Here is a 57671-nt window from a genome sequence, read left to right on the forward strand (position 1 = left end):
GCAATTAGGATTGAAACCCAATACATAGGCATTTACGATAGGCCTCATCCAAACTTCGAGCGCATTATCCAGAGCAATTAGGATTGAAACTGCGTGAAAAATATTCTTACAACCCTGGCTCAGGGAACTTCGAGCGCATTATCCAGAGCAATTAGGATTGAAACTGGCTTTGCTCAAACCGACACAATACCGAACGATGAGCTTCGAGCGCATTATCCAGAGCAATTAGGATTGAAACCTAGTGCCCCTGATAGGATATTAGCTAACACAGACAACTTCGAGCGCATTATCCAGAGCAATTAGGATTGAAACGATGAACTATTTCGTGTTTCAAAAAACCAAATTATCTGCTTCGAGCGCATTATCCAGAGCAATTAGGATTGAAACATGGCCTATAGCGGCCGCATTGCGCCCAACGGACGCTTCGAGCGCATTATCCAGAGCAATTAGGATTGAAACTAGGCACTTAGCGTCCCTGCTACGATCTGCGCCCACGCTTCGAGCGCATTATCCAGAGCAATTAGGATTGAAACTACCTACGCATCGCTTGCAGTCCTTTCGCCTGCCTGCTTCGAGCGCATTATCCAGAGCAATTAGGATTGAAACAACATCATTAATTGATTTAGCCCGCAGCGGGGCGGTCTTCGAGCGCATTATCCAGAGCAATTAGGATTGAAACTTAGAACCTACTACCCCACCCCAGCAAAAAAACGCCCTTCGAGCGCATTATCCAGAGCAATTAGGATTGAAACAGGCTGCTAAGATGATAGTATTCATAGCCGGTTTTCTTCGAGCGCATTATCCAGAGCAATTAGGATTGAAACTTAAAAATGGGACGCGAATTGAAAACAACAACCTTCTTCGAGCGCATTATCCAGAGCAATTAGGATTGAAACCCTACGAAGCGCCCTTGATAGAACTTGTGATCGCCTCTTCGAGCGCATTATCCAGAGCAATTAGGATTGAAACGCTCTTCCGTGTCTTCGGTGTATTCTGTGGTCGGTTCTTCGAGCGCATTATCCAGAGCAATTAGGATTGAAACGCTCTTCCGTGTCTTCGGTGTATTCTGTGGTCGGTTCTTCAAGCGCATTATCCAGAGCAATTAGGATTGAAACGCTTGTACCCTTCTGCTTTTAGGGTAGTCTGAGAGGGTTCAGACTGCCCGGCTATTGGTCATCCGATGTTGTGGATGTTATGCTCATCAACTAGTAAACACCTCCCCAAGGTTTACGGTCAGGTCAGGTAGGACACCGACGGTCACTGCTTCTTGCTTGGTGAAAGGGTTGAGACGGCGGAGTTGGTAGCGGTTGTTGTCATCAAGCTGGAAAATAATTAAGGTGCCTTCTTCCGGGTGCACGACCCAATATTCTTGTACACCGGCTTGCTCATATAATTCGAACTTATCGGTAAGGTCTTTGTGGGCGGTACTTCTGGAAAGCACCTCAATGATCCAGCCCGGCGCACCATTACAGCCATGCATATCCAGTTTGTCGGGGTCGAAAACGACACAGATATCCGGTTGTACGACCGTCTCACCTTCACCAGCAGGCAGGTGGACATCGAAAGGGGCTCTGAAAGCCTGGTACTTTTGATTTTTCAGGTGACCTCCTATAATGAGGAAGAAGTTGCTTGATATGCGCTCATGCCTGGTATTGGGGGCTGGTGACATACGCACGATTTTGCCCCGGATCAGCTCTACCATTTCGTCGAGCTGCCAGCCAAGGTAATCCGTATAGGTATATTTTTTAGACGGATCTAATTGATGAATACTGGTGATCATGCAACGTGTTTTAGCTGAGAGCGTATTGGGATTTTTGTCTTTTAGTCGAAAACTAATAATTTTTTTGGTTAGACGAGGCGCGAAAACCGGAGTTTAACCTAAGTTAAATAGCCTGTCCCGCAGTTTGCGGGAAGGATTTTCGGGACGAAGTGCTGCATATTCCGGAGTCATTGCCCCCCTTTACCAGGCACCCAGCGTACCAAGCCCACCACTTTCCCTACCTTTACTGGCTATGGAATACAGAAAATATACGCCCCAATCACCACTCGTGTCTGCAATGGGCATGGGCACCTGGCAATTGGGGGTGGGGGCAGACTGGCAGGCGATGCCGGAGCAGGAGGCTATCCGAATGGTGGAGGTGGCGCTGGACGAGGGCGTCAATTTTTTTGATACGGCACCGAATTACGGGCAGGGCACGAGCGAATTACGGCTGGGCAGGGCGCTGAAAAGTACCGACCGCAGCCGGGTGGTCCTCAATACCAAATTTGGGCATACGGTGGAGGGGCAACTCGATTTTGAGCCCGATGCCATCCGTGTGTCTGTCGAGGGCAGCCTGCGGCGGCTGCAGGTCGATTACCTGGATTCCGCACTCTTTCACAATCCACCGAAGGAGCTGCTTGATGGCAACCGGGCTTCGGCTCATTATGAGCTGTTGGAACGATTGGTAGCGGAGGGCAAAATCAGGGCCTATGGCGCTTCTCTCGATACCTGGGAGGAGATGAAGGTATTCCTGGATACCACCAACGGGTCGGTGATTGAGGCGTTCTTCAATATCCTGCATCAGGGTACGGCACGGGCGTTTGGGCAGGCGCAGGCAGCGGGTGTGGCCCTCATCGCAAAAATACCTCTGGACTCCGGCTGGCTGTCTGGCAAGTATGGCCCGGACAGTACCTTCGATGGGGTGCGGTCGCGCTGGTCCCGGTCTGATATAGCGCAACGGGCGGCTTTGGTTGCGGAGGTGGAGGAACTGCTGGGCGCAGACTTTCAGCTTCCTGAGGCAGCCCTGGCGTTTTGCCTGGCGCCGGAGGTCGTATCTACGGTGATTCCCGGGAGCACTTCCCTGGAACAGCTCCGCAGCAATATCCGTAGCCTGGATAAGCCTTTGCCGGCAGCCTTGGTGGGGCAGCTCAGGGCTTTTTATGAAGCTCAGGTCCGCCCGCTAAATTTGCCTTGGTAGCCACCGGCTGCTGACCGGTACCGGTGGGTAAGGGAGGCAGTGCGGTTGCCGCCCTAAGCCGCTTCAATCAGGACACTCCGCATGCTGATGCTGCCGTAGGAAATGCCCTCAATAGGGAAGGAGACTTTGTCTTGTGGCCGTTGAAGCCCCAGCGCATAGAGCAGGGGGTGGTAGTGGTCGGGTGTTGGGATAGACAATTTTGCCGCTTTGCCCAGCTTTTGGTAATCGATCAGGCTTTGGTGGTCCCCGCTTTTCCAACGTTGACTTTCTGCTACAAAGGACGAGATACTGCCTGCCATGATCAGTGAAGTATTTTTGATAAATTGCCTGCTGCCGTTCAGTCAAGCTCTAAGACAAAGCTACGGCAACAGGCTCAGGGGTATACAGAATGGTTCCTTTGGGCAGAGGCCCATTGATTAAAGCGCTACCGGTGCCGATGCAAAGTAGGCAGAAACCTCTACGTTTTTGGCAAAATCCTGGTAGGGGGCGGATGCAAAAATCGGGTTGGCAGCCGACTGAAAGTCTTCAAGGCTGTCCCAGACGATAATCACGGCTTGTGTACCTTCCTGAAACTTCGGCATGCTGTTTTCATCGAGTTGGTGCACTTTGAATTCCCGGGCAAATCGGTACCCCTTGTGCGCTTCAAGCGATTGGAAAAACGCTGTTCTGGGCGCCCCAAAAGCATCAGGTGTAGTTGCTTTGCGCACGGCAAATTCTACGACCAGCCCTTCTTGCTTGATGGGCTCCATATCGAAGGGCTTGCCATCGGCGGTTTCCAGCAGCACATAAGTCAGCTGTTCAAAACTGGCAAAGTATTTTTGGGTAACGGGTTGTGGCATCAGCCGGCCCGCCGTTTCGCCAAAGCCCTGCATGGAGTTCCAGTGCGTCATACCGATAAGCACGTCGTCAAGGGCGAGCTCGCCGACGGTAAAAAAGGGCTTCCACTTGCCTTCGTTCAGGGTGGCGGCTTCCTGCCCGAGCACTGCTACAAATTCGGCGCGGGCCTTGAGGAAGTTATCGTATTGTCCGGGGTTCGCCTTATTGATGGCGAGTTCAAAAATGGGTGTCATTGGTTAAGTTTTAATAAACGCTAATGGTTGAAAAGAAAGGGGGGCTTTCTTCTTAGAGCGTGTTGGGATTTTACACTTCGGGCTGCTCTTGCCAAATTTTGTCCTGCTCTTCATTGTTCTTCGGTCACGTAGCTAAGGCTATGTTCCCTCGTCACGCCTTAATCAGAACAAAATTTGGCTGCGTTCGCTCCAAAAGCAAAGTCCCAACACGCTCTTACTGATTGGTAGTGCTGACGGCGTATTGCAGGGCAACCGGATCGAAGGTGGAAAAGTAGGCACCTGCTTCGGGCAAAGACTGTGCCTTCTGAGCGATGGCCTGGAAAGCTTCCTGGCTTTCGTACACAGACATGCCAACCGTAAGGTTATCGGTGTCCTGCCCTCCGACTACTTTGAATTCCCAACTGCCTTCCAGGCCGGCTTGCTGATCGAGCCAGGATACGAAAGCTTTACGTGAATCATCAAAAGCGGCTTCCTGCCCTGGTTTGACCCGGCGTACCGCCACCTCAAGCACCTGTCCGGGCTTACTGGCGAGGCTCCCCAGATCGAAAGCGCCCCCTTCTGTGGGCTGTACAAAAACGTAGGCTTTCAGGTCCATGGTTTTGGCAAATTTGAGGAACTTGCCCAGCACTTTACTTTGCACTTTGCCAACGGTCTTACCGGTCGCGTATTGGGTCATGCCAATGAAGACTTCCTGCTGATCGGGTTCCGGTAAGGCATAAAAAGATTGGAACTCCCGGTCGTTGCTCACCCCATCTTGCTGTTTGAGCTTGGTAATGAAATCGGCGCGCCGGTCGACGAATTCCGTTTTCATGCCTTCTTTGACTTTGCGGACGGCAATTTCAAAAACGGGGGCTTCTTTTTCTATCAGCTGCCCTTTTTTGACAGGAGAGCAAGCCAGGAACAACCCGGATAGAACGAATAAAATCAGGTATTTCATTTTGCTGTATTTGGATAGAGTTCATGTTCATAAACTCTAATGTGAAAATCAATACTGCAAAGATGCCCATGCCGGAAGGTGCAGGGGTTACCCATTTGAAAAAGGGCTTACCAATTTGATAAATGATCCTTGAATGCCTGTGGAGAATGCCCGGTCATTTGCTTGACAAAGCGGGAAAAATGCGAAGGGGCGGAGAAGTTGAAGTCGTAGGCAATTTCCGAAAGGCTGAGGGTGGAGTACTTCAACGCCTTTTTGATTTCCGCCATGGCCCGTTCCTGTATGATTTGGCGGGCGGTTTTGGCGAAGTACTGCTGGCACAGGTTGTTGAGCTGCACCCGGCTGATGTGCAGCCGTTCGGCGTAAGCTGCTACCGTGCGTTGGGCCTTGATGTGCTTTTCGAGCAGCCGCAGGAAGGCGAGCAGGGTAGGGTGGGAAAGGGGGTGCCCGGAGGTGCCATAGGCCCGGGCATAAGCCTGATTGAGCCTTACCAAAAGGTAGTAAATAATGGACCGTAGGATGTGGGGACTTTCCGGGGTCTGCTCACGGAGCTCTGCCCTCACCTCCTGCGCCAGGTTGTAATAGGCCTGGAATTGCGCGGGTGGCAGCTGCAGATAAGACGGCAGCTCGGGGTTGTGGAAAAAATCAAACTTGAAGATAAAGTCTTTGTCGTTGAAGAACTCGTCCAGGAAGTCGCCCTCAAAAAACATCAGGTGGCAGCGTTCAAAGTGAGCCGCATCTACTTTATTGACCTGGCCGGGTTTGATAAACAGCACGCTGTAGTCTTGTAGCGGTATAGAGGCCGTGTCGAGGTAGTACGTTCCATGGCCTTTTTGCACAAAGGCCAGAATATAAAAATTAGGTACCATCGTGTCTGCGAGGAGTTCCAGTTCAGATTCATCACAGGCATCGATCAGCAGCTCTTTGCCGTATTTGGTGCGTTGGAAGCGTAGTTTTTCCATATTCAGGACCCGCAAAATACGGAGAATTCCCGGGAAACTGAGCTACTGCCGGGAAGGTCAGGACCCGTAGGTCTTCATTTCCTGTTCCAGTTGTCTGACCAGGTCCTGTTTGGAAGAGCCGTAAGGCAGGTTGTGGTAGCGGGCGGAAGCGCCTTAGAGGTAAGGTTGAAACCGCTCCCAAAAGAGGGGAGCCATGCACTACTCCAAATTCTGAAATCGCCACAGCTTTCCGGAGCCATCCGTAAAGGAAACGATGCCATACTGCCGGTTGAAATAGATTTCGCTGGGCGAGTTGGGGACCTGATGCACCCAGACGTTTTCAAAAATGCGGTTGAAGATCGTGAGCTCATCCACCGGTGGCGTGAGCTCGTCTGCGGGCCAGCTCCGTTGATTGAATACCTGCTCGAAAGCCAGGCGGAAAGTGGGGTCACCTGACAGCTTATACCAGACTTCTACCCAGTCACCTACATCGCGGCTGCCCGGGTTGTCGAGGTTGGGCCTGGCGCGCAGGCGCACGATGAGCTCCAGGTTAAGGGCCGGGCTGCGCAGGGTGTCGTCCAGGTACTCAGAAGAAAAAGTGCTTCGCACACCGGTGCTGTCGTCATAGATGTTGTCCACAAAAACTTCCATAGAATCTGCAGCAGGCTCCGCCATTTTGACAATAGAAAAACTAACGGAAGCGCTGTTTTCGTCTACAAAGAAGACTTCATCTCTGTTGTAGTAAGGCAGCTGTGAGATCGTCTCATCCAGCAGGTTGAACGGCCCCAGGTCAAACCGGGTCGGGTAGCTCGTATCAATTTCCCGGGCGTAGCGGTTGCAGTTGAGCAGCGTAATCGTAAACAGGAGGAAGAACAGATAGCCCGTCTTTTTCATGAATCAACCTTTTCGTTCAGTTAGTAAGGCCCAACGCGGGCACCAAAGTACAAAAGTAGGAAAAGTCCGGCAGTACTTCGTCATGAGAAAGGAAGGGTGTCTACCGTTTTGACTCTAAGGCCTCGGATAGTCCAGGCGGTCAATCAGCTCGGGCTTATAGTAGCTGTCCAGCCCGGCAACGCTAAGGATACCTGCTTTTTCCAGGAGGATATGCCCGTCTTCTGCAATCAGCTCCTCATCAATGATGACCTCCACTACTTTACCGATCACAAAGATGGCTCCGTTGGCCTTGATGTGGTGCTCTTCGGCTAGTTCCAGCCCCAGCTTGATCGGGCTCTCCGTGACGTAGGGTGCCGGGTGTAGAGAGGTGTACTGTGGCTCCAGCCCCACGGCTTCAAATTCAGACTGATCGGGCGCATACTTGGCTGAAGCCTGATGTGCCTGATGCATCATATCTTCGGTGATCTGATTGAGGGTAAAGTACCCCTGTGCCTTGATGTTGTGGTACGTCTGCCGGGGCACCGTCAGCGGGCGCATGATAAACCCCAGGTGAGGAGGCGTTGCCCCAATGTGCGTGATGCTATTGAACAGCCCCAGGTTCGGCACTTTCTTATAACTCAGGGTGCCCATCAGGTGGCAGCTCCGGTAGCCCGAGATGGTATTCATGAAATCGCGGCGGAAAAACCGCTCCATGGCCAGTATGTCTTCCAGAGAAAAATGCTTTTGCATAGCTCGTAGCGTATAGTTGATGTATTACGGCTGAAACAGTCCTGCGTGGAATTAGGTTCGAAAAGGGAAGCCCGGACGGTGTTGCTGATTTTGCGAAAAACAACCGGATACTCAAAAAAAAACCAACCCATTTGAAACATCCGGAAGAACCATCCGTAACACTTATTACTCCCCCCGTTTCCCCCCGATAAACTTCTGAATCATAGTCCCCCCGCTCAGCACCATGAAAGCAAACTATAAACAGACCACATCGCTATTGTTGGGTATTGCGCTGACCGCCATTATCGGTTGTACCAGTGAGCAACTTCCCAACCCGTTGGATACCCGTTTGGAGCGCCGTTTAAGCGAGCTGTCGCCCAATGGGACATTAGATTATTTCCAACTGCCCAACAGTAATACAGAACTGGGAAGGGTGCCTGCCGGCGTCGGCAATCCCCTGTCCCGTGAAAAAATAGAATTAGGCCGGATGCTTTTTTTTGAGACCGGCCTGGCAGCTGATGCCATGCATGACACCGGAAAAGGGACTTATTCCTGCGGGAGCTGTCATGTGCCCTCTGCTGGCTTTATGCCCGGTGCCAAACAGGGCATCGCCGATGGAGGCGTAGGGTTTGGTCGCAACGGCGAGAGCCGCGGGCGCCTGATCAGTTATGCCGAAGAAGAGCTTGACGTGCAAGGCGCTCGTCCACTCAGCGTACTCAATACCGCTTTTGTTACCAACTCTACCTGGAGTGGTAAGTTTGGTGCTAATCACGCCAACGAAGGTACGGAGCATGCCTGGGTGGGCGACGCCGAAGTCAATGAGCTGGGGCTGGATGGGCTGGAGGCGCAGATCATCGAAGGCACTACCCTGCACCGTATGCGGGTGACGGAAGGCTGGCTGGACACCCTGGGGTACCTGCCGATGTACGATGCCGCCTTTGCAGACTTCCCTGAAGAGGACCGCTACACCCGGCTGACGACGAGTTTTGCCCTGTCGGCTTACCTGCGTTCGCTCACAACCACCGAAGCGCCCTTTCAGCGCTGGGTGCGGGGCGAAGAAGAAGCTATGAATGATCAGGAAAAAGCCGGCGCGCTGGTGTTCTTCACCAAAGCGGGCTGCTACCGCTGCCACAAAGGGGCTTCCCTGAGCAGCACTGAATTTCACGCTCTGGGCGTACGCGACCTCTGGGAGTCCGGAGCCTTCGCTACTGGCCCGCAGGATATCCGTAACCTCGGCCGCGGTGGCTTCACTGGCCGGGAAGAAGACCTCTACAAATTTAAGGTGCCGCAGCTCTACAATATGAAAAACTCGCCCTTCTATTTCCACGGCAGCAGCCGGCATTCCCTGCGTGCGGTGGTGGAATATTTTAATGAAGGTGAGCCCGAGAACGACCGGGTGCCCGAGGGGCAAATCTCGCCTTATTTGCACCCCCTGAACCTTACGGAGCAGGAAATTGCAGATTTGGTGGCGTTTTTGGAGCACGGGCTGTACGATCCCAACCTGGAACGTTTTGTGCCAGAGGAGGTCCTGTCGGGCAACTGCTTTCCAAATAACGACCCCTTGTCGCAGGAGCAGCTGGGATGTAATTAAGAGTTTTAAAAGAGGCTGCTACAGCCTGGATATAATTGCAACTATCTTGGGAGGTAGCCTTCGGGCTGCCTTTTTTTGGAGGCAGCTACTGGAATAAGGGGTGTTCCACTTCGCCGGGGATCGCCACTGCTGGTTTTGATGTAAGACAAGCAGCGTTTGGGGGTCAATGACTCCGGAATTGTGGGGCAGACTAAATCGGAATAGGGGGTCAATGAGTGTGTATAACAAATTGCACTTTTTAAGAGCTTGTTGGGATTTTACACTTCGGGCTGCTCTTGCCAAATTTTGTCCTGCTCTTCGTTGTTCTTCGGTCACTTAGCTAAGGCTATGTTCCCTCATCACGCCTTAATCAGAACAAAATTTGACTGCGTTCGCTCCAAAAGCAAAATCCCAACAGGCTCTAAAAAAACAGGCCGATTTAGCGATGAATCTAGCGAAATTTCGCTAGATTCATCGCTCTAAATTAACGTACCATGCACCCAAACTATCCCAACCTCCTCGCACCACTCGACTTAGGCTTCACCACCCTCAAAAACCGTGTGCTCATGGGCTCTATGCATACCGGCCTGGAGGAGGAGAAAAACGGATTCGAAAAAATGGGCGCCTACTTCGCCGAACGGGCGCGGGGTGGCGTCGGGTTGATGGTCACCGGTGGGATAGCGCCCAACCGGGCGGGCTGGGTCGGGCCCTTTTCTGCTAAGCTGTCCAACCGCCGGGAGATGTGCAACCACCGGGTAATCACGGATGCCGTACACGAAGCAGAGGGTAAAATCTGTCTGCAAATCCTGCACGCCGGGCGCTATGGCTACCACCCCCTGGCAGTGGCCCCTTCCCGCCTTCAGGCACCGATCTCACCTTTCAAACCCTGGAAGCTGAGTGGAAGTGGCGTGGAGCGGACCATCCGTGCATTCGTGCGCACGGCTCAACTGGCGCAGGAGGCTGGGTACGATGGAGTGGAGATCATGGGCTCAGAAGGTTACCTCATCAATCAGTTCATCGTTTCCAAAACCAATAAGCGTACTGACAAATGGGGAGGCTCCTACGAGAACCGTATCCGCTTTCCGGTTGAAATCGTGCGCCGCACACGCGAAGCCGTGGGGCCAAATTTCATCCTCATCTACCGCTTGTCTATGCTCGACTTGGTAGACGACGGCAGCAGCTGGGAAGAGGTAGAGCACCTCGCCCGCGAGATTGAAGCGGCGGGTGCAACCATCATCAATACGGGTATTGGCTGGCACGAAGCCCGGGTACCGACCATCGCGACGATGGTGCCCCGGGGTGGCTTCAGCTGGGTCACCCAACGCCTGATGGGCAAGGTAGGCATCCCCCTCATCACCACCAACCGCATCAATACCCCGGAAAAGGCAGAGGAAATCCTCGCAGCCAGCCATGCCGATATGGTCTCTATGGCCCGCCCTTTTCTGGCGGATGCCGACTTTGTGCAAAAAGCAATGGAGAGCCGGGCGGATGAGATTAACACCTGCATCGCCTGCAATCAGGCCTGCCTCGATCATGTCTTTGAGAACAAAACAGCCAGCTGTCTGGTCAATCCGCGGGCCTGCCACGAAACTGAACTCCATTATACTCCTGCACAGACGAAGAAAAAACTGGCGGTAGTTGGCGCCGGCCCGGCAGGACTGGCCTTTGCTACCGTAGCTGCGCAGCGCGGGCACGAAGTGCATCTTTTTGAAGGCAGCGACAAAATTGGTGGACAATTCAATATGGCTAAGCGTATTCCGGGCAAAGAAGAGTTTCATGAAACCCTGCGCTACTTCGGGCGTCAGCTTGAGCTGCATGGCGTTCACCTGCATCTCAATACCCGGATTGAAGCGGCCGACCTTACCGGGCAAGGCTTCGAAGAGGTAGCTCTGGCCACTGGCGTCTCTCCCAGGCAGATACAATTAGAGGGTATTGACCACCCCAAAGTACTGAGCTATCTGGATGTGCTACTGAACAATCAGGAGGTGGGCGCGCGGGTCGCCATCATCGGTGCAGGCGGTATTGGTTTTGATGTATCCGAGTTTCTCGTCCATCCCACTTCGAATACTCCTCAACCGGTAGAAGCCTTTTTGGAAGAATGGGGCGTGGATGCGGCTTATAAGCATCCGGGGGCACTGACCAAGCCGAAGCCAGAACCGCCCATCCGGCAAATCTACCTGATGCAACGCTCCAAAGGCAAGCCTGGTGCCGGGCTGGGCAAGACGACCGGGTGGATCCACCGGCAGAGCCTCCGCAAAAAACAAGTCGAAATGCTCAGTGAGGTACAGTATCAGCGGGTGGACGATGCCGGGCTGCACATCTTGCACAAAGGCGAGCCCCGTTTGCTGGAAGTCGACCACGTGGTGGTCTGCGCCGGACAGGTGCCTCAGCGTACCCTTCAGCAGCCACTGGAAGACGCCGGCCTGAAGGTGCACCTCATCGGTGGTGCGGATGAGGCTCGCGAGCTGGATGCCAAGCGGGCCATCAGTCAGGCGAGCTGGCTGGCAGCAGTGGTATAGCGCGAGCGAGCCTACTAACGGTCTGTCTGGAATAAAATGACAGAACACTAGGCAACCTCTTCCAAACTTTCAATTAAGACGGTCAGAATTTGTGAGGCGGCTTTAGCAATTTTAGTGCCCGGGCCAAATACGCCCACCACGCCTTCGTCATACAGGAATTGATAATCCTGAGCGGGGATGACGCCTCCGACAACGACCATGATGTCTTCCCGGCCGATGGCTTCCAGTGCTTTAATGGTAGCAGGGACTAATGTTTTGTGCCCGGCAGCCAGAGAAGAAATACCCAAGATGTGTACATCGTTTTCCGCAGCCTGACGGGCCGCCTCTTCCGGTGTCTGGAACAGCGGGCCTATATCGACATCGAAGCCCAGGTCCGCAAAGCTGGTCGCGATCACTTTCGCACCCCGGTCGTGCCCGTCCTGCCCTAATTTCGCCACCATAATCCGGGGCCGGCGGCCTTCCAGCTTAGCAAAGCGGTCAGCCAGTTCCCGGGCCTGCTGAAACTCATGGTCTGTTTTGATCTCACTGGAGTAAACGCCGGAGATCGACTTAGTCTGCGCAACAAACCGGCCGAAGTGCCGCTCCATGGCGTAAGAAATTTCACCGAGGGTTGCCCTGACCCGCGCTGCATCCACTGCTTTTTCAAGTAGATTGCCCTGGCCAGACTTCGCACACTCGTAAAGGGCATCCAACGCCTGCCTGACCGCCGCCTCGTCCCGTTTCGCTTTCACCTCATTAATTCGACGAATTTGCGATTCGCGAACGGCACTATTGTCCACCTCAAGGATATCCATCGGGTCTTCAGACTCCCGGCGGAACACATTGACCCCAATGATTTGATCTTTACCACTGTCAATACGCGCCTGTTTACGCGCCGCAGCCTCTTCGATCCGCAGCTTAGGCAGTCCATTCTCAATAGCTTTGGCCATACCGCCAAGCTCCTCTACTTCTTCTATTAGTTTCCAGGCCCGATCTACCAGTTTACCGGTAAGGTACTCTACGTAGTGGGAGCCCGCCCAGGGGTCTACCGCTTTGGTGATGTCTGTTTCCTGTTGTAAGTAGATTTGTGTGTCGCGGGCAATTTTGGCAGAGAAGTCTGTTGGTAATGCAATGGCCTCATCCAGGCTGTTGGTATGCAGGGACTGTGTGCCGCCCAACGTAGCTGCAAGCGCCTCGATTGCTGTACGGCCAATATTATTGAAAGGGTCCTGCTCAGTCAGGCTCCAGCCGGAGGTCTGACTGTGCGTGCGCAACGCCATGGACTTCGGGTTCTGTGGATTGAACTGTTTCACAATTTTAGCCCAAAGCATCCGCCCTGCCCGCATTTTGGCAATTTCCATAAAGTGGTTCATCCCAATGCCCCAGAAGAAGGATAAGCGAGGGGCGAAATCGTCAATGCCCAACCCGGCCTTCAGCCCGGCACGAATGTACTCCAACCCATCGCCCAAGGTGTAGGCCAGTTCAATATCAGCGGTCGCTCCTGCTTCGTGCATATGGTAGCCACTGATGCTAATGGAGTTGAAGCGGGGCATATTTTTAGCCGCGTATTCAAAAATATCTGCGATGATGTGCATGGAAGGCAGAGGCGGATAGATGTAGGTATTGCGCACCATGAACTCCTTGAGGATATCATTTTGGATCGTTCCGCTCAGTTGCTCCGGTTTTACCCCTTGCTCTTCGGCAGCGACGATGTAGAAGGCCATGATAGGAATCACTGCTCCGTTCATCGTCATGGAAACGGACATTTTGTCCAGCGGGATCTGGTCGAAGAGGACTTTCATATCCTCTACAGAATCGATGGCCACCCCTGCTTTGCCCACATCGCCACTTACGCGCTCGTGGTCAGAATCATACCCCCGGTGGGTGGCCAGGTCAAAAGCCACGGATAACCCCTTCTGCCCCTGCTCCAGGTTGCGGCGGTAGAAGGCGTTGCTCTCCTCCGCTGTAGAAAAGCCCGCGTACTGCCGGATCGTCCATGGGCGAATCGTGTACATAGAACTGTACGGGCCCCGCAGGTAGGGTGGCAGACCGGCTACATAAGACAAATGCCTGAGGCTCCCGGAGTATTCTGGCGTCACCGACGGGGGCACTCCAATTTTCTCAGGGGTTTCCCAGCTTTCTCCCTCAGGAATCTGATCAGTGAGAAGGTCAAAGTCTAGTTCGAGCTTGCTATAATCCGGGCGTGGCATAATAGATGGCTTTTGATACAGCTCCAAATATAAGAAACAGCCAATTAGGACTCGAATGATAATTGTCAGGCTATGTCAAAAAAAGAGCAGGGCCCAAACTTCAGGCCACTGCTCTGTCGAAAAACTACCAGTAATTCTTAGTTTGTCACATGGTCAGACAGCCTGAATACAACTGGAACGATAAACTGCACATCAACAGCCCGGCTCCCTGACCTTCCGGAAATGACCCACTGAATCCCCTGTTGGCGCATGGATTGCACAATACGCAGCGCCTCCTCTCCCAGCCCGCCGCCAGGATCACGCACAATAGTTTCACTACTCACTGTTCCGTCTTTTTCCACGATAAACCGGATTTTAGCCGTGCCTTCTATACCAAGGCGGACGGCTTCTTCCGGGTACTGAATGGTTGATTGCAGGTAGGCATTCAATTGCTCCTTTGCACATTTTTCCCGGTCACTCCGGTCTGCCAGGTCCTCACAGCCTGGAAAGCGGGGCATATTTGGCACCCATTTGAATACTTCACTGCAACGGATTATCGGCGGCGGGGGTGGTGGCGGCGGGGGTGGTGGCAAAAGCTTTGGATTACTCAAACAGGCCAGCTCAAAGATTTCCAAAGGCACATAGAGGAATACCTCTTTGTCCAAAGCCTGTTCGCTGCATTCGCCCGGCGTCCATCTCATGGAGCTATCGCGGGCCATCTGCCTGAGGAGCAACCGAACGGCACGGCCGTATTCTGGTCCAATTGTCCGGACCACCTCTGCTTCCGGCTCCATCTGCCCATCTGCGCGGATGGTGAAGCGAGCGGTTACGCCCGGGTACTGAGGTGAGAAACCTTCCTCATGCGAAGGGCAACGCAAATGGGCTACCAAATACTCCTGAATCCGGGAAAGGGTACATTCGCTGGCGGCACCCTTTGCAGTGTTCTCACTGCAAGTTGCTAGCTGAGGCACAGCATATGGAGCCGCTTGCCTCTGACCAGGCATTCCAGCGCTTCTGAAAGTGAGCATCACAGCTACAGAATCTCCTTTGCCCTTGTCTGCCAAATTGTTCTGTGACGCACTCAATCTTAAAAAATGATGCCCCCGGATAGGTACATTGTAGGTCACCCGATGAGCCTTGCCAAACGATTTGAATGGCACCCAGCGCATTTCCTCTCCCTTATTGACGACTTTCAATAAAGCACTTAGAGCAGCATCAGCGAAAGAGGGCCCCAACCGGTCTCTGGCAATCCGGGCGTTTTCCATGCGCCCTTCAATAGTAATTTCAAATTGTAAAACTATGTAGGCTTTAGGGTTTAGGCTATCTGTTATCTCCGGGCTTGTCAGATTGCCTAATAAAGCATCCCAAAACAACGATTCCGTACAACTCCGACGTTGGCCTTTATCTCCTGCGCAAGCAGCAAGGTAAGGGTGTTCATCGCCGTTGAACCATATAGATTCTTCCTGAGGGGCACCTCCTTCCGCCTGCCCCAAAGCCATGGCCGGTCCTAAAAGCCAAAACAACAGTATCCGGTGCATTTTATTGGAGTTTAAATTTGACAGGAAGATTAAATTGTACCCGCACCGGTCGGCCACGTTGTTTGCCCGGTGCCGACCACTTCGGCATTTCGGCCACCACCCGCTCCACTTCTCTGCCGCAGCCCCCGCCAATATCCCGAAGGATTTTGACCTGACTGAGGCTACCATCTTTCTCCACTACAAACTGTACGAAGACCGTTCCTTCAATGCCATTGTCTCTGGCTGCTTCCGGGTAGCGGATGTGCTTGTAGATGTAGCTGAGCAAAGCCGCATCAGAGCACTGCCGCCGCTCGGCTAAGGGCAACGCTGTACAGTCCCCAAAAACCGGCATTTCTTCCACGACTTTAAAGATAGGCGGAGCTTTGTCCTTAGGCTTGGGGGGGTACTGGTGCGGGTTCATATATTACCGGTTCCGGTATACCAACTGCCGGGCCTGGTTCTGAAATAACTGGCGGATCAATCGTTACCGGCTCAGGTGTAAAAGCCGCGATGGGCTCGTCTACAGGTTCCACTTCAGCGGTCAGGACCTGAGGCGGCTTAGGGCGCGGTTGTGCCGACTGCGTACGCACCACTTCATACGCCAGGTCATCCGGTATGATGCGGTCTTCATAATGCAGGGGCGGCTCGTCCTCAACGGTCCAGTTGAAAGCTGTAATGACCATGCCCAAAGCCAGGATCAGGCCAAGCTTAAGGTTAGTACTGCGGTACTGCCGCAGGCGGGAAATATCTGTTCGATTCATGATGGCAATAATTTTGCCACCGGGCCCAGTGTGGTTAATTTTTCGGGAATTCGTTACAACCTGACAGATGCGAAAATGTTCTTGTTTGGTGTGTAGTCCTTGATTTTTCAAGCATTTGTAAGTAAATAGCGTGCAATTGCTGTGCAAACAGCTGTAATAAAAGCAAGAGCAAGTGATAAAATTCGAACGGTTTGAGCTCGAAAATGGCCTGAGAGTCATCGTTCATGAGGACGATAGTACGCCTATGGCAGCCGTGAATGTGCTGTACAACGTAGGGGCCAGAGATGAGTCGCCCGAAAAAACGGGCTTTGCCCACCTCTTTGAGCACCTGATGTTTGGCGGTTCCGCCAACGTCACCGATTTTGACACGCCCATCCAAATGGCCGGAGGCGACAACAACGCCTTCACCAACAACGACATTACTAATTTCTATGAAGTCCTCCCTGCCGAGAACCTGGAAACGGCATTCTGGCTGGAATCCGACCGCATGATGGCCCTCAATTTTGACGAGGAGGTCCTGGACATACAGCGTAAAGTGGTGCTCGAGGAGTTCAAGGAGACCTGCCTGAACGAGCCCTACGGTGATGTGTGGCACCATATTGCGGATATGGCCTACAAGGTCCATCCCTACCGATGGCCGACAATTGGTAAAGTGCCCAAACATGTGGAAGATGCGACGATTGAGGATGTAAAAGAATTTTTCTACACCCACTACCGCCCCAATAATGCCATTCTCACCGTTGCCGGTGCTGTAACCACTGCGGAGGTCAGGCGACTGGCTGAAAAATGGTTTGGCGAAATCCCCCGTGGTCCGGAGCGGAAGCGGCAACTTCCTCAGGAGCCCCCACAAAAGCGCTTTGAAAAGCGCATCAACGAAGCCAATGTACCAGTGGATGCGCTCTACCTGGCCTTTCATATGCCCTCCCGCTATCAGCGTGATTACTACGTCGTGGACCTGATTTCAGACGTACTGAGCAACGGCAGCTCCTCTCGTTTGTACCGCCGCCTGCTGAAGGAGCAACAACTGTTCTCAACCATTGACTGCTACGTCTCCGGCAGTATCGACCCCGGGCTCCTCGTCATTGAGGGGCAGCCCGCAGCAGGCGTTAGCCTGGATGAAGCGGCAGCTGCTATCTGGAAAGAACTCGAATTGCTCAAAGCAGCGCCTATACCCGAAAGAGAGCTGCAAAAACTAAAAAATAAGGTCGAAAGCATGTTGATTTTCTCTGAGCTTAATGTCGTCAATAAAGCTATGAATCTTGGCTTTTTTGAACTGCTCGGTGATGCCAACCTCATCAATCAGGAAGCGGCGCTTTATCAGGAAATCACGACCGAAGACCTTCACCGGGCCGCGAAGGCTATCCTGACAGCAGAGAACTGTTCAGAGCTTTTTTATAAGGCTAAGAGCATAGTTGGTACCAAAAACAACTGATAATCAAAGGATTGCAATTGTCTATAAATGCAAAAATGCGCGTTTGGCGGAGTCTGCCCGGCAGAATGCGGGGTCAAATAAGCGCGTGTTGACGACCAAACCGGGCATTTCCAGCCGGGTATTGTAATTTTGGCAGAATAATAGGTTGACAAAACCCTATCTTTAGGGCATAGTTAATGATAAACGTAACATCTCGTTATTTGCGTACAGAAATTGTGCTTTGTTATAATTGCACATAAAAATAGCGGGTTCAAATGTTACCTGGAGCATTTATTCCCAGCTCCACCCCCTTACTTCAAAAATAGATTATTCCCTTTACTAAACTTCTATGTGCTGAGGCTTAGCCTACAAGTACGGATAAAAACTATACGGTTTATAGTTGAATGTTTGACAGGAACAGGTATGCACGGTAACCATTAAACCTAACCCTATGTCCAACACACGTAAAGAATTTCATTCAACTTTCAAAAAATCACTACCCGCCAGCAATCATTCCACTTCAGCAGAGGATGTAATTTGGCTGGGTAAAGTCAGGCGAAAAGTCGAAAAGCAATTATCTTCTCCATCCTTAACTGTAGATGAAATTGCCACGCAAATGTTAATGAGCGAAAGGCAGTTCTACCGAAAAGTCAAAAAAGCCTCTCGGCTCACACCCAATCAGTTAATCCAACGGTGGCGGTTAGAGCGCGCCAAAAAGATTTTGGATGCTGGGCAAGTGCAAAGCACCAGTCATCTGGCAAATTTGGTTGGCTATGCCAAAACCAATTACTTTTCCAGGTTATTCGAATCCAGGTATGGCTTTCGCCCCAGCCAGTCGATTGATGTATTTTAAAGCGAGGACCGGGAACCGTTCGTCTACCCCCTTGCCATTCTTTGCACTGTACAATAGAAAAGAACAGATGAGGCAGAGGCAACAGCTCCCTCATATCTGACCGGAGGCAGGTGAATTTAATTTTAACCGGTGCAAGAGCTTGCTGTAAGCGCATAAAGGGTAGCCCTGGTTTTTTTAATACTTAAAACAACCTCATTCCTGTCTTATCGGCAATGCGTAATTCGTCTTTTCCACCCATATGGAAAGTTTAATTAATGACCAAACACCTAAAACTTAACAACACTATGGCACCCCCTTCTGCTATGATTTCGAACAACCGTCATTCCCCGGCACAACGAGAATGGCTGACCAAGGTTGACCGTATTATTGCGAGCAACCTGGCAGACTCCTCGTTTACAGTCGGGCTAATTGCATCAAAGCTTTATGTGAGTGAACGGCAGTTTTACCGAAAGCTCAAACAGCTCACTTCCCGTACCCCCAACCGGTACATTCAGAATGCCAGAATGGTGAAAGCCCATAAAATGATTAAAGCAGGCTACACTGGCGACCTCAGCAAACTGGCTAAGTCTGTAGGCTACCAAAGAGCGGATTACTTTTCTACCGTTTACCAACAGTACTACGGTGTGCGCCCAAACGAGGCCATCAACCGCAACAAATGACTTTGGCAGGATTGTGGCGTAGAATGTCAGAATTGTGTGCATAATCCTACCTATATTTGTATCGTCCTTATGGAGGGACATACAACACTATAAACAACTGATTTAAGTTTCCGGGAAGTGAACAGCAATTGACTTCCCACTCATTATTCCCCCGCTTACAACTTTATATTTCGACTATTCCGAACTGACTATGCTGTCCTGCATATTCCCTGAATGCTATTTGCGTGATGGAATGTGCGGATGCAGGGTGTAGTATCGCTATACAGGTCACTAAATGTCCTGCATAGCGGCAGCCTTTTCTCTGCCCTTTAGTATGCTGTTGCACCTAGAGGCAGTGGCTGAGCTATGCCTCAAAAGAAGTGAACAACCATTTTTTGATAAACCTAATTAACACAAACCTTAGAACAATGAAAAAGGTAATTTTAACCGCATTTGCCCTGGTATTGGGCGTAAGCCTGGCTATGGCTCAGGCAAACAAATCGGCTGTCGATGTAAACGGTAACACTAACAAGCAAACAGTAGACCAAACCGGTTCTAACAACAGTTCAACTGTTGCACAAGGTGAGGTTGCTGGTAACACTAGTGGTCCCGCTACGGCAAACTTCAGTGACGCCTTCGTTACACAGACCGGTGCTGACAACACTGCGCTTACCAACCAAAATGGCAACAATAACCTGAGCGTTCAAACGCAAACTGGTGACCGCAACAGCGCCAGCATCAATGTACAGCGCGACTTCAATACCGGCGCTCCTCAGGCGGGCCCTGGCTTTGCCGATGGAAATGAGCACCGGCAGACGCAAACTGGTAACGATAACGTAGCCGAAGCCAGCGCTTTTAACGGTCCTAATTTGGGTATTCAAAACCAGGCTGGTGACCTTAACGAAAGTAAGTTACAGCAGTCCGGTGGTGTGAGCATGAACGAAGCTTACCTCGACCAAGCAGGCAATGTCAACCTCATCTTTGCTCGTCAAACCGGTTCTTCCTATAGTGATGTCGATATCGATCAGATTGGTAATAACAACCTGGCTAAGACAGATCAGACGGGAGACGACAACAGCGCTACTGTTTTCCAGGAAGGTAATGGCAACCGTGTTGGTGGCCCGACTACTACTGGTCCGTTCAGTCAGAACTTCGGTATCATACAAGATGGTAGTGACAACGAAGCATCAGTTACTCAGAAAGGTAATGGCAACATCGGTTCCATTGACCAGATGGGCGATCTCAACAAAGCAGTGCAGACCGGCTCCGGTGATGGCAACGTTGTGAGCAATACCCAGACTGGCAATTCCAACCTGGCACGCACTGAAATCTGGGGCGACGGCAACGATGTTGGCGTTACTCAATTGGGTGATGATAACAATTTCTACATGAACCTCCGCGGCACGCCTCCTGCACCAGGTGGTAGCGTAGACAACAACGGCGTTGATGCTAAACAGGATGGCAATGGCAACACGATCTCCGGCTACTTTGGCTTTGATAGTGACAACAACACCGTTGATCTTCTCCAGACAGGTGACAATAACAATATTGGCGCTTCTACTTTTGCTGGTGACGGTGTCATGATTGACGGTGACATGAACGGTATCAATGTGATGCAGGACGGTAATAACCACAGCAGCCTGAATAGCATCATGGGTAACGGTAACGCGACGACTGTTACACAGAGCAACAATTAATAGATCCGTCTTTTAGAGAAGGATCTTAAGCCAGAAATCCAAGAACTAGTAGTACATGGTAGATAGGAGGGTGGTGCAAAGCCACTCTCCTCTATCCTTGTACTTTAGTTAAACGGATACTCTGTTAAATTAGATTCAACTCACTTATTCCCCAAACTCAGATACCATGAAGCAAATAATACTATTTGCTGTTATTTTCATCGCCTCCTTCGGCACTGGTTTGTCACAGACAGCCAATGCCTCAGAGGTAAATACAAGGGGAGATGAGAACACAGTAAGCGTCAGCCAAACCGGCAGCAACTCCGCTGAAATCAATCAGGGGATGGCCGGGCTTGGTGATGCATTCGAAGGGGAAGCTATCGTAGTGCAGAACGGTACCAACAATACCGCCCGCACCAACCAAAATGGCTCCCGAAATTCTGCCAGTACCTTTCAAACCGGCACTGGAAACGAAGCCTACGTAGATCAGATCGGTGAGGACAACAGCTCACTCATCGGGCAGATCAATGGCAACCAAAACTACGCATCGGTTGACCAAAATGGCAACAATAACGCCTCAGTTGTAGGACAGCTGATGGGCGACGCCAATGATGCACATATTTACCAAAACGGCAACGACCACCTTTCCGTCTTGGGGGACGTTGGCGGCAGTAATAATTATGCTGAGGTCCGGCAGGATGGCCTGGGGCACACCTCCCTGATCACTGAGTTGTTCGGTAACGACAACCGCTCAATGATTGACCAGGATGGTACCGGGCACTTGTCAACGATTAACATGATCGGTAGCGACAATACCATCAATATTTCACAGAATGGCAGCTTCAATACCTCTGAAGTGGGCATTCTCGGTAACATGAATATGGTGGATGTCCAACAGACCGGAGCATTCAACAACTCGCATGTAGCGGTTTTTGGCAATAACAACAATTGCGTTGTTAAGCAAGGCCCTACACCATAAGATCATAATGCCCGCAGTGCAAGGTTTTTGCACTGCGGGTTTTTTCTTAACCAAGATATTCCAAACTCATGCGCAACTTCATCTTTTTCCTCGCTTTCGCATCAGCCTGGATAACCGGCTATAGTCAGCCCGTAAATGCACCTGCCCCTCAGGCCCTTTTCGACAATGGGCTCAACCTGGATGAGCTGGGGCTGTCCGAAGGGCTCGGCGTGCTACAGGAGGGCGATAACAATAACATCTTTATACAGCAGCAACAAACGTCGGAAGAAAGCCTGAACCTGCAGCAGCGGGGCAGTTTCAACAATATCAACTTTTCCAATACCGGGCAGGCTAATGAGCTCCTCGTCACACAGCAGGGCTTCTACAACGAGGCGAACCTTGGGGGCTTCAGTGGCGACAACAACCGGATGATCGTAGCCCAGCAGGGTGATAATAACCTTTACGACCGCTCAGGGCCCGCAGGATTCACGCCGGAAGTCGATGGCGTCAACATGGTCGTTGAGCAACAGGGCAATGGCAATCAGCTGCAGCAGGTCGAGGATGGCCTCACTCCGGCCACCCAAAATCCTTTCGTGGTCCGGCAATCCGGTGGTGCTAATATTCAAATCCAATTTTCCTCCTTCTATCCGGAACGGGGGCAGTAATTAAAAAACTTAAGCCATGAATTTCAGGATTACAGCACTTATCGTCTTCCTGGGACTCTTTTCCAGCACCGCCGCTGTTGCCCAAACAGAAGAAACGGAAGATATACTAGCCACCCTAAAGGTCACGAAAACGGATGGGCAGCTTGAGCTTTCCGCCCACTGCACCAATAACTCCGGGAAAGACCGGTCCTTATCCTACCAGCTCACCATGCTCAGGATAGATACCCGGCAGAACCGGTCCTCCTCCAAGCAGGGCGGATCATTTGAACTAGGCCATGAGGGCGAGCGACGGCTGTCCGTCACGTCTGTCAACATTGATGATGGAAGCTACGTACTCGCTACACTGGATATTTACGAAGGTGAAGACCTCATCGCACAGGCCAGAGAAGTCATTGGTGAGATCCCCAAAAAAGATACCCCGCCCAAAGCAGCACCTTCAACTGCTCCGGATGTAAAAAAAAATGGCCCACAAAACGGGTACGGTTCAGCCGGACAGGACATAGAGCTCGGTGGCGGCTTCATCGTGGATGAGACCCGCACCCGCTCCGGTCAGGAGTTTTACGAGGCTTTCTATCAAAGCTGGCAGGAGCCGCAAACACAGCTGGGCTATCTTATACGCATTGAAGAAAAACCAGCTCCGGGCCGGTCTACCCGCATCAATGTCATCCTCGATGGCGAAGAGGTCTTTGCCAGAATGCTCCCACCCAAATCCGAACTGATCCGGGAGCTTGCCGAGGCAGTGGCCAATTATATCAACCAAAAAGTAGTACAACAGGCGCAGGTCGAGCAGGCGCTCGACGGCGACCAAAGTGGCAGCGGCTTGTATTAGGCCTCACTGCTCCAGAACGATTTCCAAACTCTAAATTTTTGAAAACATGAAACCTTTTTCTTTTATCGTCTTGCTCAGCTTCATTTTGCTGACCGGGCAATCCACTCTTTGTGCGCAGGACTTCACTTACCAGCCTAAGAATCCTGCCTTCGGTGGCAATTACCTCAACTACAGCTGGATGCTCAACTCCGCTAATGTCCAAAACGGACTCACAGACCCCGCGCTGGAGAATAATGCAGACCGGAGGAGTACGGCCAATAGCCGCACCTCACTGGACAACTTCACGGAAACCCTCAACCGTCAATTGCTCAGCCAGATCTCCCGCCAACTGGTCACCAGCCAGTTTGGTGAATTCGGGCTGGAAGAAGGCACTTACAACCTCGGTGACTTTGAAATCACCGTGGTCCCCGGCCTGGACGGGCTCAACGTGACCATTATTGACTTCGCCAATGGAGGGCAGACTCAAATCACAGTACCCTACTTCTAACCAAATCAAAGTAAAATACAGCCCCTCCCCCGGTATTTATAAAAACTAAGCCCTTGGCTGAAAGGTAGAGTTTGGATGGCTTGGCTGCCCTAGCCTTAATGAACTGAAAGCAAGATGTATTTTGTCTTCCTCAATAGGCAAGATGGGTGGCTAAGCTTTTTCCAAACACAAGGGCGCTCCAAACTCTAATCACTATGAATTTCATTTTTAAAACCTGGCTGCCCAGCCTGATCCTGGTGCTCCTGCTCAGCAGTTGTGGGGCCTACATGAACCAGCCCCTAAGCAGCTCCCCTGCCCGGCTGGGCGAGGAAACAGAAATCACCGATGATTTGCGGCGGTTGCCCCTGCCCAGAGAGAAAGTTGTAGCCGCCGTATATAAATTCCGCGATCAGTCCGGGCAGTACCGGCCCGCCGAGATTGGCGCCAACTGGTCAACAGCCGTCACACAGGGCGGTACCAGTATCCTTATCAAAGCGATGGATGATTCCGGTTGGTTTGTCCCTATTGAACGGGAAAATGTGGCCAATCTGCTCAACGAGCGTAAAATCATCCGCTCCAGCCGGCAGCAGTACGAACAGAATAATGGAAGCCCGGTGCTCCCGCCCCTACTCTTTGCCGGCATTATCCTGGAAGGGGGCATCGTTTCCTATGATGCCAATATTGTAACGGGTGGAGCCGGGCTCCGCTATTTTGGAGCCGGTGCTTCCGGGCAGTATCGCCAAGACCGGGTTACCGTCTACCTGCGGGCCATTTCCACCTCCAACGGCAAAGTCCTCAAGACCGTTTATACGTCCAAAACCATTCTGTCTCAGTCGGTCGATGCCGGCCTCTTCCGCTTCGTACGGTTCCAGCGCTTACTGGAAGCAGAAACCGGGTTTACCTACAACGAACCTTCCGAAATGGCCGTGACAGAGGCGATAGAAAAAGCCGTCTACGCACTCGTTATGGAGGGGCTGATCGATGGACTATGGGCCGCAGACCCGGAGCAGCAGAAAGCTACTGAACGGCAAGTTGCCCTCTTCAAGCAGGAGCGGGCGGAAATGCAGGAGACGCAACTGCTTGGCCGGGCCCTCTATGACCGCGAAGCCAGCGCATCCATCACTGTTGCTGCCAGCGGAATGATTTACGATGGTGACTACCCGCAGTCAAGATTAAGGCCTGGTGCCGAAGTAGGCCTTGGGGTTTCCCTCTCCCCCCGCTTTCAGGCTCAGCTCAACCTCGGTGCCAGCCAACTGGCCGTAGCTTCCGAGCTCTATGAAGAACGTATCCTGTACGGTGACCTCAACCTCATTACGCAGATACTTCCGGGAGACAGGCTTTCTCCGTACTTTTTGCTTGGAGCCGGTGCGATCCTGGACCAGACCAATACCCTTTCCGCTGGTGGAGCTGGCCAGACATACCTGAAAGCCAATACCGGCATCGGTATGGAATTCTATATCAACGACTGGATGTCCCTTGATGCCAGCGCTGATTATCACTTTCTCTTCACCGATGAGCTGGACGATATCAGCTCAGGCCGCTACAATGACCTCCTCTGGCGAGTTCGGGCAGGCGTGAAGTTTTTCATTAACAAATAAGCAGGTATAACCATGAAGTCCATTTATCAACTCCTCCTTATTGTGCTCCTGACAGGCTTTCTGGCGGCCTGTCAGGAAGACCCTATTGAGGTCGATGCCTACGGAAGCCTGGAAGGTACCCTACTCGATGAAGAAACATTTGAGCCTATACCCGAGGCCATTATCACCACGGTACCAGCCACTAATGTTTTCATATCCGATGAGCAGGGGCAGTTTTTCATTGACTCCTTGCTAACCGATAACTATACCATCCGTATAAAAGCAGATGGATACCGGGAGGGGCTGCAAAATGTGGAAATCGAGCCGGACCGGACCCGGCAATCTACTATCCTGATGATTGCGCAGCCCGAGACAGTTGATGCACTCAGCACTCCGGTTGAACCACAGCCACAGGATGGGCTGGAAGGGCTCGAGGTTGAATTGTCGCTTTCCTGGTCGCCGGGCAACACCACTCAGGATACCATCTACTACGATGTGCTCCTTTATTCGGAACACGACCCGGAAGGCAGGGTGGTTGCTGAGGCAACAACCGACACTTCTATAATTTTGGAAGACCTCAACTACGGCACCACCTACTTTTGGCAGGTCAGGGCCGACAATGAAGAACAAGAGCCCGTATTTGGCCCGGTATGGAAATTCTCCACCAAAATATTCCCCGATTATCGCTACCACTACGTAAAGGCGGACAGCCTCACTGGTGAATTGAACGTTTTTACTGGTCAGACCGGCGACTTCCAGGGGGACAATATAAATGAGATCCAACTGACAAGCGGCATGGGCGACTGCTGGAAACCCCGGATGAGCCCCAACCGGGAAAAAGTGGCTTTCCTGTCCTTCAGCGGTACAGCCCCGCACCTGTTTGTAATGGACCGGGATGGCAGTAACGTCCGTCAGGTAACCGATGAAATTCCCGTGATGAGCTACGAAATTGAGCAGATTGACTATGCCTGGTCGCCTAACAGCGGGCAACTTCTGTTCATGAATTTTGACCGGGCTTACAAAATCAATGCCGATGGTACCGGAATGGGATTGTTTGCTCAGGCGCCCCAGGGCAGGGCCTTTACCGGGTTCGATTGGACTTCCCACTCCAACCACGTCGTAGCAAGGGCAAGAGGCAATAACCACTATGAGGATGAACTCTATCTGATCAACCCAGCCGGTACCCTAAATATGCTTGTGGCGGATCAGCCGGGCACTTTGGGCAATCCCATGTTTTCAGTAGATGGGACAGCTGTACTCTACACTTATGATGTTAGCGAAAGCCAAAACGCCAACGGACGGTTGATTGATGTTGAAATTTTTATACGAAGCATTAGTACCGGTAGCACTCTTAATTTATCAGGACAAAAAGCTGCCGGCACCAACGATATTCAGGCCCGGTATTCTGCTACGGGAGGAAGAGTCATTTTTACCAGTATGCCCAATGACGGGGTCGGCCCCTCCTCGATTATGTCGGTCAAGCTTGACGGCACGGAACGCCGTTTTTTATTCGAAGATGCATCTATGGTCGACATGCGATGACATTTGAAGCAACCGCACTGGTAATCCAACCCGTTTAAGAGCGTGTTGGCAGGATTGTGGACCCAAACGTCAGGATAATAAGGAAAGGAGCGTGTAATTTTATACTGTATATTCGGACGAGTGCACACTACAAAATTTCAGGATAAGGTCATGGCCTTGTTCTTATCTCCCCCCTTATTTTACCTCCCGGTAATTTTATACTGGACGGTCTATCGCAGGCCCGAACCCTGCTGATTCAGCACAACGGGCCGGTAGGCTATCGTCTACTTTCAGGAATCGCAGAGAATTTGGAGGCGAAAGAGCGATAAAGGCTCTGCTATCGCAAGGACTCGCGTATGTCCCGGCTGACTGCTCATTCCTGCAAAAGATAAAAATTCTCATTTTGTAATCAACCTAATTAACACAAACCTTAGAACAATGAAAAAGGTACTATTAACAGCATTTGCCCTGATATTGGGCGTAAGCCTGGCTATGGCTCAGGGCAACAAGTCGGACGTAAGCCAAAGCGGTAACAATAACGGTGCTACGGTTACTCAAACCGGAGCAAACAACCTGAGCAAACTTAGCCAGGAGGTAAAAACAAACACCGCGGTTATTACCCAGACTGGTGATGACAACACCTTGCAAAATTCCAAAACCCAGACTGGCGATGTCGCTCGCCAAAGAGCAACAGCTGATTTCACGTTGCTTCAGGACGGCAGTAACAATACAATGGGTTTGTACCAGGGCAATCAAAAGAACAAGGCTTATGTACAGCAGATTGGCAATGAAAACGAAGCTGACGTAGCGCAGGTTGCTTTTGGTGGCGCCATTCCTGTAGCTAACCGCACCGATCTGGATCAGCTTGGTGATGCAAACAAAACAGAGGTCATCCAGGGCATCAATGGAGGAAACCACGAAGCCAATACCGCCACTATTAGCATTTCAGGTAGCAATAACGGCAATGTGGCTAATGGTGCAGCCGGTGATGATTGGATGACGATGGAGCAGTACGGTGATTTTAACGACATTGATGTGACCGTCGTGGGTGATCGCAACGATGTAGATATCACCCAGCAAGGTGACAACAATGATGTTTTAGTTGAAGCGGGTGTCTTCGGTGGAGCAAACGCTAACAGTATAAGTTTCGATCAGGATGGAGATGGTAACTATCTGGAAACGAAACTGGTCGCAGGCTCAGAAAATAACACTTTAAACGGCGCACAGGCCGGGGATGACAACTTTTACCGTTTTGGGTTCAGAGGTGATAATAATGAGGTCAATTTGACCGTAGATGGAAACGATAACAAAGGGTCTTGGGGGATTTCTTCAAGCTTCCCTGAGCGGTCAGATGACAACACTCTCAATATCAATGTTGTTAATGGTGGCAGTGGCAATGATACATCCGGTAAAGTTGATGGCGACAACAACGACATTGTAATCGTACAAGATGGGGCAAATAACATGGTTGGAACCTCCTGGTTCAATCGGGACGGAGTGGACATTACAGGAGATATGAATTCTGTGGATATCATGCAGACAGGTAACAACCACTCTACAGTGAATACTATCACTGGTAACGGAAACACCACCATTGTAAATCAGAAGAACTAAATCAAATGACGGGCCAGCCACAAGGCCCCGTAAAAACGTGAGGGGGATAGCAGCAAAGGCAGCTATCCTCTTTTTCATGGCTTCACTTTGGTAACTCAGTCCCTTTTGCAGTCCGGCACCGAACTCATTTTAATCAACCCTGCCAATCCTGACAGGGTTTTCTGTTCTAGGATGCGGTTTGATCAATACGTGATAGGCCTAGGGCAGCCGCAACACATCCGATTCCGTAAACAAATCCGGCACCTTGATCTCCAGGCCAGGGTTGGCATACAGCACGCGGGGCACCGAGATGTCCCCCAGGTACAGTTCGCCACGGTAGCGCTGTACGGCCTCCTCGTACAGTCCTTTTTTGGGCAGGGCCAGGGTAAGCGTCGCCCGTGCCTTGATAGCAGGAGAGTGCACTTGCCCGGCGGTCAGCTCTATGCCGGAAGGGGTATCCAGGGCCAGGGTAGGCGCAGTTTGGCGGTTGGCCCACTCAATAAAGTTCTTGATCACCCCCTGTGGGTCGCCCATCAGCCGGTAGCCGATAAGACCATCAATGATCAGCTCTCCTTCCAGGCGTTCCGGCAGGTGCTCTGCGGGGGAGAACGTGGCGCCCATAGCAGAAAGGGTTTGGTATTGCTGCGCAGTGGCACTGTTAAGCGCTTCAGGCGGATGGCTCAGATAAATCTGCACCCTCGCCCCCCAGTTGATGAGCCGGCGGGCAGCTACTAATGCCCCGCCCCCATTATGGCCTTTGCCGACCAGCAGCGCAACGACTTTTCCCTGCGGATTGCCGTCAAGGAACCGGTCGCGGGCAAGGACAGCCAGGCAACGCCCCGCATTTTCCATCATTTGCAATAGCGTGATGCCGTAAAACTCCGTCATCAAACGGTCTACTTCAATCATTTGGGGTACATCAAGGGTGGGCACTTCGTCCCGGAAAACGCGTATACTGCTCATGGAATGGATTCGTTTCGGTTGCAATAGTACGTATTCTCCGGGAGTTTTCCCGGAATATCCAGAGGTCTTTATTCACTGACATTAATGCCGGGTGCCAGAATAGACTTCCACTCCGGATGCCGGGCAATATAGCCGGCCATGTAGGGGCAAAGGGGCATCACCACAAGATCGTTGTCTTTGGCATAGGTCAGTGCAGCTACCGCCAAATGGCTGGCGAGGCCATTGCCTTCCAGTCCGCGGGGCACTTCGGTATGAGTAAGGATCAGCTTTTGCGTGGTCTTGATGTACTCCGCAACCGCCGTTTTAGCTTCGATTTTCACTTCAAAGCGCCGCCTTTCGGGATTGTGCTGTACCGGATGTTGAGCAAGGTTGATTTTCATCAGTTAAAAGGTTATGCTGACTTCCTGCACTTCCACATCCATCTGTGTGGTATAGCGGCGGTCAGCGTCCAGACCAAAATAAAACATATTGACCTGCTGAGGAAATGTAGTCGTTAGTATGGTATTGAAGATACGCACTTGTGCCAACTGCGCGGAATCAAGGGGCGGGCTCTTGAAATACAGCACCAGCCCCATTTGCTGCTCGGGCTGCATACGCTGGTAAGACAAGCAGATCTCTTCACCGCCCGACCAGACATCAAAAACCTGATCGAAGTAACCTTCCAGGTAGGACAGCATAGCCGGGTCATCAGCTTGCGCTACGATGTTGCAACGGTAGCCGTAGTTCTGGAGAAAAGCCGCTTCCACATCATCCTGAAACACCCGGAACTGAACTTCCAGGTAGCGCTTCTCTTGTTCGTATTTTACGGCCGTATAGCTCATTTTCAGAGGGTGCCAGCTACACCAAAGCAAAATGGCCCCGCCTCCCGCCAGAACACTCCAGATCTTCATGCGGCAACCATTAGCTCCAGAATGATGGTCAGCGCAATGCCCGCAGCGCCCCCCGAAACGACGAGGTTCCACTCCTTATGTGGGGTGCGCAGGACCCGGGTAAACAAGACCAGCATCAGCATAAACAGGCCCACCACAATCAGTTGCCCGGCTTCCAGGCCCAGGTTGAATGCCAGCAATTGATTGACGATACTGCTTTCGGCCCCGAGCAGAAAACGAAAGTAGTTGGAAAAGCCCATGCCGTGGATCAGCCCGAAGACCAGGGCTGCCCCGTAGTTAAAGACCTGCCTACGGTCAAACAGCGGCCCCCGGTCGGGCACTTCGCCCCGGCGGATATTGTTCGCAGCCGTCATCAAAATGGTGAGCGGGATGAGCAAATCAATCCAGCTTTGTGGCACCCGTATAAGATCCAGAGCGGCAAGCGCCAGCGTCAGGCTGTGCCCAATCGTGAATGCCGTGACGAGCACCAGCACGTTGCGCCATTCCTCCCAGCGGTAGAGCGCGCAAAGGGCCACGATAAACAAAATATGGTCGTACCCCTGCAGGTCCAGAATATGGGTAAACCCAAGCTCCAGATAGGTCCCGAATTCCTGTGCAAATGCGTTGTGCAAAAAGATCATAACTATCCTTTATTGATCATAGGGACTTCTATGAGCAGCAGCTCAATATCGGTAGCCGCTTCAACGGTTATGGCATCCGTATCCCAAACACCAAAGCCATCGCGCCGTTCCAGAGGCTGACCGTTGATTTTGCACTGGCCTTCCAGCACAAAAGCGTAAACCCCGTTGCCCGTATAGCGAATGGGATAGCGGACTGTTTTGCCCGCGTCAAAGTCCCCCCGGCTGTATACAGTCTGCTGATGAATATACAACGCCTCCCCTTCCTCCGGGGAAGCCAGGACCTGCCACTTATTTTGGCGGTCTTCCGGTTCAAAACGCCGCTGATTGTAACGTGGCTTCAGCCCCATCTGATTGGGGAACACCCAAGTTTGCAGCAACTTGCAGGCTTCTGTTTTGCTGGCGTTCGCTTCAGAGTGGCGGATGCCCGTGCCTGCCGACATGACCTGCACCTCGTTTTCCCGGATGACACCCTGCCCACCGTTGTTATCCTGATGCATCAGCCCGCCTTCCAGTTGGATGGTAATGATCTCCATATTCTCGTGGGGGTGCATGGGGAACGCACCACCGCCCGCAATCCAGTCATCGTTCAAAACCCGGAGCAGCCCGAAATTCATCCGGTTGGGGTCATAGTACCGGTTGAAGGAAAAGCTATGCTTGCCGACGAGCCAACTGGCACGCGTTTCGCCACGGGTATCAGCTTTATGCAGCACACTTTTGAAGCCGGGGTCTGCTACTACCGGTTGAGCCAATGCCTTGGTGGCTTTATCCGTTTGCTCCGGTGCCGGTTCCGCACTGCAGGAAGCCAGCCCCAAAACGGCCAGGAAAGCCAGGTAGGAAAATATATTCTTCATGATGCGGTAATTTTGTGCGTGAAGGTATCTACCGATTTGCGGCTGCGGGGTGCCTGCTCCCGGCTGCGGAGGGGCTCCTCAAGCTGCTCAGGGTCACCCAGATAGCCTAAAGCCATGAAGCAGACCGGTTCCAGCCCTTCTTCCAGGTCAAACTCCGCTACGGTTTTCTGGAAGTCAAAGCCGCCCATCATATGCCCGTAGATGTCCATATCGGCAGCCTGCAGCAAGAAGTTCGTATTGGCAGCGCCGGTATCGTGGAAGTAATGGCGGTTGGGCTTACCGGTGCGGGCCAGGTTGGCTTGTGCCAGGCTCAGTACCAGCACACTTGCCCCTTGTGCCCAGGCACGGTTGCCTTCAAGAATACAGGAAAGCAGCCGGTTGAACCCTGCTTCATCAGCACGGTGGGCGTACAGGTACTGCCAGGGCTGTTCATTGTAAGAGCTCGCTGCCCAGCTGGCCGCTTCAAAGAGAGCTGCCAGGTCCTGATCGTTGATGGGGCGCTCGGCAAACGCCCGGGGGCTCCACCGTTTTTTGATTAAAGGGTGTACCGCAGATTCGGTCTGCGCTGTTTTATCTGCTGGCAATTGCGATTGAGACATAGCTGAATTTTTATATTTCGGTGTTCAAACATCAAAAATACACATTTAGTTTGTCTTTTGCAAACCTGCCATCCGTCACCTCTGAATTTTCCTGAAAAACAAACGCCAACAAACTCTAATTGTTAACTTTCGCCAGGCTGACTCGTCTAACCAAAAAATTGAAGTTTGCAAACGCATTCCTAAAGTCCCAACACACTCTTACAAAACTTGCATAGCCTATGCCCCTGAGCAACAAACTGCAGTGGACGCCCCTGGCCCGGGCGGGTTTCCGCTTCCTGTTTATCTACTTCCTGCTGTATATGCTTTCCAATCAGTCGGGTATTTCCATCCTGTTCCGAAAAGCCTGGCACCCCCTTATTCATGTATTCGGAAAAGCGCTGCTTGGAGTTGAAGCGAGCAGGGATGTACTACAAACAGGCAGTGGCGATGGGCTTTACAATTACATCAGCGTCGCCTTTCTCCTGACGTTGTCCATATTGTGTACGCTGGTATGGTCGGTTTTAGACAAGCGGACTTCTTACAGCAGGCTATTGCAGATGCTAGTGGTAGTGGTTCGGTATTACCTCATCGTTCAGATGGCCCTTTATGGCTTGGCCAAAGTCCTTTACAGCCAGTTTCCGGAGCCGGCCTTTCACCGGTTGCTCCAACCTTTTGGTGAGTCCTCTCCCATGGGGCTGTTGTGGACTTTCATGGGCTATTCTTATGGGTACAATCTTTTCACAGGTATGGGGGAGTTGCTGGGAGCAGCCTTGCTGTTGTTCCGGCGGACCACCACCCTCGGGGCGCTCGTCACCCTTGGGGTGATGGCTAATGTGATGGTGCTGAATTACTGCTACGATGTACCCGTCAAGATTTTGTCCACTCATCTCGTCATCTTCTGCTTGTTCCTCCTCGCCCTCGACGGCCCACGGCTAGCCCGGCTATTTGTGCTCAACCTGCCTACCGCAGCCGCCTATGATCCGGAGCTGTTTTCCAGTGCACGCTACCGCAAGGTGAAGAACACCCTTAAGGGATTGGTGATGCTTGGCGGCATTACTGCTGTGGCCGTTATCATCAGTCAATACACCAACCAACCCAAGCCGCCTCTGTACGGTTTGTACAGGGTGGATACTATGGTGCGTAACCAAGACACGCTCCCCCCGCTGCTCACCGATGGCCGGCGCTGGCAGCATATCGCGGTGGAGTTCCCCGGCAGAGCATTGATACAGACGATGCCGGGGCATATCCGTTGGTTTGACCTCGAAGTAGACACCTCTGCTCAGTGGGCCGTTTTTACGCAGGGCCGTTTCAGCGATACCCTTTACTATGAACGCACCGGCGCGGTCTCCTGGCATTTCCGGGGCATGGTCAGAGGAGATACCGTCTTGGTTGGGGCTACCTGGCGGGATAAGGAAGACTTCCTGCTAATGGGCAGAGGGTTTAACTGGACCAATGAAAGCCCTTTCAACCGATAAAAAACCGGGAGTAGAGCTGCGATCTCCCTACTCCCGGTCGACTTGTTGAGTCTGCAAATTACTACACTGACCCGACGCATCAAGTCTACTGTACAGCCCGGTCGCCTACCCAGGCAAACATCTGTAGCGGCGCATCGTTATTCCCAACAATCAGCGCCGGACGCTGTCCGCCCAAACGGATGAGCGCCACATCCTTGACATTGCCATGTGCAAACAAGCCACTCTCCGGCATGTAAAGGGAGGTAGAGAATGTCCCATCACCATGCCCTTTTAAATAGAGGCCCTTTCCGGCATCGTAAGACGCCGTTTCCACCTCCGTTTCAAAAATATTGCCCGCCAGCACTGCATCCAAATGGCCGTCCTGGTCAAAATCTTCCACAATAATACTGTTGACTGGCGCTAGTTGCATAGCATTGGGCAATTGGTGCATGACAAAGCTCCCGCCCGTATTTTCAAGGTAGACGGTTGCGAAGTTGTCAACCTGCAAGTGCAGGGCTTCCGACAGCTTGTCAGCCCCGTAGATGTCTTCCAGGGAGGAGGAGGCAAAGGAAGCATAAGACTTGAATTTATCAGCCAGGAAGGGCATTTGTGTTGTCGAACACTCTTTCCCCCGAACCGGCACGATCTCCCCTTTGTAATGCTTGCTCAGGACGATATCAGGAGTGCCGTTCCCGTCAAAGTCGTTACAAAAGACATGCAGGTTTTTTTCCTGACTGGGGTGAAATTTATTGTTCAGTCCGATGTTGCCTACCAAGAAGTCCTGATCGCCGTCGCCGTCAAAATCACCGGGCTCAATACTGTACCACCAGCCACGGATTCCTGTATCTTCCAGTACCGGTACTGACTGCAGCCGGCCATTCTGATTGCGCAGGTAGGTGATGGGCATCCACTCTCCTACCACCATCAGGTCTTCCCATCCATCGCCATCGACATCTGTCCAGGAGGCGTCCGTAATCATACCGATGCGCTCCAGCCCGGGATAGACCTCTGCGGTCACATCCGAAAACTTACCGCCATCATTTTGCAACAGGTACGATTGCGGATGATGTGGATACATGCCCGGGAAGGTCCGGCCACCTACCAGCAGGTCCAGGTCGCCATCTTTGTCCCAGTCTCCCGCTTCCACTACAGCGGTACTCGAAGTCAGCCGGGGCAAAGCATTCGTGGCTTTGGTAAACCGCCCCTTCCCATCATTGAGGTACAGGCGGTCTTGCAATTGCTTAGCTCCCTCCCGGAATGCGCCTCCGCCACCACTGGCGACGTACAAGTCCAGGTCGCCGTCCTGATCAGCATCAAAGAATAAGGCTCCCAGGTCTTCTGAACCTGAGTCCTCTGCAAAGGCGGCCTGAACCGAAGGCTCGAAGATCATAGTTGAGGGCTGCGTGTATAAAGCGCCGGGTTGTCCTTTGGCACCGCCCACGTAGAAGTCTTCCAGCCCATCGCCATTGACGTCAGCCACGGCTACACAGGGCCCCAGGCGTGACTGCCGGTGCGGCAACAGTACTTCCGAAGCAAAATCATCATAATTATTTTCGATATGCCGAAAAGCAAGGTTCCTTTGCTGATTGGTAATGTCTGAGAAGGCCGGCTGCCGCTTGACGTCCGGCTTTGCCATTAGCGCTACCTCCCGCTTATCCACAACATGCGTTTGGTTGATAGCTGGCCCCTGTATGGTGGTCACCTGCCCGTTGGGCCAGTGAATTTCTGCACGGTCCACAGCCGCTACCTCAGCAAGCCCAAAGTGGGCAGCCGGCTCCACAAAGGACTGATACCCCCGGGTAAAGCTGTATTCGACCATTTGCTGCTGCTCCCCGTAGAAAATCTTGACCTTGGAGTTCAGGCAGTCATTGAACGTATTACCGGCTCTGAGCTCGAAGCGGATGTAGTTGCTGTTGCCCTTTTCTCGGTCGTTATTTTTCAGGACAAAAGCCTTGCTGGCCAGGTTATTGGTCACGATGTCCAAGTCGCCGTCTTTATCGAGGTCAGCGTATACGGCACCGTGTGAGAAAGAAGGCGTGTTCATCTTCCAGGCCGCGCTAACATCCTCAAAAGTCAGATCGCCTTTGTTGTGGTACATGTAGTTCGGAATGGGTTGGGAGTTGGCCGTCAGCAAATGATTGTAGTAGGCCTCAGGTGACTTCCCCTCCTGCTCGTAGCGGTCTTGCAGCTTGAGACGCCAGTCATTGTCTTTAGTATCCCGGTAATACCCATTGGTCACCAGAAAATCTTTATAGCCATCGTTGTCAAAGTCAGCCAGCAGCGCTGCCCAGCTCCAATCGGTCTGCGCCGTACCTGCCATAAGGGCAATTTCACTAAATACACCATAGCCCCGGTTCAACTGCAGGGTGTTGAACATGTACTGCGGTGCAAACCCCTGTATGTCATTGAGCCAGGTAAACTGATCCACGTTCATGGAAGCCATCAGGGTTTTGTTGCGGAAGTGGTCTCCCGGGGTCATATCGACTACCGACAGGTCTACCAACCCATCATTATTAATATCGGCGGCATCACAGCCCATTGAGTAAAAAGACACATGTGAGTTTTTGCTCTTGATTTTATCGGTGAAGGTGCCATTGCCGTTGTTGAAGTAGAAAAAGTCCGGAATGAAATAGTCATTGGCGATGTAGATGTCCAGGAACCCATTTTCGTCAAAGTCTGAAATAGCGAGCCCAAGCCCGAAGCCCGGCTTGTACAGCCCCGCCTCCCGGGTGATATCTGTAAATTTGCCATTGCCTTCGTTACGGTACAAGGTGTTGATGTCTTGCCTTTGCACCTCGGGCTCCAGTGCAGCGAAAGTCTCATGCCACTTGACGGCATTGCCCTCCCGGTTGCGCAGAGAGTGGTTCATTACGAAGAGGTCCAGATCGCCATCACCGTCCATATCGAAAAAAGCAGACTGTGTCGTCCGGGAATCATCGGCAATACCGTAAGCCGCGGCCTGTTCGGTAAAAGTGCCGTCCTGATTGTTAACATAAAGCTGATTGGCCAGGTCCTGCCGGTTATTGGTTGGGCCGGAATTGCTGACGTAGATATCCAGCCAGCCATCTTCGTTGATATCGACCAGAGTGGCACCGGTAGACCATTTGCCTTTCGAGTCGATGCCCGCCTTTTGCGTAACATCCGTGAATTTCAGATCACCCTCGTTGAAGTAAAGGGTATTAGCCGCATGGTTGCCACAGAAAAACAGGTCGGTCAGCCCATCGTTGTTAAAGTCGCCGGCAGCAAGGCCGCTACCGTTGTAGTAGTAATCGTAAAAACCAAGGTGCAAATCCGGCTTTTCGATGATCTTGTTTTCGAAATCAATGCCGGTTTCGGCGGCAGGCAGCAAAGTGAATTGTTCGTAGGATGCCCCCAGCGTACCCGCAGTATTGGTTTGTTGTTCGTCACAAGACTGCAGCGCAAGCCCGAACAAGAGCAGCAAGCTCCAAATAACTGAGATTTGACTTTTCATAAGTTTCCTTTAATAGCGTTTGTTAACGTAATTTTTGTATGCCCCTGGATTACCTTTTTCACCAGCTCTTCATCACGCCTGTCTGTGTCTCGTTGCTTAGCGGGACAGGGCTTGATCTGGCAAAAAACCCTAACCCCTGATCTATACGAAACCTCCATTAATAAACTCCAATATTAACAATTAGTGTTTTTCATACTTTCCGGACTTGGGGGAAGCCTACTAAGCAGATTGATGTATATAGTCTGCCAACACGCTCTTATGAACCCTGACTTGGCAGACTATAAGTACCTGACCTTTCACGGTCCGGCACCGGTAGGAGTGTAGAGCCTGAAGAAACATTTGTTTATTCGCACTACTGCACAATTACGAGATTACCAGTGTACATTTTTTCAACCCCTATCAGGCGGTACGTATAAATGCCTGCGGGTAGATTTGGCTTCAGGGTGGTTTGGGCACTGGTTAGCGTTTGCTGTAAAAGTAGCTGCCCCTGGGTGTTGTATACGGAAAACTCGCCCGGGAGTTCCATCTGAGCCACAACTTCCAGCGGCTGCCCTTGCCTCAGCGGATTGGGATAGACCAATGCAGACTGACTGAAGGCCCCGGTCCATGTAGAGGTCAGCTCACCCTGAACGATTTGCAATTGTGCGCCATTTCCTTCCGCCCAGACTCCATCCAGCGGGAAGGTCAATGCCCCACTGACCGGCTCGGCTGCTGAGGCCACACCTGCCGCCGTCCATTCATCGGCTGCGGCATTGGCTTGCCGGGCCGCCAGCTCAAAAGCGCCGGGCTGTCCGGGGGCTTCATCGGGCAAAGTCAGGCCAGCAAGCGAAACCGTTGCGCCCGCCTCCTGCAAACTACCATCGCCGTAGATATTCATGACCCAGTACCCGCTGTCCGGCAGTACCGTTGCCCCTGCCATTACAGAAGCCGGTACATTCAGGCGGGTAGCCACTACCGTGGATGCCACCGGCAGGCCGGCCAGCAATTGCAGCTCGACGCCGGTTTCACTAAAAGTATAGCCGCCTGTATTTTGAACTTGCAGCTGATCGCTCCGCCCACCACCAGCGGGCACCAAAGAAACGGTACGGGCAGCCGCACCCGTTAGAAAAGCGTGGTTGACGCCAGCTTTATTCAGTATCACTCCTGCCGCTTCGTTGAATTGGTAATAGCCCACCAGTCCCGCTTCTTGTTCGGGGCGGGCGGTGAGGTGGCGGCTTAGCCGTATTTCGGTAGTCGACAGCGCCCGGTCGTAAAAGCGAACTTCATCCATTTGCCCTTTAAAACCCCGTTGCACCCAACCCCGGTAGCTGCCCAGGAAGAGTGCCGTATTCCGAAAATCCACCGCCTCGGGGGAAAAAGTGTGGGTAGCCGACTCGCCGTTCAGGTAGACCGTAATGCCGTCGGGTTTGACCACCAAAGCCACATGTGACCATTCACCGGCAGGCACAAAAAGACCACTGCTCCACCACCAGGCGCCACCCGGCCAATGGTAGCCCAGTTCCATATCTGGCCGGAAGTTGAGGCCCGCTGCCGGCCCGCTTTCTGTAATGGCAATACCGGTGTATTCCGCCTGTACGCCGTAGGGATGTATCCAGGCAGTGATAGTTAGTTCGGGTGCCGTGGCAGGCAGGGCATCAATAATCGCGTAATCGCCCCACTCCTGCGTTTCCATGCACAACCCGGGAATGCTATCTGCCCGGCAGGCTTCCACAGTGATTGGCGGCAGGGCACGCATGCCACTTTCGCCTGTACCATCGGTGATGCTGAGGGTGGCCGTATAGGCCCCGGGTGCTCCGAATACCACTTTGGGATTGTGGGATTGGGCATCGCTAATGTAGGTGGGTTCGGGCTCAAACGACCATGACCAGGAAGCGCCTTCGTGGCGGAGTACCGAGTAATCATCAAAGTAGAAGGTATCGCGCGAACAGCCAGCCTCCAGCTTATCTACCGTAGGCTGCACCATCAAACGGCTCGGAGTCACCAGCGGAGCTTCCCATGCACCATTACTGTAGGTGCCGACCCGGAGTTTACTATCCCGGTAGAAAGGCCGGAAAATATTGGTGTTCGTTCTCATCGGCAGGCCTTCATTGTAGAATGCCCAGTCCTCCATGGTTTCGTCACGGTAGAACACCGCTTTATCCGTACCGATATAGACCGTGCCATCCGTACCCGCCTGAAAGAGCATGGTATGAATGCGGTGCCCGTCCAGCAGCGGAGTGGTCCTGTTTTCCCAGGTCTGCCCGCCATCTGAAGAGTGGAAAACTTTGGCTCCGTCGTTGGCGTTGTGGGCGAAGTAAGCCCAAATCTCATTTTCATTTTCGGGGTTGAGCGCCAGTCCTCCGGCACGCTTAGAAGCCGGCCCGTCCGGAAAATTTAAAACCGCCCAGTTTTGCCCGCCATCTTGGGTACGCAGCAGGCGCGCGTCTGAGAAAGCAGTACGCTGATAGACGTACACGACTTCGGGGTTGCTCCGGCTGACTTCCAGCTGCATAACTGGCTGTCCATCATTGCCAAATTCAGCAATCAGGGTGTAGGAACGGCCGCCATCGGTTGTTTTCCAGAGTTTGTTCTCCCGCCCCAGATAGAAATGGTTGTAGCAATGAGGCAGAAACTCTATCTCGCTGGAGTGGGTCGAGAAGTAAGACTCCGTTGGATAGAGCTCCAGCTTTGGCGCCTGCAATACGGCGCCCGACAAGCTTTGTGGCACAATCTGCGAACTGATATCCGAAAAGTAAGCAATATTCCGCCCGCCCGGCTGCACATAGCCGGTCGGGGCTTCCGCTCCGCCTAACCGCAGGGACTGCCCTTGTTCAAATTCGGGGCGGATAGCCGTATTCCCATTGTGGTAACGCCCGCCTACTACCAAATCTTCATTCCAGGCACTACCAAAGCCCCAGAATTCAGACCCGGTAATACCGTACTTGCGGGACTCCACGGTCGCAAATTCATCATCAGTAAAGTCGATGCCGCCATCGGTGCCAAGCCATACCCCGTCCGGCCCAACCGTAATCTCCTGCATATCGGGGTGGATCCAGGTATTGCCCTGATAGCCGCCTATGACGTTGAAAGAGGCGCCAGCATCCGTAGACTTATACAAGCTGACCCCACCGGTGTAAACGATATCTTCATCGAAGGGCGAAATTGCGAGCACATAATCATAAAAGCCCTGATAAGGGCCTCCACCGCCCTCATTAATCATAATATTCTTGTGATTAGCCGGCCCACCGCTGTATTCATAAGGCCCTCCTACATGAGGGCCCTGCAGGCTCCAGGATTCCCCACTGTCCGTGCTTTTCCAGACCCCCAAACAGCCATCATCCCCCACCTTAGAGTTACCAATAAGGCCAGCAACCACCAAGTCAGGGTTGAGGTCAGATACAGCAATCTTTGCCCCGGCATCATTTATAAAAGGGCTACTCAGATCAGGTGCATACCAACCGTTTCCCTTGGTGGCCCAGCTTTGACCCCCATCTTCTGATTTTTCAAAAATGCAGCGGGGCTCGGTACCGTGGTTACGCACCAGATAGAGCACCTGTGGATCATCTGGCTTGAATTCGATATCATAAACCGAAGCGCTAACCAGATGTGACCAGTTGGCACCTCCATCTTCAGTCAGCCAGAGCCCGTCCACCCCTCCTACCAGAATCCGCTGCCCATCTGCCGGACTAACTGCAATGGCATTGATACCGAGCGAAGCCTGTGGCAAGTCGGCAGCATCCAGGAGGATTTCCCAGCTTTCACCCCCATTCGTTGTGCGGTAGAGGCGCTCCCAATCACCGGCATACACAACCGCTGCGTTGTTAGGGTCGATGCGGACGATGCGGACGTTGTTCATCATGGTATTGGCAGAGATATGCGACCAGGTTTGCCCGCTGTTGTCTGACCGGAATACGCCCCCACTTTCTGTGCCGCAATACAGTATGGAGGGGTTGGTATCCGCCTGATCGAGGGTATACACATTGACCTGCCAGGACACCTCAAACTGCCCCTCTCCCTGCGTGAAGGTCTCAAAAGGCCCAAGATTGCCCCAAACCCCGGTTTGCCGGTTGGCTGGTTTTTGCTGCAGCGCCCGGAGGTATGCCGATTCGGTCTGCTGCCGCTCCAATGCGGAAGGCCAGCGCACCGTACCGTCCGGCTGCACATAGGGCTCGACCTTTGGCCGCCAGTGCTTGTAGTTTTGCGTATGGGTGTTTTTTTCAAACGCCTGCACTTCGTAATAGGCGTGATAAGCGCTGTCTACCTGCCGGACATTGGGCTGAGGCGCATACATCAGCTGTGCCCAGTAGGGCGTATCTTCGGTAATCACCGGCACTGTTTTCAACCATTGCGGTTGCCCGGTCAGGGAGTTAGTTGCTGTGCACAACCATCCTAAAAGCAGAAAAAAAGCAGGGGGGAATCCAAGTAAGTAATTTCTATCCATAGTAAGGCAAGCTTCCATTTCCAGAAATATACGGCATCTGTGCCACTTTGTTCCCTACAACACAGTAATCGTGCCCTTTTGGCCATCAATTTCCACCCAATCACCGGTTTGGAGTGTTATGTGAGCCGGCAACTGCGTAATACTGGGCACTCCCGCCTCCCGCAGCATGATGGAGGCATGGGATAATAGCCCACCTACGTACGACACGACACCATCTACTTTTGAGAAATAAGGCACCCAGCCGGGGTCCAGGGCATCCGCAACCAGAATAATAGCAGCGAACGGAGGAGGAGCAACCGCACGCAGGTCGGCGGCAGTCACACGCCAGACTTGCCCTTTCACCTTACCGGGGCAGACCCCTACGCCATGCTGACGGTTTTCCTGGTCGGCAGACACATTGGAGAGCACCGTAATCGGCAATCGCCTGCCCTGCTGATTACAGAGGAAGGTATCCATATCCCATCCCACTGGCTTGGGGCCTTCCCAACCGGTAAAATCGTCTACTGGTACGCTACCCCTAAGATAAGACTGCAGCATCGCCTGTGTGTACTTCCAGGGCGTGAAGGGCAACTGCTCCTGTAATTCTTTTCTGAATTGCCAGAACAGCTTCATGGTCTCGTGCCGTATCCACTCCCGGGTATGAATTAAGTCAATGACAGGTTTAAACAGCCTGGACCACAGAGGCTGCCGCGCCTGTTGGGGAGCGCTTTTTTCTTCCCGCAAATAATCCACCCCCCTACGCAGTGCCTCCCAGTCTTCCGGGCTGTATTCCCAAAACCGGGGCTGCCCCAAATCGGATTCATAAAACCCACGGTGCCCGAATCGCTCCCGGAAAATAGCCGTAGGCAGCTCCCCCCGTTCCCACTGCCGAAAAGCCTCAAGGTAGTCCGTACTTGCGCTTTTCTGCTGAATGGCTGCTGCCAGGCGGTGTAAAAGCCCCAGGCGTTGCAGTATGCTCACCGGGCCAGACATAGCACCGGTCAGGATTTGCATATTCGTCACCAGGCCCACATAGAGTCCGGAAAAGGCAGTAGTCCACTGCTGAAAAGCGGCAGGAGCATCTAACGCCCAGAGGGGCTCCCGCTCGGCAATGCCTAAGCTGGTTTCCAGTGCGGCCTTTTTCTGCCAGGCCTGAATGCGCTGTCGGGCGCGCCGTTGCTGGTTTAGCACTTTAAAGAACACGGGCAGCTTGGCCAGGCAACGCCAGGGGCGCAGCCCTACCTGATAGAAGTCTTCTGCACCAACCGAACGGCAGACCAGTTGTGTAGGCAAACCCCAGTGGACCATGGTGTCGAGCAGGGCAGAAAGGTTGATCCAGGGCATACCACCAGCCGGACGGAGGAATGCCCGTGCAGGTAAGGTGGGGTCTAAATCCTGATAATAACCGAAAAGCGCCGTCCCTGCATCTGTGATTATATCGGTCATCAGCCTTGATGGCTCGGGAGGCAGGATTTCCTTATGGTTGGCGGAGGTCAGCACTTCTTCTGCTTCTTCAGGCGTGGTGATGGGCCGGGCCTGCAGGAGCCACAACTTACCATTGGCTACCGCAAATTCAATATCAAGGCCGTGCGTTGCCTCCATCTGACGGAGCAGCTGCCCGGCAGTATAGCTGAGCCGGATAAAGGCCTGCCTGAGGCGCTTTCCACCGGTTTGGGGGCCTTCCCAGAAGTTAAAAATCGTTGACCACCGGGCATCCCAGGCTGTAAAAAATGGCAACAACAGGGTTGAACCGCTGACTTGCCCACTCATCAGGGCATCTCCCAGCCCTTCGGTGTATTCCAGTTTCCAGCTCCCGTGCCGGAACGCAAAAAGCACGCCACTGTAATCCGGCTCTATCATTTCCTGCACAAGCACTGCAGTGCCATCCTTGGTGGGGTAGCTTTGAAAAACCGAACCGATGGCTACTGACAGGTCACCCTCCTGCACATTCAGCAGGGTGGCAAACTGCCCGGCCTGGCTTGACTGCCCGCCATCCTCGGTGAGGTAAGACGAGCGGACGGCCACCGGGAAGGACAGCCCCGAAGGTAACCGACCTGCCTGGAAGTCTGAATAAGTTACAGCTGTAAAAGCCGGCACCGGATACCCGAGCGACTGAAGCTGTCGAAGCTGGCTAAGCTTGCTCATGCAAAATGTAGGCTGTTAATTTTTCATAAAATCCGTTGGGGTCTTCCAGCATAGGGAAGTGGTCCCAACCCTGAACGATTTCAAAGGTAGCATTTGGGAAATCTTTTTGCCAGAGTTCCAGGTATTTGGAGGCCACCACGCGTTCTTTGCTGCCCCAGAGAAAGCTAAAGGCTTCTGCTTTTAGTTGCTCCTGCACCTGTCGGTACCAGTTTGGGGTGATCAGGTCAAAGAACACAGGAAAGGCGGCACACCGGGCGTAGTCGCTAAAAAACTGCTTGCGCACATGCTCCGGTATGCTTGCGGGCTGAAGGAAAAGCCGTTTTTCCCAAACCGGGCGCATAGGCGGCCAGGCAATAAGGGCCTGCATCGCTGTACGGATGAGCCTGGGCCGCATAAGCTTAGGAAAAAAGCGGTGCTCCAGGGAAGCGCCAATAATGCCATGCAGCAAAACCTGCTGTGGCTGCCAACCGGAGTGGCCGGGCAGTGCCCAGCCGCGGGCCGCCCATTCCAGTAGCAGGCTACCACCAATACCGTGGCCGTAAACGACCCATTGTGCATCTGCCAATGGTGCCACCTCCGCTTGCAGTGCCTGAATAAAGGGGGCCCACCCATCCGCTGTTTCCGGCAGAGGGCGGCCATCAAAGCCAGGCAATTCAGGTAAGTGTACCCGAAAAGGAACCGGTTCCTTTTCCCGCAGCAAGTTCAAAAAGGGCAAAAACCGGGTGCGCCCTCCACCGTTACCGTGCAACATCAATATATGTACCATAAGAAGGAGGAACCCGCAAAGGGGAAAATTGTTGGGGGTTTCGTATCTTACGGTTTACCAAAATCATTGCCTACTTTGAAGCGTTCCCTTTTACGAACCCTCAGACAGGTCGACCGCCTCTTCGTACGCCTTAGCAGGACGGTACAGGAATGGCTGGGCAAAGAACCTACCTGGCCGATACAGATCATGCCCTATCGTGGGTACGGGCGTACGGACTGGGTCAGTATTCGGGGCCGGGTCATTAAAGACCGCCGCATTATCAAGGATGAGGTCAACTCCACCTGGCGGGCCCTGATCAATAACTACAAGCGGTTCAACAGCCGGGAAATCATTGGTGCGACAATACGTATAGAGATAGGCGGCCACCCCTACATCCTTCAGACTGATGATGAAGGGTACTTTCTGCTGGAAGGCCCGCTGAAGCAACCCCTTGACCTCCCTGAGCTCGATTGGTACACTGCTCAGGTACATCTGGAGGAAACACCCAGACGAAAAACGAATGTACGCAGCTGGGTCCCGATGCTCATTCCGCACCCTGAGGCCTCCTTTGGCTTCATCAGCGATGTGGACGATACTATTCTAAAGACTGATGTCACCTCATTGCTCAAGTTGCGGGTATTGTACCATACCTTGCTCAAGACCGCAGCGCTGCGGCAGTCCTTTGGTAAAGCCGCAGCTTTTTTCCAGGCACTGCGATGTGGCGTAGGGCATCAACCCTGCAATCCGGTGTTCTACGTGTCCAACAGCCCCTGGAATTTATATGACCTGCTGGAAGAGTTTCTCTCGCTCAACAATTTGCCGGAAGGCCCGATCCTGCTGCGCGACTTCGGGCTGCCCTATCAGGACAATCCGGAAGGCTACCTCGGGCACAAGCATGGTAGTATCCTGCGCATTATCGATACGTACCCCGACCTCCCCTTTGTGCTTATTGGTGATAGCGGGGAAAATGACCCCTATATCTACGAAGCGGTAGCCAAAGCCCGCCCGGGCCGCATCCGTGCCATTTACATCCGGGATGTGCGCTCTCTGAGCCGGGCCAGGCGGATCAAGCGCTTTATTGAACGAACGGGCGTGGACATGAAACTCGTAGACAACTATCAGCAGGCCGCCAAAGATGCTGCAGCTCGCGGGCTGATCCAGGAAGCTTACTTCCAGCAGCTAACCCAATCTGGCAGCAAAAGCTAATTTTCCAACCCCCGCCTGCGCCGCCACCGCCGGATGAGCGGGTAACTGAAGACCGCCAGCAGGATTACCACGCCGCCGAGGTAGAAACCCGGTGTCAGTTCTTCATTTTCGCGCAGCAAAACCCAGGCGAGCAGTATGCCGTACACGGGTTCCAGATTGACGGTCAGGTTGGAGGCAAAAGCAGTCAGGTGGTTGAGTGCCCGCAGGGCAAGCACATAGGCCAGCGTGGTACAGAGCAAAGACAAAACCAGCAGGAGCCCCCAGTCCACCAGGGTAAGCGGCAGTATTTGGACGGGGGATTCCGAAAACAGGATATAGAAAGGCAGGACCAGGCATAAAAACAGCCACGCACTCCCCAGCTCCAGGAAAGTGATGCCCACTTCGTAGGATTGCCGGATGTATTTTTTGTTCAGGGTGGCAAAAAAGGCAGCCAGGAAGGCCGATGCCAGCCCTACGATAATACCCGTATTCATTGAGGCATCCGTACTGCCCACAATGAGCGCCATACCAGGGATAATGAGCAACCCGAGCAGCAGTTCGTACCAGCGCACCCGTTGCCGCATGACGACAGGCTCAATCAGGGAAGTGAAAAAAGAAGTGGTTGCCATACAAATGAGCGTGATGGAAGCATTTGAGAGCTTAATGGCGCCGTAAAAAGCCACCCAGTGCAGCGCCACCAATACCCCTATGCCCATGAACCGGAGGATTTGTGCCCGCGTAAAGGCTTTCATGACCCGCCCTACCCGGATCAGCAGCAGCAAGCTCCCACTCGTGATGAGTACCCGCCACCACACCATGACCAGGGCAGACAACTGTATGAGGTCTCCCAGAATGGCGGTGAACCCAAAAAGGAATACAGCGATGTGCAGCTCCAGATATGCCCTTTTTTCTTCATTCATGGCGTTCGATCGATTTTGCTGCAAAGCAACATAAAAATCCAGAGACCCGGTTTAGCACCTGCCGATAAAGTTAGCGGTTCTATAAACGGTCTGCGAATTTCGGTGTTAGACAATCACTATATTGTAATCAAACCAAAACTCAAACCAAAATGGCAGTAAAAGTTGGCGACAAAGCCCCGGCGTTTGCCCTGAATAATACCGCAAATGAGAAAATTGCCCTGAGCGACTATGAAGGTAAAAACCTCATTGTGCTCTTTTTCCCACTCGCCTTTACCAGCGTCTGCACCGAGGAACTGTGCACGATGCGCGACAACATGGCCGAATACCAAAAGCTCAATGCAGAGGTAGTGGCTATTTCTGTGGACTCCCCCTTCACACTGGGTAAGTTCAAGGGCGAGCAAAAACTCGACTTCCCCCTGCTTTCTGACTTCAACAAAGAGGCGTCCAATGCCTACGGGGCTATTTACGATGACTTCTTTGGTATGAAGGGCGTTTCCAAGCGTTCTGCCTTCGTAATAGACAAAGAAGGCGCGGTCCGCTATGCCGAAGTCCTTGATAATGCCGGAAATCTTCCTAATTTTGAGGCCATTAAGGAAACTTTGGGGCAGCTTAACTAGTTGGTCTCAATGAAGCAAGACTATATCAGCGTATGATCGATGAGTTATTCAGTACATCTGTAGAGGAAGTCGAGGAGGTTGTTGTCGAAGATGACTCAGGCATAGGGGAGAAAGCCCAGCTTATTGTCTACAACGATGATCACAATACCTTTGACTGGGTGATACAGTGCTTCATGGAAGTCCTGGACCACAGTAGCGAGCAGTCCGAACAGCTCGCTCTGATCATTCATTTCAAAGGCAAAGCGACGGTCAAAACCGCTCCCAAGGATGTATTGAAGCCCAAAAAGGATGCACTCATCGACCGCGGGCTTTCTGCCGTCATTGAGGAAGGCTGATAACTCTGGCAACAAACAAAAATCCCGGAATGCACCTGCATCCCGGGATTTTTTTTATTGATTGGACCGGTGGTAATTAATCGTACCCGCGCTCATCCCGGCCCTCCATAAAGTTGATAAAAGCCCGGTTGACCACCCGGTTGCCGCCGGGCGTGGGGTAGTTGCCCGAAAAATACCAGTCGCCGTTGTTGTTGGGGCAGGCTTCCTGCAAACCTTCAACCGTCTGATAAATGACTTTGATTTTCGGTTTTATGCCTTCGGGGGAAACAATCTCAGCAATTTTTTCCGAAACCGTCTCGTAGTCAAACTCATCGTAAAGCGCCTGTACTTCGTTCGTAATTTCTTCCTTGGGTCGGTGCTCCTGCACCTTACAACGCTCGTAGGCTTCCTGCAGCAAGTGTTCCTTGTCGTTTTCTTTGAGCAAGGCGACGAGCGCCCGGAAAGCCACGAATTCCTTCATCTTCGACATATCGATGCCGTAGCAGTCGGGGTACCGGATCTGCGGAGCAGAAGAAACGATCACAATTTTCTTTGGCCGCAGGCGGGAGGCGATCTGAATGATGCTATCGTGCAGGGTGGTACCGCGCACAATGGAGTCATCCAGCAATACGAGGGTGTCTTTATCATTTTTGACGATGCCGTAGGTCACGTCGTACACGTGGGCAACCATAGCTTCCCGGGAAGTCGTATCGGCAATAAAAGTCCGCTGCTTGGCATCCTTGACCACCAGCTTTTCCATGCGCGGCTTCATCGCCAGGATTTTCTCCAGCTTATCAGGTTTGAGCTCTTTGCCCTTTTTCAGGATTTTTTCCTTCTTGATTTCGTTGAGGCGGTCGGTGAGGCCCTCCATTAGGCCGTAGAAGGCGGTTTCTGCCGTATTGGGCACAAAGGAAAAGACGGTATGCTTGAAGTCGTAGTCCACTTCCTTCAATACCTTTTCGGTCAGCTGCTGGCCCAGTTGTTTACGCTCCAAATAGATATCACGGTCATTGCCCCGGGAGAAATAAATGCGCTCGAAGGAGCAGGCAGCCCGGTCCAGCGGGTCCATACAAGGCACCTCACTGATGCGGCCATCCTTTTTCACGATCAGGGCATGGCCACGTTTCAACTCATGGATTTGATCGACATGCCGGTTGAAGACCGTCTGAATGGCAGGCCGCTCTGAGGCGACCACTACGATTTCGTCGTCTTTATAGTAGAACGCAGGTCGGATGCCGGCTGGGTCGCGCAGTACAAAGGCATCCCCGTGGCCGATAAGCCCTGCCATGACGAAGCCGCCATCGAATTTCTTGCTGGCGCGGCGCAGCAGCCGCTGAATATCCAGGTTTTCGTAAATCAGTTCGTTTACTTCCTGATTGGAATAACCATCGGGCTTGTACCAGGTATGCAGGCGCTGCACTTCATCATCGAGGAAGTGGCCGATTTTTTCCAGTACGGTGACGGTATCCGATTTTTCCTTGGGGTACTGCCCCAGTTCTACCAATTCCTGGAAGAGCTCATCGACGTTAGTCAGGTTGAAGTTGCCGGCCACGAGGAGATTACGGGTAATCCAGTTGTTCTGCCGCAGGAAAGGGTGGCAGGTTTCCACGCCGTTGTTGCTGTGTGTACCGTAGCGGAGATGACCGAGCAGGAGCTCGCCGACGTAGGGTTTATTTTCCTTAAGCCACACGGGGTCATTGAGCTGTTCTGGTGTGAGGTCTTTAAAATGGCGGTGCACTTGTTGGAAGAGGTCATCCAGGTAATTGGATGCTACACTACGCTTGCGGCTGATGTACTTTCTGCCCGGCTGCACATCGAGCTTGATGGTAGCCATACCGGCACCGTCCTGCCCGCGGTTGCGCTGTTTTTGCAGCAGCAGTTGCAGTTGATTCAGGCCATAGAAGGCCGTACCGTACTTTTTATGGTAATAATCAAGCGGTTTGAGCAGGCGGATCATCGCTATCCCGCACTCGTGTTTGATCTGATCGCTCATGGCTGTGTGCCCTTTGTTTAGGAGGAAAAAGAAGTTGCCGCAAAGGTAGCGCCTTTTTGGCAATGGGTTTCATAAAGTCTGGAAACATCTTCATCGGAGAACAAGTTGCCCCCCGTAAGTCTGAAGTTCACACCGGTTCGTCCAAAGAAATGGCGCTACAAGCTGTAGCAACATAACTTCTGCCCAACTTTGTATGTTAAATAAATAATCATGATATTTCGAAGCACCTATCACAACGGTAGCGCACTTGCAATTTCAAGCATGAAGGAAAAGAACGTAGCAGGCATACTCGCATTATTTTTGGGCGGTCTTGGTGTTCACCGGTTTTACCTGGGCCAAACCGGGCTGGGTATTTTTTATCTGCTCTTTTTCTGGTTCCCGGTGATGTGGATTGTGGGGCTGATTGATGCCATTGCGTTTTTCTCTATGGACAATGAGAAGTTTGACCGCAAGTACAACCGGGAGTTCCTGTACCGGCAGGAACAGCAGCGCAGCTACGACTACCGCGATGACGAGGCGATGCGCCGCATGGAACGCTACGAGCGCCGGCGGGAGTCGCGGCGGGAGCGCAGCTATTACCGGCCCAAAAAACGTGGAGCGGCTCAGCGTGGCGCCCCACAGGCGAAGAAGCCAAACAACCCTTACAAAACGACTGGCGTACAGAAATTCAAAGACTACGACTACAGCGGCGCGATTGCCGATTTCAGAAAAGCATTAGAGATTGAGCCACGCGATATCGCCACGCATTTCAATATTGCCTGTGCGTACTCCATCAGCGAACAGCCGGAAGCGGCTTTCAAGCACTTGGATGCAGCGGTGCAATTCGGATTTACTGACTTCCAAAAAATCAAAGCGCACGACAAACTCGCCTACCTGCGCATACAGGACGAGTATGAGGCTTTTGCTCAAAATGGCTTCCGCCTGCCGGGCAACGAGGCAGCGTCCGCCACGCCTGCATCATCTAATAAACAGGCAATGCCCGCTGAAGAAGAAGTGGAAGACCACTCTCATCTCCTCGAACAGCTCAAGCAATTGGGCGAACTGCGGGAGAAAGGCCTGCTGACGGAAGAGGAGTTTGCTATGCAGAAAAAAAGACTGCTGGGGTAAACGCACCATGAATTTGTCACAATAAGTACAAATCACTCGTTCGGCTCAACAGGTTTCGCAAAATTGCGTTTTAACTTATGAAATAGAACGACAACAATCATGACGGCCCAACAGCTCATTTCAAACAGCATTATCCCCTTGCGGACCTCCGAGACCGGAGAAACGGCGTTAGGTCTCATGAATGAATTCTACGTCCGGCACCTGCCCATTGTGAATGACAAACAGCTCTTGGGACTGATTTCCGAAGAGGATATCCTGGAGCACGATGTACGCGAGCCAGTGGGCTCCTATCAGCTTTCGCTCCTGCGCCCCTACGTACATCACAATGACCACCTTTACGAAATACTGCGCCTGATCTCCGAGTACCGCCTTACCCTCATCCCGGTAGTAGATGAAGATGAAAACTATATCGGGCTGGTCACGATGGAAGATGTGCTGCAGTACTTTTCCCGGACCGCCCCTTTCTCTGAACCCGGTAGTATCATCGTGCTCGAAATAAGCCGCCGCGATTACCAGCTTTCACAGATTGCACAAATCGTGGAGTCTGAGAATGCCGCGATTCTCAGCTCTTTCATTACCACCAATTTGGACTCTACCCGGGTGGATGTCACGCTGAAGATCAACCGGCAGAACATTCAGAACATCCTGGCTACTTTCGAGCGCTACGAGTATGATATCAAAGCTTCTTTCAACGAAATCGAATACCTGGATACGTTGCGCGACCGTTATGACTCTTTGATGGCTTATTTGAATGTGTAAGGTCACATATACACACTATTTCGACCCCTTCAGAAATCTGAAAATTTTTCTGCTCAATAAAAAGTTGAGCCACTAGAGCTTCACCCCAAATTTCAACAGAATACCAGAATTTATATCCCCATTTTGATAAGGTTGTGTGAAGGCCTTCAGCCCCACCAACAGCCGTTCCGTCACAGCATAGGTGTTTTCGATGATCAGGTTGAAGCCCAATGCGTTACGTTGATCGGACTGCAGCTTTGAATCAACAATTTCTCCAGTATGAGAAATCGATAAGGCATTGTAACTTTCTGAAACCGTATACCAGCTCAGCCCTGTTCCGAGCCTGAAGTCATTTCTGCCTGCGTTTTTAAATGGTGAGATATAGACATTGGCATTTAACTGTAGGAAGGAAGCCTGATCAAGAGCGCCATCATTGCTCGTACCGAAACCCAATCCCCCGCTCAACGCAAAGTACCGGTTCAATTTGAGGTTAGCTTCGTTTTCCAGCATAATGGCGCGCATGTCCCCTGTGCCTAAAAAGGAACCTCCTGCGCCAAACCTTAGGTCTATTTCCTGCGCCTGTGTACTCACGCTCGCGCAGATTAGAATTATCCAGAATAATGTGTGCTTAATCATGTTTTTTCATTTAAAAAGTGAGCCCACCGCTTGTATCGTGGGTGTAATCAGGAGCCTAGTGCGTCCAGCCTAAATTTAAACCCCGTTTGTGCAAAAATTTTGCACTCTCGCACTTTTCCACCATTTTTTTTGAAGTTTTTGGCGAAAAAGCCCACCAATTCACTCCTCCGATCCCGCTTCATCCGGATAAAGCAGCCCGTGCAGGCTTCCCGGCAATGGCGTTTCGTAATAATAAGAGCGGCGTTTGTCACAGTAGACGACCTCGGCCCCCAGTCCTTTCAGCGTTTTCAGATAGTTATAAATAGTACGACGGCTGCAGCCAAAGCGGGCCGCAAGCTGAGCAGAGGAGCCTGTGGCTTTGCGCCGGATCAGGTCATCCAGGCGGTCTAAGTGTTGAAGTTGAGCGATTAGTTTCATCATCTCTGGTATTTAGGGGTTTGCGCGATTCTTTTTTATGCCACTGCACAAGTACAATCCCGGCAAAGGCAGTGCAAGAGCAACTCAACGAGTGTTCTCACACCCTTTGAAAGCCCAATTCCTGGATTCATGCAATTAATTTAGTTTGATGCCAATCTGATGATCAGACAGAACTGCGTAAAACGGGTTAGTTAGAGTGCGCTTTTGTGTTTAACATTGTTAAATTTACATTTTTCCCTTCAAAAGTGCAAGGCAGATGGATTTTTTTAATTCTGCCCGCTACCTTACCCGCTACTTATTTATTTTTGTTTCCTACCTAAAACCTTTTAAATTGAGTGCTTCAGAAAAATGCTAACCGGATCGTATCCGAAATGCATAGCTCTAAACAGAAAACTACGCATACCCCAGGGAACACCGTCCATCATGATCCGTCTTCTTTTGCTTACTGTGGGATTGGTGAGCTGCTTCAACGCATGGAGCAGTGACCGGGAGGTGGTGTACATCGACTCCATCGCCGTGACCGGCAACAAGCAGACGCTATCGGAGATCATCCTGCGGGAAATGTCCATCCGGCAGGGAGATACGATTCTTCTGGAGGAATTACCGGAGAAGATTACCTGGTCTGAGCAGATGATCATGAACACCGGGCTGTTCAACCGGGCACAGATCAGCTATCAGGCCTGGAAAGGGGAAACCAATGAAGTACAGCTGCTGGTGACGGTGGAAGAGATGTGGTACCTCTACCCTATTCCGGTGTTTGAGCTGGCCGACCGCAACTTCAATGTCTGGTGGGTAGACCAGAAACGGTCGCTTGACCGCACCAATTACGGGATGGACTTCGCCCACATCAACCTCACCGGGCGCAAAGACAAGCTTAAGGGGTCAGTCAAGTATGGCTACACGCGCAAGTACGCCCTGTCCTACAGCCTGCCCTACCTCAACAAAGCCCAAACCCTGGGCGCTTTCGCCGGAGTGGGCTACTGGCGCAACCGGGAGATCAATTACCGTACGACCGATAGCCGGCAGCAGTTTTTCCGGTCGGAAGAGGGTTTCATTTACGAGCGGTTCACCGGGGAGGCGGGCATTACCTATCGGCCACAGCTGCAATCCTACCACGATCTGGAACTTAGCTTCACGCAAAAACGCATTGGGGACGAAATTGCCCTTGACCTCAACCCGGACTACCTCCTTGACGGGCGGCACCGCATCCGCTACTTTGCCTTACGGTACGACTACTTTCACGAAAACCGGGATGTAGCCCCCTACCCCTGGTCCGGCTCCTTCTGCTACGGCAGCCTGATCAAGGAAGGGCTGGGGATCTACGGCGAACGCTCCGGGCTGACCTTGCTCACCGGCTACGGAAAATACATCCCCTGGGGCGAGCGCTGGAGCCTGGGCATGGAGATGCGCACCAAGCTGTCCATCATCCGCTCCCGTCAGCCCTATCAGGACAACCGGGGGCTGGGCTTCAGCCGGCACACGATGCGGGGGTGGGAATACTACGTGATTGATGGCATGGATATGGCAATGGGCAAGTCGAGCCTACGCTTCCGCTTTGCCGAGTACAACTTCAACTTTGGGAAACTAATGCCCATTCAACAACTGCGCCGCATGCCTATCCGGCTGCTCCTTTCGCTCAACAATGACCTGGGCTACGTCAACAGCCCTTACGCCCGCGCCGACAATATACACAGCAACCGCCTGCTCTGGGGCGGCGGTATCGGGCTCGATATCGTGCTCTACTACGATAAAGTCATCCAAATACAGTACAGCTTCAACGATTTGATGGAAAAAGGGTTATTTTTACACCTCAGCATGAATATCTAGTGCGACTAGACCGAATTATTTGATAGTATTTTCACGCTTGAGCCCTTTCTGGTGCCCGGTCTTTGACTGTCAAATATTTACGCCTCCATCCACTAGTGCGACTGGTCCGAATAAATGGTGCCAAGCCTTCAATTGCCAGGCGTTTTTAGAATCAATCCAGCAAATGCAAGTAGTCGTTTACAGTAAAGTCCTTAAAGAGAAAGACATACCGCACATTCAGCACCTCTTCGATGCCCTGCACGAGGAGGGCATCCGTGCTTATGTCTATGCCCCCTACCTGGAGCAGTTGAAAGGGGAAATCCGCCTGCCGGCACAGGTAGGCACCTTTGGCGGCTACCTTGATCTTTCCACACACAAGTTCGACTTTTGCATCACCCTGGGAGGGGACGGGACCATCCTGGCAGCGACTACGCACATCCGCGATAGCAAAGTGCCGATTCTGGGTATCAACCTTGGGCGGCTCGGCTTTTTGGCCAGTATTGAGAAAAAGCGCATCCACGACGCCATCAAGCTGCTCAAACGGGGCATGTACAGCATCGAAGAACGCTCCATGCTCTACCTCGAGTCCAACCTCCCGATTTTTGGGGAAATCCGCTTCGCGCTCAATGATATCACACTGCTCAAGCGGGACACCTCCTCCATGATTACGATCCATACCTTTATCAATGGCGCTTACCTCAATTCCTACTGGGCTGATGGCATCATCGTGGCGACACCAACCGGCTCCACCGGGTACTCCCTAAGCTGCGGCGGCCCGATCATCTTCCCCAACTCCGGCAACTTCGTCCTCACCCCCGTAGCGCCTCACAACCTTAATGTACGCCCTATCGTCATCTCGGAAGACTCTGTGATTTCCTTTGAGATCGAAGGGCGGGCAGAGAACTTTCTCTGTACCCTGGACTCCCGCTTTGAAACCATCACCGCCGCTCATCAGCTGGGGGTGCGCAAGAATGACTTTGGCATCCGCCTGGTACAGCTCCATGATGTGAGCTTCATGGATACCATCCGCCACAAACTGGCCTGGGGTACTGACACCCGCAATGATGACTAACCACACTATGACCATGCAAACCACTTTGCAACTGCACGGCCTGAGCTACACAGCCGACTTACAACACCCACTCGATGTTGCCATTCCGCTCAAAGCGGGGCTGGAAACGGTCAATTGCTTTTATGCCCCGCCTATGGAGCATGGCCCGGTGGTAGCCGGTGACTTCATTGGCTCGACTCAACAGGGCGGCCCGGTCAACTTCCTGACCGTGCGCCTCACGCCACACGGCAACGGGACTCACACCGAATGCGTTGGGCACATTGCCAGGGAGGCCTACACCATCAATCAATGCCTGCAGCAGTTCCACTTTGCGGCCCGGCTCATTAGCGTCTTCCCCACCAAAAATGAGCAGGGCGACCGGGTCATCTACCGGGAACAGCTCGAAGCTTTACTGGACGAGCACCCGCCCACACCGGCCCTGCTCATCCGCACACTGCCCAATGATGACCTTAAGATGATCACCAACTATTCGGGTGCCAATCCGCCTTACCTCCACCACAGTGCTATCAGTTATCTGGTGGAGCAGCAGGTGGAGCATTTGCTACTCGACCTCCCTTCAGTAGACCGGGAAGAGGACGGTGGGCAGCTGCTCGGGCACCGGGCATTCTGGAACTACCCGGAACAGCCCCGCACACATTCCACCATTACAGAGCTGATTTATGTAAACAATTCTATCCGAGATGGATTATATTTACTAAACCTGCAAATTGCAAGCTTTGAAATTGATGCCAGTCCGAGCAAACCGGTACTGTACACCTTAGAACGCACAAAATAAATGGCCCTTTATCAGTCCACTTATCATTCTAAAATCTTCCGCGACTTCAAGGAGATCGATGCGGCCAACTACCGGCGCATTATCCACTTCTATGAAGCCCGGGAGGACACCATCCGCGGACTGGATTTTGAGGAGTACTTCGAGATGTTGATTGCTTATGTCAACAGCCTGTTTGAGGTTGGCTTCCACCAGAAACACTTGCTGATGGTGGATGTTGCCATAGAGGAAGTCATTGTGCACAATGTAGAAAGCCTGCCAGGCGAAAACCTCTACGAACAACTGCTTTTCCGGAAAGCGGCCTCTCACTTTCAGTGCCTGCAGTACGAAAAGTGCCACTACGTCCTGATGCAGCTCATCCGCATCGACCCCTACAATACCGATGCGATCAGCTTTCTGAAAAAGTGCCTGCGCCGTATGGAGCCGGTCTTTCTGGAACGTGCTAAAGCCACTGCCATCTTTCTTTTCCTATTGGCTGCACTGGTCATAGCTATTGAAGTCTTGCTGGTACGCCCCTTCTACGAAATGCACGCCGACCTGATCGAACGCTCCCGCAATACCATCTTTGGCATTGGCTGCCTGTCGCTGGTCGGCGGCTTGCTTTGGCACCGGTACCGGGTAGAGCAGCGGGTGGAGCAAATGGTACAGCTGATTCGGCGGGAAAAGCAACTCCTCTAATACTCTATTTTTGATAAGCTAAAGTAAAGCCCCGGCCCAATCCCATCCGGGTTTAATCCTCCTACAGGATGGCAAAGCCAGAGATTCCCGTTATATTCGCAGCAAAAATCCATGAAACCAACTTTGCTTATCCTTGCCGCTGGTATGGGCAGCCGCTACGGCGGGCTCAAACAACTCGACGGACTGGGACCCAATGAAGAAGTCATTATTGAATATTCCATCTACGATGCCATCCGTGCTGGTTTTGGAAAAATCGTCTTCGTTATCCGGGAAGATATCGAAGCGGCTTTCCGCGAAAAGTTTGGTGGCAAATTTGACGATCAGGTCGAAATCGAGTACGCTTTTCAAGCCATCAATACGCCTGTAGAAGGGGTAGATGAATTGCCGGAACGGGAAAAGCCATGGGGTACAGCCCATGCGGTACTCGTGGCCCACGACAAGATCAACGAGCCTTTCGCCGTCATCAATGCCGACGACTACTACGGCATCAGCAGCTTTAAAGCCATGGCGGACTTCCTGAAGGCTCAATGCGCGCCGGACCACTACAGCATGATCGGCTACCAACTGGACAAGACGCTCTCGGATGCCGGCCACGTCAACCGGGGTGTGTGTGAGGTAGACGAAGCCGGCCACCTGACTGATGTGGTAGAGCGGCACAAGATTCAGCGCACGCCCAATGGTATTGTTTACGAAGAAGAGGGCGCACAATACCCACTCAGTGCAGATGCTCTGGTGTCTATGAATTTCTGGGGCTTTCATCCCAATGTTTTTGAAGCCACCCGTCAGCAATTCATTCAGTTTGTAAAAGACAATCAGGACAAGCCGCGGGCCGAATTTTACATCCCACTCGTCATCAACCGGCTGATCAATGAGGGCAAGATCAACCTCACCGTCATCCCCAATGCGGAGCGCTGGTACGGCGTCACTTATCAGGAAGACAAACCGATGGTGCAGCAGGCCTTCGCCAAATTGACCACAGAGGGCCAATACCCGGCAAAACTTTGGAAATAGTGCGGTCTACTCATTGCAATTAGCAAGATTTGACCGCTCCGTTCCAATAAGATCGCTTAGCT

The 57671-nt window shown here is 52.3% G+C and carries 50 protein-coding genes and 1 CRISPR repeat array; of the genes, 25 read left to right on the top strand and 25 right to left on the bottom strand.

The window, feature by feature from the left end; translation table 11 throughout:
- The first annotated feature begins 53 nt into the window (after positions 1–53).
- Positions 54–1115: a CRISPR direct-repeat array (repeat unit 37 nt; unit sequence CTTCGAGCGCATTATCCAGAGCAATTAGGATTGAAAC).
- A gap of 86 nt (positions 1116–1201) precedes the next feature.
- Entirely contained in the window at positions 1202–1780 is a 579-nt protein-coding gene (locus tag RIC19_RS22690; RefSeq protein WP_350180670.1) for a Uma2 family endonuclease, read from the bottom strand.
- A gap of 232 nt (positions 1781–2012) precedes the next feature.
- Here RIC19_RS22690 and RIC19_RS22695 point away from each other — a divergent pair, with 232 nt between their 5' ends.
- The gene (locus RIC19_RS22695) at positions 2013–2957 is read left to right on the top strand and encodes an aldo/keto reductase (RefSeq protein ID WP_350180671.1); all 945 of its coding nucleotides are present in this window, start codon (positions 2013–2015) and stop codon (positions 2955–2957) included.
- 53 nt (positions 2958–3010) lie between these two features.
- Here the strand turns inward: RIC19_RS22695 and RIC19_RS22700 are convergent, their stop codons facing one another.
- The 6 genes from RIC19_RS22700 to RIC19_RS22725 form a co-directional block, all read right to left on the bottom strand.
- Positions 3011–3256, bottom strand: coding sequence for a hypothetical protein (locus RIC19_RS22700; RefSeq protein WP_350180672.1), 246 nt, complete (start codon positions 3254–3256; stop codon positions 3011–3013).
- 117 nt (positions 3257–3373) lie between these two features.
- On the bottom strand, positions 3374–4027 hold the full coding sequence (locus RIC19_RS22705; RefSeq protein ID WP_350180673.1) for a hypothetical protein: 654 nt from the start codon (positions 4025–4027) through the stop codon (positions 3374–3376).
- Positions 4028–4241: 214 nt separating this feature from the next.
- The gene (locus tag RIC19_RS22710; protein ID WP_350180674.1) at positions 4242–4964 is read right to left on the bottom strand and encodes an antibiotic biosynthesis monooxygenase family protein; all 723 of its coding nucleotides are present in this window, start codon (positions 4962–4964) and stop codon (positions 4242–4244) included.
- Positions 4965–5071: 107 nt separating this feature from the next.
- Positions 5072–5923 carry a helix-turn-helix domain-containing protein gene (locus tag RIC19_RS22715; RefSeq protein ID WP_350180675.1) on the bottom strand — a complete coding sequence of 284 codons (852 nt, stop codon included), beginning with the start codon at positions 5921–5923 and terminating at the stop codon, positions 5072–5074.
- Between the two features lie 198 nt (positions 5924–6121).
- On the bottom strand, positions 6122–6796 hold the full coding sequence (locus RIC19_RS22720) for a hypothetical protein (protein WP_350180676.1): 675 nt from the start codon (positions 6794–6796) through the stop codon (positions 6122–6124).
- Between the two features lie 114 nt (positions 6797–6910).
- The gene (locus RIC19_RS22725) at positions 6911–7525 is read right to left on the bottom strand and encodes a flavin reductase family protein (protein WP_350180677.1); all 615 of its coding nucleotides are present in this window, start codon (positions 7523–7525) and stop codon (positions 6911–6913) included.
- 223 nt (positions 7526–7748) lie between these two features.
- Here RIC19_RS22725 and RIC19_RS22730 point away from each other — a divergent pair, with 223 nt between their 5' ends.
- Both RIC19_RS22730 and RIC19_RS22735 read left to right on the top strand, forming a co-directional pair.
- Positions 7749–9095, top strand: coding sequence for a cytochrome-c peroxidase (locus RIC19_RS22730; RefSeq protein WP_350180678.1), 1347 nt, complete (start codon positions 7749–7751; stop codon positions 9093–9095).
- Positions 9096–9568: 473 nt separating this feature from the next.
- Positions 9569–11593, top strand: coding sequence for an oxidoreductase (locus tag RIC19_RS22735; protein WP_350180679.1), 2025 nt, complete (start codon positions 9569–9571; stop codon positions 11591–11593).
- Positions 11594–11640: 47 nt separating this feature from the next.
- Here the strand turns inward: RIC19_RS22735 and scpA are convergent, their stop codons facing one another.
- The 4 genes from scpA to RIC19_RS22755 form a co-directional block, all read right to left on the bottom strand.
- Positions 11641–13782, bottom strand: coding sequence for a methylmalonyl-CoA mutase (scpA, locus tag RIC19_RS22740; RefSeq protein ID WP_350180681.1), 2142 nt, complete (start codon positions 13780–13782; stop codon positions 11641–11643).
- A 137-nt stretch (positions 13783–13919) separates the two neighbouring features.
- Positions 13920–15299 carry an energy transducer TonB gene (locus RIC19_RS22745; RefSeq protein WP_350180682.1) on the bottom strand — a complete coding sequence of 460 codons (1380 nt, stop codon included), beginning with the start codon at positions 15297–15299 and terminating at the stop codon, positions 13920–13922.
- 1 nt (position 15300) lies between these two features.
- Entirely contained in the window at positions 15301–15699 is a 399-nt protein-coding gene (locus RIC19_RS22750; RefSeq protein WP_350180683.1) for an energy transducer TonB, read from the bottom strand.
- On the bottom strand, positions 15668–16039 hold the full coding sequence (locus RIC19_RS22755; protein WP_350180684.1) for a hypothetical protein: 372 nt from the start codon (positions 16037–16039) through the stop codon (positions 15668–15670). The genes RIC19_RS22750 and RIC19_RS22755 overlap by 32 nt, the downstream gene beginning before the upstream one ends.
- Positions 16040–16211: 172 nt before the next feature.
- Between RIC19_RS22755 and RIC19_RS22760 the strand changes: the two genes are divergently transcribed.
- The 11 genes from RIC19_RS22760 to RIC19_RS22810 all read left to right on the top strand — a co-directional run bounded on the left by RIC19_RS22760 (position 16212) and on the right by RIC19_RS22810 (position 28247).
- Positions 16212–17471, top strand: a complete 1260-nt coding sequence (locus RIC19_RS22760; protein ID WP_350180685.1) for a M16 family metallopeptidase — start codon at positions 16212–16214, stop codon at positions 17469–17471.
- A 430-nt stretch (positions 17472–17901) separates the two neighbouring features.
- Complete coding sequence (locus RIC19_RS22765; protein ID WP_350180687.1) at positions 17902–18303, top strand: helix-turn-helix transcriptional regulator; 402 nt, start codon at positions 17902–17904, stop codon at positions 18301–18303.
- A 284-nt stretch (positions 18304–18587) separates the two neighbouring features.
- Positions 18588–18962, top strand: a complete 375-nt coding sequence (locus RIC19_RS22770) for a helix-turn-helix transcriptional regulator (protein ID WP_350180688.1) — start codon at positions 18588–18590, stop codon at positions 18960–18962.
- A 407-nt stretch (positions 18963–19369) separates the two neighbouring features.
- Positions 19370–20638, top strand: coding sequence for a hypothetical protein (locus RIC19_RS22775; RefSeq protein WP_350180689.1), 1269 nt, complete (start codon positions 19370–19372; stop codon positions 20636–20638).
- A gap of 166 nt (positions 20639–20804) precedes the next feature.
- Positions 20805–21596, top strand: a complete 792-nt coding sequence (locus tag RIC19_RS22780) for a hypothetical protein (protein ID WP_350180690.1) — start codon at positions 20805–20807, stop codon at positions 21594–21596.
- Between the two features lie 68 nt (positions 21597–21664).
- The gene (locus RIC19_RS22785; protein WP_350180691.1) at positions 21665–22240 is read left to right on the top strand and encodes a hypothetical protein; all 576 of its coding nucleotides are present in this window, start codon (positions 21665–21667) and stop codon (positions 22238–22240) included.
- A gap of 16 nt (positions 22241–22256) precedes the next feature.
- A complete protein-coding gene (gene csgH, locus RIC19_RS22790; protein ID WP_350180692.1) occupies positions 22257–23069 on the top strand; it encodes a curli-like amyloid fiber formation chaperone CsgH in 813 nt (270 codons plus the stop codon).
- A gap of 46 nt (positions 23070–23115) precedes the next feature.
- A complete protein-coding gene (locus tag RIC19_RS22795; protein ID WP_350180693.1) occupies positions 23116–23556 on the top strand; it encodes a curli production assembly/transport component CsgF in 441 nt (146 codons plus the stop codon).
- Between the two features lie 194 nt (positions 23557–23750).
- Positions 23751–25133, top strand: a complete 1383-nt coding sequence (locus RIC19_RS22800) for a CsgG/HfaB family protein (RefSeq protein ID WP_350180694.1) — start codon at positions 23751–23753, stop codon at positions 25131–25133.
- 12 nt (positions 25134–25145) lie between these two features.
- Positions 25146–26654: a carboxypeptidase-like regulatory domain-containing protein gene (locus tag RIC19_RS22805; RefSeq protein WP_350180695.1), complete on the top strand. Its 1509-nt coding sequence runs from the start codon at positions 25146–25148 to the stop codon at positions 26652–26654.
- 417 nt (positions 26655–27071) lie between these two features.
- Positions 27072–28247 carry a hypothetical protein gene (locus RIC19_RS22810; RefSeq protein ID WP_350180696.1) on the top strand — a complete coding sequence of 392 codons (1176 nt, stop codon included), beginning with the start codon at positions 27072–27074 and terminating at the stop codon, positions 28245–28247.
- Positions 28248–28445: 198 nt separating this feature from the next.
- Here the strand turns inward: RIC19_RS22810 and RIC19_RS22815 are convergent, their stop codons facing one another.
- The 6 genes from RIC19_RS22815 to RIC19_RS22840 all read right to left on the bottom strand — a co-directional run bounded on the left by RIC19_RS22815 (position 28446) and on the right by RIC19_RS22840 (position 32149).
- Positions 28446–29189 (bottom strand): NAD(P)H-hydrate epimerase, encoded by a 744-nt coding sequence (locus RIC19_RS22815; RefSeq protein WP_350180697.1) that lies wholly within the window; start codon positions 29187–29189, stop codon positions 28446–28448.
- 68 nt (positions 29190–29257) lie between these two features.
- Positions 29258–29569 (bottom strand): GNAT family N-acetyltransferase, encoded by a 312-nt coding sequence (locus tag RIC19_RS22820; protein ID WP_350180698.1) that lies wholly within the window; start codon positions 29567–29569, stop codon positions 29258–29260.
- Between the two features lie 3 nt (positions 29570–29572).
- Positions 29573–30079, bottom strand: coding sequence for a DUF6702 family protein (locus RIC19_RS22825; RefSeq protein WP_350180700.1), 507 nt, complete (start codon positions 30077–30079; stop codon positions 29573–29575).
- Entirely contained in the window at positions 30076–30699 is a 624-nt protein-coding gene (locus RIC19_RS22830; RefSeq protein ID WP_350180701.1) for a HupE/UreJ family protein, read from the bottom strand. The genes RIC19_RS22825 and RIC19_RS22830 overlap by 4 nt, the downstream gene beginning before the upstream one ends.
- A gap of 2 nt (positions 30700–30701) precedes the next feature.
- Positions 30702–31550, bottom strand: coding sequence for a pirin family protein (locus tag RIC19_RS22835; RefSeq protein WP_350180702.1), 849 nt, complete (start codon positions 31548–31550; stop codon positions 30702–30704).
- Positions 31547–32149, bottom strand: a complete 603-nt coding sequence (locus RIC19_RS22840) for a nitroreductase family protein (protein WP_350180703.1) — start codon at positions 32147–32149, stop codon at positions 31547–31549. The genes RIC19_RS22835 and RIC19_RS22840 overlap by 4 nt, the downstream gene beginning before the upstream one ends.
- 218 nt (positions 32150–32367) lie before the next feature.
- Between RIC19_RS22840 and RIC19_RS22845 the strand changes: the two genes are divergently transcribed.
- Positions 32368–33603: a hypothetical protein gene (locus RIC19_RS22845; RefSeq protein WP_350180704.1), complete on the top strand. Its 1236-nt coding sequence runs from the start codon at positions 32368–32370 to the stop codon at positions 33601–33603.
- An 85-nt stretch (positions 33604–33688) separates the two neighbouring features.
- Here RIC19_RS22845 and RIC19_RS22850 read toward each other — a convergent pair whose 3' ends face one another.
- The 4 genes from RIC19_RS22850 to RIC19_RS22865 form a co-directional block, all read right to left on the bottom strand.
- A complete protein-coding gene (locus RIC19_RS22850; protein WP_350180705.1) occupies positions 33689–37054 on the bottom strand; it encodes a VCBS repeat-containing protein in 3366 nt (1121 codons plus the stop codon).
- A gap of 352 nt (positions 37055–37406) precedes the next feature.
- Positions 37407–41360 (bottom strand): LamG-like jellyroll fold domain-containing protein, encoded by a 3954-nt coding sequence (locus RIC19_RS22855; RefSeq protein WP_350180707.1) that lies wholly within the window; start codon positions 41358–41360, stop codon positions 37407–37409.
- Positions 41361–41528: 168 nt separating this feature from the next.
- Entirely contained in the window at positions 41529–43598 is a 2070-nt protein-coding gene (locus RIC19_RS22860; RefSeq protein ID WP_350180708.1) for a PEP/pyruvate-binding domain-containing protein, read from the bottom strand.
- Positions 43585–44364 (bottom strand): alpha/beta fold hydrolase, encoded by a 780-nt coding sequence (locus RIC19_RS22865; protein ID WP_350180709.1) that lies wholly within the window; start codon positions 44362–44364, stop codon positions 43585–43587. The genes RIC19_RS22860 and RIC19_RS22865 overlap by 14 nt, the downstream gene beginning before the upstream one ends.
- Before the next feature lie 75 nt (positions 44365–44439).
- On the opposite strand from RIC19_RS22865, the gene RIC19_RS22870 reads away from it, so the two are divergent.
- The gene (locus RIC19_RS22870; RefSeq protein ID WP_350180710.1) at positions 44440–45549 is read left to right on the top strand and encodes an App1 family protein phosphatidate phosphatase; all 1110 of its coding nucleotides are present in this window, start codon (positions 44440–44442) and stop codon (positions 45547–45549) included.
- On the opposite strand, the gene RIC19_RS22875 is transcribed toward RIC19_RS22870, so the two are convergent.
- Positions 45546–46448, bottom strand: coding sequence for a DMT family transporter (locus tag RIC19_RS22875; RefSeq protein ID WP_350180711.1), 903 nt, complete (start codon positions 46446–46448; stop codon positions 45546–45548). The genes RIC19_RS22870 and RIC19_RS22875 overlap by 4 nt on opposite strands.
- Positions 46449–46597: 149 nt before the next feature.
- Between RIC19_RS22875 and RIC19_RS22880 the strand changes: the two genes are divergently transcribed.
- Complete coding sequence (locus RIC19_RS22880; protein ID WP_350180712.1) at positions 46598–47065, top strand: redoxin domain-containing protein; 468 nt, start codon at positions 46598–46600, stop codon at positions 47063–47065.
- 32 nt (positions 47066–47097) lie between these two features.
- Positions 47098–47400, top strand: a complete 303-nt coding sequence (locus RIC19_RS22885) for an ATP-dependent Clp protease adaptor ClpS (protein ID WP_350180713.1) — start codon at positions 47098–47100, stop codon at positions 47398–47400.
- A gap of 76 nt (positions 47401–47476) precedes the next feature.
- On the opposite strand, the gene RIC19_RS22890 is transcribed toward RIC19_RS22885, so the two are convergent.
- On the bottom strand, positions 47477–49372 hold the full coding sequence (locus tag RIC19_RS22890) for an amidophosphoribosyltransferase (protein WP_350180714.1): 1896 nt from the start codon (positions 49370–49372) through the stop codon (positions 47477–47479).
- A 261-nt stretch (positions 49373–49633) separates the two neighbouring features.
- Between RIC19_RS22890 and RIC19_RS22895 the strand changes: the two genes are divergently transcribed.
- Positions 49634–50479 (top strand): NINE protein, encoded by an 846-nt coding sequence (locus RIC19_RS22895; RefSeq protein ID WP_350180715.1) that lies wholly within the window; start codon positions 49634–49636, stop codon positions 50477–50479.
- Between the two features lie 99 nt (positions 50480–50578).
- A complete protein-coding gene (locus tag RIC19_RS22900) occupies positions 50579–51238 on the top strand; it encodes a CBS domain-containing protein (RefSeq protein WP_350180716.1) in 660 nt (219 codons plus the stop codon).
- A gap of 72 nt (positions 51239–51310) precedes the next feature.
- Here the strand turns inward: RIC19_RS22900 and RIC19_RS22905 are convergent, their stop codons facing one another.
- Positions 51311–51853: a hypothetical protein gene (locus RIC19_RS22905; protein WP_350180717.1), complete on the bottom strand. Its 543-nt coding sequence runs from the start codon at positions 51851–51853 to the stop codon at positions 51311–51313.
- Between the two features lie 159 nt (positions 51854–52012).
- Positions 52013–52273, bottom strand: a complete 261-nt coding sequence (locus tag RIC19_RS22910) for a helix-turn-helix domain-containing protein (protein ID WP_350180718.1) — start codon at positions 52271–52273, stop codon at positions 52013–52015.
- Between the two features lie 420 nt (positions 52274–52693).
- On the opposite strand from RIC19_RS22910, the gene RIC19_RS22915 reads away from it, so the two are divergent.
- The 5 genes from RIC19_RS22915 (at position 52694) to RIC19_RS22935 (ending at position 57609) form a co-directional block, all read left to right on the top strand.
- Positions 52694–54097, top strand: a complete 1404-nt coding sequence (locus RIC19_RS22915) for a POTRA domain-containing protein (RefSeq protein WP_350180719.1) — start codon at positions 52694–52696, stop codon at positions 54095–54097.
- A 163-nt stretch (positions 54098–54260) separates the two neighbouring features.
- Positions 54261–55148 (top strand): NAD kinase, encoded by an 888-nt coding sequence (locus tag RIC19_RS22920; protein WP_350180720.1) that lies wholly within the window; start codon positions 54261–54263, stop codon positions 55146–55148.
- A 13-nt stretch (positions 55149–55161) separates the two neighbouring features.
- On the top strand, positions 55162–55923 hold the full coding sequence (locus RIC19_RS22925) for a cyclase family protein (RefSeq protein WP_350180721.1): 762 nt from the start codon (positions 55162–55164) through the stop codon (positions 55921–55923).
- On the top strand, positions 55924–56598 hold the full coding sequence (locus tag RIC19_RS22930) for a hypothetical protein (protein ID WP_350180722.1): 675 nt from the start codon (positions 55924–55926) through the stop codon (positions 56596–56598). It begins immediately after the preceding gene.
- A gap of 111 nt (positions 56599–56709) precedes the next feature.
- Complete coding sequence (locus RIC19_RS22935) at positions 56710–57609, top strand: nucleotidyltransferase family protein (RefSeq protein WP_350180723.1); 900 nt, start codon at positions 56710–56712, stop codon at positions 57607–57609.
- Positions 57610–57671 lie beyond the last annotated feature (62 nt).

Source organism: Phaeodactylibacter sp. (genome assembly GCF_040219495.1).
GTDB lineage: Bacteria > Bacteroidota > Bacteroidia > Chitinophagales > Saprospiraceae > Phaeodactylibacter.

What these genes read in the sequence shown, in the direction of transcription:
- RIC19_RS22865 (WP_350180709.1), bottom strand. Translation starts at nt 44,364, where the DNA reads ATGGTACATATATTGATGTTGCACGGTAACGGTGGAGGGCGCACCCGG.
- RIC19_RS22745 (WP_350180682.1), bottom strand. Translation starts at nt 15,299, where the DNA reads ATGCACCGGATACTGTTGTTTTGGCTTTTAGGACCGGCCATGGCTTTG.
- RIC19_RS22775 (WP_350180689.1), top strand. Translation starts at nt 19,370, where the DNA reads ATGAAAAAGGTAATTTTAACCGCATTTGCCCTGGTATTGGGCGTAAGC.
- RIC19_RS22925 (WP_350180721.1), top strand. Translation starts at nt 55,162, where the DNA reads ATGCAAACCACTTTGCAACTGCACGGCCTGAGCTACACAGCCGACTTA.
- RIC19_RS22770 (WP_350180688.1), top strand. Translation starts at nt 18,588, where the DNA reads ATGGCACCCCCTTCTGCTATGATTTCGAACAACCGTCATTCCCCGGCA.
- scpA (WP_350180681.1), bottom strand. Translation starts at nt 13,782, where the DNA reads ATGCCACGCCCGGATTATAGCAAGCTCGAACTAGACTTTGACCTTCTC.
- RIC19_RS22835 (WP_350180702.1), bottom strand. Translation starts at nt 31,550, where the DNA reads ATGAAGAATATATTTTCCTACCTGGCTTTCCTGGCCGTTTTGGGGCTG.
- RIC19_RS22895 (WP_350180715.1), top strand. Translation starts at nt 49,634, where the DNA reads ATGAAGGAAAAGAACGTAGCAGGCATACTCGCATTATTTTTGGGCGGT.
- RIC19_RS22705 (WP_350180673.1), bottom strand. Translation starts at nt 4,027, where the DNA reads ATGACACCCATTTTTGAACTCGCCATCAATAAGGCGAACCCCGGACAA.
- RIC19_RS22750 (WP_350180683.1), bottom strand. Translation starts at nt 15,699, where the DNA reads ATGAACCCGCACCAGTACCCCCCCAAGCCTAAGGACAAAGCTCCGCCT.
- RIC19_RS22915 (WP_350180719.1), top strand. Translation starts at nt 52,694, where the DNA reads ATGATCCGTCTTCTTTTGCTTACTGTGGGATTGGTGAGCTGCTTCAAC.
- RIC19_RS22890 (WP_350180714.1), bottom strand. Translation starts at nt 49,372, where the DNA reads ATGAGCGATCAGATCAAACACGAGTGCGGGATAGCGATGATCCGCCTG.
- RIC19_RS22765 (WP_350180687.1), top strand. Translation starts at nt 17,902, where the DNA reads ATGTCCAACACACGTAAAGAATTTCATTCAACTTTCAAAAAATCACTA.
- RIC19_RS22900 (WP_350180716.1), top strand. Translation starts at nt 50,579, where the DNA reads ATGACGGCCCAACAGCTCATTTCAAACAGCATTATCCCCTTGCGGACC.
- RIC19_RS22905 (WP_350180717.1), bottom strand. Translation starts at nt 51,853, where the DNA reads ATGATTAAGCACACATTATTCTGGATAATTCTAATCTGCGCGAGCGTG.
- RIC19_RS22935 (WP_350180723.1), top strand. Translation starts at nt 56,710, where the DNA reads ATGAAACCAACTTTGCTTATCCTTGCCGCTGGTATGGGCAGCCGCTAC.
- RIC19_RS22735 (WP_350180679.1), top strand. Translation starts at nt 9,569, where the DNA reads ATGCACCCAAACTATCCCAACCTCCTCGCACCACTCGACTTAGGCTTC.
- RIC19_RS22795 (WP_350180693.1), top strand. Translation starts at nt 23,116, where the DNA reads ATGAAACCTTTTTCTTTTATCGTCTTGCTCAGCTTCATTTTGCTGACC.
- RIC19_RS22820 (WP_350180698.1), bottom strand. Translation starts at nt 29,569, where the DNA reads ATGAAAATCAACCTTGCTCAACATCCGGTACAGCACAATCCCGAAAGG.
- RIC19_RS22920 (WP_350180720.1), top strand. Translation starts at nt 54,261, where the DNA reads ATGCAAGTAGTCGTTTACAGTAAAGTCCTTAAAGAGAAAGACATACCG.
- RIC19_RS22810 (WP_350180696.1), top strand. Translation starts at nt 27,072, where the DNA reads ATGAAAAAGGTACTATTAACAGCATTTGCCCTGATATTGGGCGTAAGC.
- RIC19_RS22825 (WP_350180700.1), bottom strand. Translation starts at nt 30,079, where the DNA reads ATGAAGATCTGGAGTGTTCTGGCGGGAGGCGGGGCCATTTTGCTTTGG.
- RIC19_RS22710 (WP_350180674.1), bottom strand. Translation starts at nt 4,964, where the DNA reads ATGAAATACCTGATTTTATTCGTTCTATCCGGGTTGTTCCTGGCTTGC.
- RIC19_RS22875 (WP_350180711.1), bottom strand. Translation starts at nt 46,448, where the DNA reads ATGAATGAAGAAAAAAGGGCATATCTGGAGCTGCACATCGCTGTATTC.
- RIC19_RS22715 (WP_350180675.1), bottom strand. Translation starts at nt 5,923, where the DNA reads ATGGAAAAACTACGCTTCCAACGCACCAAATACGGCAAAGAGCTGCTG.
- RIC19_RS22880 (WP_350180712.1), top strand. Translation starts at nt 46,598, where the DNA reads ATGGCAGTAAAAGTTGGCGACAAAGCCCCGGCGTTTGCCCTGAATAAT.
- RIC19_RS22805 (WP_350180695.1), top strand. Translation starts at nt 25,146, where the DNA reads ATGAAGTCCATTTATCAACTCCTCCTTATTGTGCTCCTGACAGGCTTT.
- RIC19_RS22755 (WP_350180684.1), bottom strand. Translation starts at nt 16,039, where the DNA reads ATGAATCGAACAGATATTTCCCGCCTGCGGCAGTACCGCAGTACTAAC.
- RIC19_RS22690 (WP_350180670.1), bottom strand. Translation starts at nt 1,780, where the DNA reads ATGATCACCAGTATTCATCAATTAGATCCGTCTAAAAAATATACCTAT.
- RIC19_RS22700 (WP_350180672.1), bottom strand. Translation starts at nt 3,256, where the DNA reads ATGGCAGGCAGTATCTCGTCCTTTGTAGCAGAAAGTCAACGTTGGAAA.
- RIC19_RS22850 (WP_350180705.1), bottom strand. Translation starts at nt 37,054, where the DNA reads ATGAAAAGTCAAATCTCAGTTATTTGGAGCTTGCTGCTCTTGTTCGGG.
- RIC19_RS22860 (WP_350180708.1), bottom strand. Translation starts at nt 43,598, where the DNA reads ATGAGCAAGCTTAGCCAGCTTCGACAGCTTCAGTCGCTCGGGTATCCG.
- RIC19_RS22785 (WP_350180691.1), top strand. Translation starts at nt 21,665, where the DNA reads ATGCGCAACTTCATCTTTTTCCTCGCTTTCGCATCAGCCTGGATAACC.
- RIC19_RS22725 (WP_350180677.1), bottom strand. Translation starts at nt 7,525, where the DNA reads ATGCAAAAGCATTTTTCTCTGGAAGACATACTGGCCATGGAGCGGTTT.
- RIC19_RS22780 (WP_350180690.1), top strand. Translation starts at nt 20,805, where the DNA reads ATGAAGCAAATAATACTATTTGCTGTTATTTTCATCGCCTCCTTCGGC.
- RIC19_RS22720 (WP_350180676.1), bottom strand. Translation starts at nt 6,796, where the DNA reads ATGAAAAAGACGGGCTATCTGTTCTTCCTCCTGTTTACGATTACGCTG.
- RIC19_RS22695 (WP_350180671.1), top strand. Translation starts at nt 2,013, where the DNA reads ATGGAATACAGAAAATATACGCCCCAATCACCACTCGTGTCTGCAATG.
- RIC19_RS22830 (WP_350180701.1), bottom strand. Translation starts at nt 30,699, where the DNA reads ATGATCTTTTTGCACAACGCATTTGCACAGGAATTCGGGACCTATCTG.
- RIC19_RS22885 (WP_350180713.1), top strand. Translation starts at nt 47,098, where the DNA reads ATGATCGATGAGTTATTCAGTACATCTGTAGAGGAAGTCGAGGAGGTT.
- csgH (WP_350180692.1), top strand. Translation starts at nt 22,257, where the DNA reads ATGAATTTCAGGATTACAGCACTTATCGTCTTCCTGGGACTCTTTTCC.
- RIC19_RS22730 (WP_350180678.1), top strand. Translation starts at nt 7,749, where the DNA reads ATGAAAGCAAACTATAAACAGACCACATCGCTATTGTTGGGTATTGCG.
- RIC19_RS22845 (WP_350180704.1), top strand. Translation starts at nt 32,368, where the DNA reads ATGCCCCTGAGCAACAAACTGCAGTGGACGCCCCTGGCCCGGGCGGGT.
- RIC19_RS22840 (WP_350180703.1), bottom strand. Translation starts at nt 32,149, where the DNA reads ATGTCTCAATCGCAATTGCCAGCAGATAAAACAGCGCAGACCGAATCT.
- RIC19_RS22815 (WP_350180697.1), bottom strand. Translation starts at nt 29,189, where the DNA reads ATGAGCAGTATACGCGTTTTCCGGGACGAAGTGCCCACCCTTGATGTA.
- RIC19_RS22930 (WP_350180722.1), top strand. Translation starts at nt 55,924, where the DNA reads ATGGCCCTTTATCAGTCCACTTATCATTCTAAAATCTTCCGCGACTTC.
- RIC19_RS22910 (WP_350180718.1), bottom strand. Translation starts at nt 52,273, where the DNA reads ATGATGAAACTAATCGCTCAACTTCAACACTTAGACCGCCTGGATGAC.
- RIC19_RS22800 (WP_350180694.1), top strand. Translation starts at nt 23,751, where the DNA reads ATGAATTTCATTTTTAAAACCTGGCTGCCCAGCCTGATCCTGGTGCTC.